The following is a 57,671-nucleotide window of genomic DNA, read 5'->3' on the forward strand; positions in this document are numbered from 1 at the left end:
CGTGTGGCCGGGCCTCGCCACGTCCTGGTTCTCCGGAAGCGGCGTTCGACGGCGTTGCGTGGTGGGGAGAGCGCGGGATCGACCGAGACCGGCCGCCTTCGTGCGATCCTCACGGCGGCGCCGGAGGATCGGCACGCTCCCGACCGGCAGACGTGCCCGTGTCCTCCGGACCCTGCGTGGCCCGCGGCTGATCACCCGCAGCGGACCAGGGTCCGAACCTCACCCAGCCACTAGTGCGTCCCGGCGCGGACCAGGCCGCACTCGTAGGCGTGCACGACGGCCTGCACGCGGTCGCGCAGGCCGAGCTTGGCCAGCACCCGGCTCACGTGCGTCTTGACGGTGCCCTCCGCCAGGAACAGGTGGACCGCGATCTCGCTGTTGGACAGGCCGCGGGCGATGAGGCCGAGCACCTCGCGCTCGCGCTCGGTCAGCACGTCCAGGGCCGCGGCGGCGGGCGGGGAGGCCGTGCCGACGTGGCGTTCGAGGAGCCTGCGGGTCACGCTCGGCGCCACGCAGGCGTCGCCGCGGGCGACCACGCGGACGGCCGACAGCAGGTCGGCGGCGAGGGTGTCCTTGAGCAGGAACCCGCTCGCGCCCGCCTGGACGGCGGCGTAGACGTGCTCGTCGAGGTCGAACGTCGTGAGCATCAGCACCCGCGTGCCGGTGTCGCCCGAGCAGATGCGGCGGGTCGCGTCGACACCGTCGACCTCGGGCATCCGCACGTCCATGAGCACGACGTCCGGCCGCAGCGCCGACGCCAGCTCGGCGGCCTCGGCGCCGTCCGCGGCCTCGCCGACGACCCGCACGTCCCCGGCGTTCTCCAGGATCATCCGGAACCCGGTGCGCACCAGGGCCTGGTCGTCGGCGATCAGCACCCGGATCACGACCCGCTCCCCCGGATCGGCAGGGCGGCGCGCACCGCGAACCCGCCGCCGGGGCCGGGTTCGGCGACGAGGTGACCGCCGAGCAGCCGCACGCGCTCGCGCATCCCGCTCAGCCCGTGGCCGCCGCGGGCGCCCTCGCCCGCGCCGCGCCCGTCGTCGCTCACCCTGATCCCGATCTCCGCCCCCGTGTAGGACAGCACGACCTCCGCCTTCGCGCCCCTGCCCGCGTGCTTCATGGTGTTGGTCAACGCCTCCTGCACGATCCGGTACGCCGACAGGTCCACCGTGGACGGCAGCGGCACGGTCGTCCCCTCGACGCGGAGCGCCACCGGCGTGCCCGCCGTCCGCACCTGCTCGACCAGCGCGCCGAGCTGCGCCAGCCCCGGCCTCGGGTGCCGGGTGTCGTCGACCGCGCCCACCGCCGCCAGCGCCCGGCGCATGTCGGCCAGCGACTCTCGGCCCGTGCGGACGATGGCGTCGAGCGCGGAGCGGGTGTCGGCGGGGCGGTTGTCCAGCGCGGCGGCCCCGCCCTGCGCCTGGATCACCATCACCGACAGCCCGTGCGCCACCACGTCGTGCAGCTCGCGGCTGATCCGCCCCCGCTCGGCCGCCACCGCGAACGCCGCCTGGAGGTCGCGGTCCCGTTCGAGTTCCCGCGCCCGCGCCCGGAGTTCGTCGAGGTGCGCCCGCCTGCTGCGGGAGGCCGACCCGACGGCCCACGCCGCGACCAGAGCGGAGACGAACACGGTCAGCTCGTCGCGCGCGGTGTCCCAGGAGCCCTCCCCGGCGGACGGAGGCGGCTCCGGCAGGAGGACGGGCGGGACGGGACGGGGCTCGGCGGGCCCCGGTGCGGGCCCCGGTGCGGGCCGGGCGGACAGCGCGGCGGACCCGAACCACCCGGTGGCCACCAGCACCAGGCAGCCCAGCACCACGAGCGACACGGCGCGCCGGTGCCGCAGCGCGACCGTGCCCAGGAGGACGAGCACGCTCAGGTCGACCGGGGTGATCGGCGCACGCACCAGCAGGTGCGTCGTGACGGCCACCGCCGCGACCGCCGTCATGGCCACCGGCCACCGGCCGCGCACCGCGACCGCCGCCGCCGCCAACCCCGTCGCCGTCCACCACACCACCGGGTCGACGGGACCGTCCGCGACCTCGACGCCGTTCACCAGCAGGCTCGCCGCCAGCAGCACCACCGCGAGCGCCGCGTCCCGCACCGCGGACGACCGCGCCCACTCCCCCAGCCGCTGCGTCATGACCCGCGAGCGTAGGACCCGCTCGGGTCGGCCCGCGTCCGTCGCGAGAGGTATATCGGCCGCCCCGACCACCCCGCGCGGCAGACGCCACCGTGCGAACGCGGACGGACGCGGACCGGCCCACGTCGGTGCCAGCCTTGACCGCATGAGACGACAAGTGTTGACACGCAAGGGTTTCGCGGCGGTGGTGGCCGCCGCCGCGCTGACGTCGCTGGCCGTCGTCCCGGCCCACGCGTCCGGGACGACGCCGCAGGTCGCCTGGCGGACCTGTCCGGCGTACTCCGACGACGTGCTGCGCGGCCTCGGCGTCCCCGACGAGAGGCTGCCGGAGGTCCGGGCCCAGCTGGCCAGGCTGGAGTGCGGCACGGTCGGTGTCCCGCTCGACCACGGCTCGCCCCGCGGCAGGCGGATCGACGTGGCGATCACGCGGCTCAGGGCCACCGACCAGGAGCACAGGCTGGGCAGCCTCGCGCTCAACCCCGGCGGGCCGGGCGGCAGCGGGTACCTGATGGGCGTCCAGGTCGGCCTGGAGAACGACGAGACCAGGCGGCTCGGCGAGCGGTACGACCTGATCGGCTTCGACCCGCGCGGTGTCGGCAACAGCACCAAGGTGGACTGCGCGCCGCCCGGCCCCGGTGGGCAGGAGCCCGCGCCGGGGCCGATCACCAGGGAGGCGGCGAAGGCCGTGTTCGACCTCCAGGCGGCGGCCAACAAGGCCTGCGGTGACAGCGATCCCGCGTTCCTCGGGCAGCTCACCACGGAGAACGTGGCCCGCGACCTCGACGTGGTTCGAGCCGCCCTGCGCGAGCCGAGGCTGAACCTCCTCGGTGTGTCCTGGGGGACGTGGCTGGGCGCGGTCTACCGCAGCGCGTTCCCCGCCGCGGCGGGCCGGGTGTTCCTGGACAGCGTGGCACCGCCGCGCTTCCGGCTGGACACCTTCGAGGACGACCGCGCGATGGCCGCCGAACGCAGCTCCGCCCGGCAGTTCGCCTGGCTGGCCCAGCACGACGACGCCTACGGCCTGGGCTCCACACCCGAGCGGGTGCGCGCCACCGTCCTGGCCCTGATCGCGGACTTCGACGCCCACCCCCGGCGCTACACCGACGTCCCGATGCCGGTCGACGGCTCGATCATCGCCGTGAGCGCCGTGCAGCCCTCGGAGGTCTGGCCGCTGGTGGGCACCGTGCTCAAGGAGCTGCGCGAGTCGACCGGCCCGACCGCGCCGCCGACGTTCAAGGACGTCGTCGTGGGCCCGCCCAGCCAGCCGCCGCCACCGGGCGCGCCCGAGCTGAACAACCGCACGATGGGCCGTGCGACCCTCTGCAACGAGGACCCGAGCAGGCTCGACTTCGAGCGCGCCTGGGCGGCGTTCCAGGAGCGCCTGGCCGACAACCCGGTGACCGGACGCTCCCTCGACTTCTCGGCCGGGTGCGCCGGGTGGCCGCTGCCCGTGCGCGAGCACCGGCTGCGCCACGGCTCCGGTTCGCTGGTGCTGGCCGGGCACCGCCACGAGGTCGTGTCGGTCTTCGAGTGGACCGCGTGGATGCGGGCGGAGGTCGGCGGCAGGACCTACACCGTCGAGGACGACGTCCACGGCTCGGTGCTGCGCGTCCCCGAGTGCGCCGCCGACCTGGTCCGCTACTTCACCACCGGTCGGATCGACGACGGCTGCCCCGGCGCTCCGGGACCCGACGGCCCGACCACCGCGAAGACCTTCGACCCGACCGGAACGGCGCTGGCGGGCTGACCCGACGCGGAGGTCCCGGCCCGCCGCGTGCGAGCGGCGGGCCGGGACCGTCAGCGGAGCTCGCCCGTCGCGGTCGACGACGTCCCGGTCACGTACTCGGCGGCCACCGCCGTACCCGGTGCCGACGGCCCCTGACGGCCGCGACGGGCGTCGACGGGGCCGCCACGACCGTGCGCACGAGAACCTCCCGACGAACGCGCGGGGCATCCGGTCACATGAACGTGAACCAGTCCGTGTACTCCGGCTGGGCGCCGGAGCTGCGGTTCCAGGTGCCCGCGCGGCCGAACAGGGCGCTGTCCTCGTAGTAGTTCTTGTTGCACGACGCCCACACGCCGAGGCCGTGGCTGTTGATGCAGATGCCCTTGCGGTAGAGCGAGGCGTTGCGCACGTTCTCCCACTCCACGACGGCCGACGCGCCGTCGGACTTGTTGTCCAGCACCCACCACCGGTCGCCGCTCACCTCCAGGCAGACCGTGACCGCGAACAGGTCGTCGTCGCACCTCAACCGCTCGCCCGTGGGCGGTGTGCCCACGACGGCGTAGTCGGTCTCGTACTCGGCGGCCATCGCCGTACCCGGTGCCAACAGCCCCAGGACGGCCGCGACGGCCATCGACAGGGCCAACACGATCTTGCGCATGAGAACCTTCCCGTTGTGCAGAACCGCTCCTCAGCGAGGGCGGGACCGGTCCGCCGCGGGTGTGCGGCGGACCGGACGATCGGTGGTGGAGGACCCGCCTACATGAACCAGAGCCAGTTGGCGTAGTCCGGGGAAGCGCCGGTGCTGCGGTTCCAGACGCCCGCGCGACCCCGCACGGTGCTGTCCTCGTAGTAGTTCTTGTTGCACGACGCCCACACGCCGAGGCCGTGGCTGTTGACGCAGCGGCCCTCGCGGTAGAGGGAGCCGCCGCGGTAGTTCTCCCAGTCCACGACGGCCGACTTGCCGTCGGAGTCGTTGTCGAGCACCCACCAGCGGTCGCCGCTCAGCTCAAGGCAGACCTGGACCCCCACCCGGAGGTCGTCGCACGCCAGCAGCTCGCCCAGCGGCAGGCTGCCCGCCACCGCGTAGTCGGTCTCGTACTCGGCGGCCATCGCCGTACCCGGTGCCAGAAGCCCCAGGACGGCCGCGACGGCCATCGACAGGGCCAACACGATCTTGCGCATGAGAACCTTCCCGTTGTGCTGACTTCGCCCCTCCGCGAGGGACGGGTCTGGGTGGCTCGCCCGGTGTCGGCGAGCGGGTGGGGCGGCGGTCACATGTACTTGAACCAGCCGTAGTAGTCCGGCCAGGAGCCGACGCTGCGGTTCCAGACGCCCTGGCGGCCGTTCAGGGTGCTGTCCTCGTAGTAGTTCTTGTTGCACGAGGCCCACGTGCCCGAGCCGTGGCTGTTGACGCAGCGGCCGTTGCGGTAGAGGGAACCGCCGCGGAAGTTCTCCCAGTCCACGATGGCCGACTTGCCGTCGGAGTCCGAGTCGAGCACCCACCAGCGGTCGCCGCTGGGCTCGAAGCAGACGTAGACCGCGGGCCTGGGGACGTCGCACTGCAACACCTCGTCCGACGGCGGTGTGCCGAGGACCCCGTCGTCGATCTCGTACTCGATGGCCAAAGCCGTGCCGGGCAACGCGATACCTGTGACGGCCGCGAACGCCAGGGACAGGGCCAGCACGATCTTGCGCATGGCTGCCTTCCGGTTGTGCTTGCCGGGGTTTCAGTCGACGTCGGTGAGCGGGACGGCGAAGATCGCGCGCTTGTCGACGAACGTGCCGCCGTCGGCGGACCACGCGTGCTCGGTGACGGTCCACAGCTTCCCGGCGGTGGTGCCGGGTCCGTGCTCGTGGTAGAGGTCCTCGCCGCCGACGGCCCAGCTGTTGGTGGTGGTCGCCCCGCCGGTCGTGCCGGAGTACATCCAGCTGTGCTGCCGGTTGGAGCTGCGGCCGAGGTAGTAGCGCCCGTTCCAGGTCTGCACGCCCTGCACGTTGCTGCGCGGCGAGGTCACCGCGTCCTGGGCGACGGCCTTGCCGTTGGTCAGCACCGGCAGCCGGGTGGTCGCGTCGACCCGGTAGCGGACCACGCGGCCACCGTCCACCGCGGCGTCCGTGCTGCGCTGGTCGCGGTACTCGCCGACGACGAGCGTGTCCGGCGTGGTGCTGCGGTCCAGCGACAGCGACGAGAAGCAGAGCTGCGTCGCGCTGGGCGTGCACGGGGTCTGGACGGCCTGCTTGTACGCGCCCACCTGGGGCAGCACGTACTTGTAGCCGTGGGCGTAGTAGGCGCTGCCGCTCCTGCCGATCACGTCCTGCGCGTCGGAGACCTCCAGGACGCGGTTGACGTCGAACACCCGCAGCCCGCCCGACGTGTCGGCGACGTACAGGTGGTGGCCGAGCCAGGCCAGTCCGCCCGCGTGGATCGGCACCGCCGTGTAGTTCGGCGTCGTCGTCCTCGTCGGCTCGACGAGCAGCACGTGCCGGTACCTGCGGTTCGCCACGTCGAGGAACGACACCCGCACGCCCTTGTCCGGCCCCGTCAGGTCGTAGTGCCAGCTGACGAGCATGACGCGGTTCTCGCCCCACAGGCCGTCGTCGTCGGCGTCGGACGAGCCGGTGATGCCCTGCGGCTGCCAGTAGGTGACCTCGCTGTCGCCGTCGTCCCAGCAGAACCGGTCGCTGCTGTGCAGGATCTGCCCCGAGGTCAGCGGGTGGTCCGTGCGGGCGTAGTGCTCCGGGAGCGCCTGCTGCTGCGTGCCCGAACAGGTCTCCAGCGGGCGGTTCGCGTCGCCGAGCACCGCCGCGACCGACCTGGTGGTGCCGAGCGCGGTCTCCAGGTTCTCCGCGTAGGCCTCCAGGCTCCAGTCCGGTGTCAGCGAGAAGGCCTCCACCGGCCTGCTGCGGATGAGGTCGTCCACCTCCTCGGCCCGCACCGGCAACGCCGCGGCCACCGCGTACGTGCAGACCAGTAGAACTAGCGTGCTCCAACGTTTGCCCATGATCACTCCCGCTCGTCCTTCGCCCCACAAGGTCTAGGGCGAACGGGATTGATCAGCAGCCCGCGCGGGAGCTGGTCAATCAAAAGAGTTCAAAGCGACGAGGAGTCCTGTGGGCAGACGAGAGCGTTCCATCGACCCCGACAGCGGTCCCGTGCAGCGGTTCGCGTGGGAGCTGCGGCGGTTGCGGGCGGAGGCGGGCTCGCCGAGCTACCGGTCGCTGGCCCAGCGCGCGCACTACTCCGCCACGGCGTTGAGCGAGGCCGCGGGTGGTGAGCACCTGCCGTCGCTTGCCGTGGCGCTCGCCTACGTCCGGGCGTGCGACGGCGACGCGGCCGAGTGGGAGGAGCGCTGGCGGCAGGCCGCCACGGGCGAGGGGGACGACTTCCCTCCCTACCTAGGGTTGACACCGTTCGGGCAGCGCGACGCCGAGCGGTTCTTCGGCCGGGAGGAGCTGGTCGCCGAACTGGTCGACCGGGTCCGGGGGAAGCGCGTGGTCGGGGTGTTCGGGCCGTCCGGGTCGGGCAAGTCCTCGGTGATCCACGCGGGTCTGCTGCCCGCGGTGGACGACTGGGAGGTGCTGACCACCACGCCGACGACGTGGCGGGGCGGCACGGCGGACCTCGTCGTGGTCGACCAGTTCGAGGAGCTGTTCACGCACGTCGACAGCGCCGCCGAGCGGGAGGCGTTCGTGGCCTCGCTGCTCGACGGCGACCACCGGCTCGTGCTGGCCGTGCGCGCGGACTTCCTCGGCCACTGCGCCGCGCTGCCCGCGCTCGTGGAGGCGCTGCGGGACGGGCAGGTTCTGGTCGGGCCGATGACCGACGACGACCTGCGCGCGGCCGTCGAGCAGCCCGCCGTGCGGGCGGGGCTGAAGGTGCAGCCGGACATGCTCGCCGCGGCGCTGGCCGACGTGCGCGGTAGACCGGGCGGGCTGCCGCTGCTCTCGCACGCGCTGCTGGAGACGTGGAGGCGGCGTGAGCGCGGCACGCTCACGCTCGACGGCTACCGGGCCAGCGGCGGGGTCGCGGGGGCCGTGGCCGCCACCGCCGAGAGCACCTACGCCGAGCTGTCCCCCCGTGGTCAGGTGGTCGCCCGCTCGGTGCTGCTGCGGCTGGTGCAGACCTACGACGACGCCAACGACCTGCGCCGCCGCGCGCCGCTGGACGAGGTGCTGGCCGCGGGCAAGCCGACCGACACCGCGCACGTGGTGAACGTGCTGGCGAACGCGCGCCTGGTCGTGGTCGCGGACGGCGTCGTGGAACTGGCGCACGAGGCCGTGGTGCGCGCGTGGCCCCGGCTGCGCGAGTGGATCGACGAGGACCGGGAGTCGTTGCGGCTGCACCGCGACTTCACCACGGCCGCGGCGGCCTGGCGGGCGACGGGACGCGATCCGGGGCTGCTGTACCGGGGTGCCCGGCTCGCCGCGATGCGGGAGCTGGCGGGCCGGATGGAGTGGGCGGTGTCGTCCAACGAGCTGGAGCGGGAGTTCCTGCGGGCCGCCGTCGACGGGGAGAACGCCGAGCGGGAGGCGGGGCACCGCAGCGCCCGCAGGCTGCGCGGGCTGGTGAAGGCGCTGGCCGCGCTGGCCGTGGTGTGCCTGGTGGTGGCGTCGGTGGCCGTGGTGCAGTGGCGCAGCGCCGTGCGCCAGCGGCTGGTCGCCGAGTCGCGCCAGATCGCCGTGCAGGCGCAGGACCTCAGCGCGTCGTGGCCGGACGCCGCCGCGCTGCTGGCGGTGTCCGCGTACCGCACCTCCCCCACCGCGGAGGCGCGCGGCGCGCTGCTGAGCACCGCCGCGTACAAACCCCCGCGAACGGTGCTGAAGGACCACCGGGGGCCGGTGCGCGCGGTCGCGTTCAGCCAGGACGGCACGGTGTTCGCCACCGCGGGCGAGGACCACACCGTGCTGCTGCGCGCCACCGCGTCGGTCGACTCCCCGTTCCTGCTGGCCGAGCACGACGGCGCGGTGCGGGCGCTCGCGTTCCAACCGGGTGGCGCGGTGCTCGCGTCCGCGGGTGACGACCGCCGCGTGGTGCTGTGGGACACCCGCACGCACCTGCCGCTCCGGACCGTCACGATGGACGCGGGGGTGCGGGCCCTGGTGTTCACCGCGGACGGCAGGACCGCCGTGACGGCGCTGGCAGGCGGCGCGGTGGAGGTGTGGCGCACCGAGGACTGGACGCGGACGGGCCAGGTGGTCCACGAGCTCGGCGAGGTCAACGGCCTCGCGGTCAGCGACGACGGCGAGGTGTTCGCGGTCGCGGGCGAGAAGGGTGTCCTGGTGGTGGAGCACGGCGTGCCGCGGACGTTCGACGACCACGACGCCGCGGTGCGCACCGTCGCGCTGAGCCACGACGGCCGCACCCTCGCCTCCGGTGGCGACGACCACCAGGTGGTGCTGCGGGTGCTGGCCACGGGCGCGAAGTCCGGTCTGCGCAGGCACGTCGGGGGCGTGCGGTCGGTGCAGTTCGACGCCGCGGGCACGAAGCTCGTGTCGACCAGCGACGACGGCAGCATCCGCTGGTGGAGGGTCCCGGACGGCGGGTGGCTCACCGGGCTGATCACCCGCACGCACCCGTTCTACGCGGCGGCGCTGAGCCCCGACGGCTCGCACCTCGTCGCGGGCGGCGACGAGAACGTGAGCCTGTGGCGGCTGCCGCTGCCGCCCCTGACCGGGCACACCAGCCCGCCGGACGGCATCGCGATCTCCGCCGACGGCGCGCTCCTGGCGACCGGCGGGCGGGACCGCATGATCCTGCTGTGGGACGGCGGGGGCAGGCAGGTCGGCCGGATCGACGTGCCCGCGCACGTGACCGCGCTGGCGTTCCGCGCCGACGGCCTGCTCGTGGCCGCGGACGCGGAGGGCACGCTGAGCACGTGGCGGGGCGAGCAGCCGGTGCGCACCTGGCACAGCGACCAGGGCGCGATCACGAGCCTGGCGCTGAGCCCGTCGGGCAGGCAGGTGGCCACCGGCGGCAAGGACGCCTCCGTGGTGGTGTGGGACCTCGACTCGCCGGAGCCGGGCCGGACGCTGCCGACGGGCCACTCCGGTCCGGTCAACAGCGTGGCGTTCGTCGGCTCCGCGCTGGCCACCGGCGGCGCGGACGGCCGAGTGCTGCGCTGGGACCCGGAGTCCGGGGACGTCGCGGTCGTGCGCGACGGCGGCCCGGCGGTGAAGTCGGTCGCGGCCGTCCCCCGCTCGTCCACCCTGGTGGTGGGCGACACGAGCGGCGAGGTCGCGCTGTGGGACGACGCCGGGCCGCACACGCTGGTCACCGGCCGCGGCGAGGTCACGTCGGTCGCGGTCAGCCCGGACGGCACGACCGTGGCGTCCGCGGCCAACGACAGCCTGATCACGGTGTGGCGGGTCGCCGACCGGGCGCACGTGGCGACGCTGACCGGCCACACGGGACCGGTCGACGCCGTCGTGTTCGACCCGTCCAACGACCTCACCTCCTCCGGCCCCGACCCGCGGGTGATCCGGTGGGAACTCGACCCGGAGGAGGTGATGGCCAGGCTGTGCGCGGCCGAACCGTGCCGCTAACCCACGCGCAGCTCCACGAGCACGAGCGGCACCTCGTCCAGCAGCTCGCGGGCCAGCATCCCGGTCAGCCCGGTCCTCGGCACCAGCCGCTGGCCCGCCATCGCGTGCGCGTGGCCCGCCCAGCAGGTCGCCTGGACCGGGTCGACCGCGCACGCGAGCAGGCCGCCCACTAGTCCGGCCAGGACGTCGCCGCTGCCCGACGTGGCCAGCCCGACGTGCCCGGTCCCGTCGCGCCACACCCGTCCGCCCGGTTCGGCGACCACGCCCATCAGGCTCACCACGGCCCGGTGCCGCTCCGCGATCTCCACGGCCGCGTCCACGTGGTCCTCGACGGGGGTGTCCGGGCGGCCGAGCAGGTAGGCGGCCTCCACGGTGTTGGGCGTCAGCACCAGCCTGCCGTGCACGGGCGCGGCGAGGTCGGGGTGGTTGCCGACGGCGCCGAGCGCGAACGCGTCGAGCACCACGGGGACGTGGGAGGGGACCAGCGGCAGCAGCCGGTCGAGCAGCGCGCCGGTCTCGTCGGCGTCGGTCAGGCCCGGCCCGACCACCACGGCGTCCGCGTCCGGGACGAGGTCGGCGAGGACGTCCGCGGCGTCGCGGGACACGGCCCCGTTCCCCGTCTCGGGCAGGCCGACGGTCAGCGCCTCCGGCACGGCGAGGCCGAGCCCGGACGCGTGCCGCTCGGCGACCGCGAGCTGGAGGGTGACGGCGCCGGTGCGCAGCGCGGCGATGCCGCTGAGCAGCACCGCGCCCGGAGCCCGCCGGGCACCGCCCACCACGAGCACGGTGCCGCTCCCGTCGCTGGGCAGCGTCCACTCGCGCAGCAGCGCGGAGGTGATCGGGGTGGGTTCAGACCGATTCGGTTTCGGCATCTTCGCTCTCCGTCGGTTGGACGCCCCGGTCCCGCAGGTGCTCGGTGGCGTGTTCGTGCTCCAGCCGGAACCCGCTGCCCTCGCGCACCCACGAGGTCACCGACCCGTTGGCGACCACGGTGTTGCGCGCCAGGGCCAGCAGGTCCTTCTCCGGCACGCCCTCCAGCAGGTAGCGCAGCAGGTAGGCGGTCATCTCGTGGGCGAACAGCAGCACCCGCTCGCCCTGGTGGCGCCGTTCCAGGTCGCCCAGCAGGGAGCGCAGCCGCAGCGCCACGTCGGCCCACGACTCGCCGCCGGGAGGCCGGTAGTAGAACTTGCCGAGCCGTTCCTTGCGGACCAGCTCGTCGGGGTGGCGGTTGGCGACCCCGCGCGCGGTGAGCAGGTCGAGCACCCCCAGCTCGCGGTCGCGCAGCCGCTCGTCCACCAGCCGCACGGGCTGGTAGCCGATCTCGTCCACCGCGAGCCACGCGGTGCTCAGCGCCCTCTGGTAGGGCGAGCACACGACCACGTCCGGCCGCCGCCCGCTCGGCAGGGAGGCCAGCCAGCGCCCGACGGCGGCGGCCTGCTGCTCGCCGAGCGGGGACAGCGGCACGTCCGCGTCCCGCTCGGCGATGTCGATGACGTCGAGCCCGGCCGCCTCCGCTTCCTCCCTCTTCACGTTGCCGGTGCTCTCACCGTGCCTGACCACACCCACCCACCCGAGATCCGTCATGGTCCGGGTACTACCCGTTCCGGCCGGGCGGGAACCACCGTCAGGCCGGGGCGCCGACCAGGGCGAGGAGCCCGCGCAGCGCCTCCTCCGGGGAGTTCGTCGACGCCAGGCCCGCCGCCGCCCGCCCGGCCGCCTCCCGGTACGCCGGGTCGTCCGCGACCCGGCGGGCGGCGGCTCCCGCGTCCGCCGGGTCGTCGACGACGACGCCCGCGCCCAGGTCCGCGACCCTGGCGGCGTTCCACGGCTGGTCGGCGATGAAGGGCCGCACCACCAGGGGGAGGCCGTGGGACAGCGCGGCGAGGAGCGTGCCGGTGCCCCCGGCCGTGACGACGAGGTCGACGGTCGGCAGGAGTTCGGCGAGGGGCACGAACCCGACCGCGTGCACGCGGCGCGGGTCGACGTCGGCGGAGAGCTGCTCCGGCCGTGCCGTCACGACGACCGTGAAGCCCGCGTCGGCGACGGACGCGACGAGCGCGGACAGGGCGGCGTCGTCGTGCACCGTGGTCCCGACCGTGACGAGGACGCGCGGGAGGTCGGACTCGACGCCCCGCCAGGCGTCCTGCTCCCGCCCGTGCCCGTTCGCCACGGGGCGGATGGTGATCCGGTCAGCGGCGGGCGGTTCGGCGGACGACCGCAGGACGTCGGGGTACGGGTCGACCAGCGCGATCCTCGGGACCGGGGTCAGCGACCGGCTCCGGTACTCCCCGGCCAGGCGGTCGCGGAACGCGGCCCACAGCACCTCGGGCACCGGCCCGGAGATCCCGTGCGCGGCCCACGGGACGCCCAGCGCGGCGGCGACCATCGGCCCGACGAAGTCGAACTCCTCGCACACGACGAGGTCCGGCCCGAACTCCTCGGCCTGGCGCAGGGCCTCGTCGAAGGCCAGGTCGACGTGCACCCCGGCGAACATCTCCACCGCCCCCGGTCCCGGCTGGGCGGGGTGGGACCCGGTGAGCCGCACGGTCCTGTCGATCATCTCCTCGGTGGACGGTCCCGCGGGCAGCAGGGGCAGCGGCGCGACCAGCGCGGCCAACTCCCCCGAGGTCAGCACCGCCGTCTCGATCCCGGCGGCGGTCGCGGCGTCCGCGAGCGGCATCAGCGGGAGGACGTGACCGGCAGAGGGCATCGCGGTGAAGAGGATTCGCATGGCAGTCCCGTGTGACGTGCGCCGATCGGCGCGGTGTGTCGTGCTGGTGGCGCGGGCGGTCAGGACGCCCGCGGAGCCCTTCCGCGACCGACTCCGGTTGATTCACCAGACCAGGGTCGGTTCGCCAGAGTCAACTCTGATGACACCGTAGCAGTTAAGATCCACCGCGTGTCACCTCCGCCGAACGACGCCGTCCCCGCGGGCAGGAGGGCCGAGTACGCCAGGGCCACGCAGCGGGCGATCCTGGACGCGGCCCGCGACCTCTTCGTCCGCAAGGGGTACTTCGGCGCGAAGGTGGAGGAGATCGCCCGGACGGCCAGGGTCGCGCCCGCCACGGTCTACGCGGTCGGCGGCGGCAAGAGCGGGCTGCTGCGCACGCTGATCGAGTCCGGCACCACGGCGGAGGACGTCGTGGCGGTCCTCGCCACGATGGAGTCGATCGACGACCCGCGGGAGCTGGTCCTGTTCGTGGTCCGCTCCACCAGGCTCGTGTTCGAGCAGTGGTCGGACCTGATGCGGCAGGTCGCCGCCGCCGCGCCGCAGGAGCCGACCGTCCGGGAGAGCCAGCGGGTGGCCCACGCCGGCATGCGCGGCGGCCTCGCCCGCGCCGCCCAGCGGCTCGCGGACCTGGGCGCGCTGCGCGAGGACGTCGACGTCGCGAGGGCCACCGACCTGTTCTGGCTGCACCTCTGCAACGCGGCCTACTTCATCCGCACGGACGACCTCGGCTGGTCGCTCGACGAGTCCGAGACCTGGCTCGCCGAAGCGCTCCCCGCGGCCCTGCTCGCGCGCCCGTAGGGCGGCACCGCCCTCCCGATCCCGGACGCCCTATTTCGAGCACGGCGAAATGTCGGCCGTCCCTCCCGGTCGCCGGTGTAGTACAGGGGTTCGCGACACGCCCAGGAGGTGCCCGGATGAGGGTTGTCAGGTTGTTGTTCAGCACGCTCGCGGTGATGGCGCTGGTCGTCCCCGCACAACCCGCCGCGGCGGCCGTGGTGGGCGGGGCGATCTTCAACGACCCGACCGTCCCCGCGCGGCAGAGGGCGATCGTCGACCACGACCGGTCGTTGATCAACGGGGCCGCCGCGGGGTCGAGCATCCGGATGGCGATGTTCCACTTCAACGACGCGGGGGTCGCCGCGGACCTGGTCGCCGCGCACGACCGGGGCGTGGACGTGCGGGTGGTGCTCGACCACTCCGACTCCGGCACGGCACCGTCCAAGTCGTTGATCAGCGCGCTGGGCAGCAGGGTCACGGTGTGCACGAAGGACGCCGCGTGCATCGGCAGCAAGGGCACGCCGATCATGCACAACAAGTTCTTCCTGTTCTCCTCCACGCTCGGGTCGTCCAACGTGGTCGTCCAGCAGTCGTCGAACCTCAACTCCGGCAACTACACGGCGCTGTGGAACAACGCCGTCACCACCGTGGGCAACACCGCGCTGTACAACGCCTACCTCGCCTACTTCGACGACCTGGCCGCCAAGGTCAAGAACAGCGACTACTACCGCACGGTCTCCGCGGGCGCCGTCAAGGCCTACTTCTTCCCCAGGGCGGGCAGCGACGAGACCAGCGACACCATCTACAACATGCTGAACGAGAACGTCACCTGCGAGGGCAACACCTCGACGGGGACGGAGACGGGACGCACCGTCATCCGGATCGCCATGTGGTACTTCAGCCGCGACGACATCGCGCGCGAGCTCCGCGACCTCGCCAACGAGAAGTGCTGGATCGAGGTCGTCTACACCACCCTCGACGCCGGCAGCCGGGGCTACCTCACCGGCAACGACCGCATCGTGCTGCACCAGATCGCGGGCGCCCACGAGGTCCACTCGAAGTACCTGCTCGTCGAGGGGACGTACGCGGGCAAGAAGGACTCCAAGTGGGTCATGACCGGGAGCCACAACTACTCCAACGCCGCGCTGCGGGAGAACGACGAGACGCTGCTGCGGATCGAGTCGGCGTCCGTCCACGACCAGTACCGCTCGAACTTCTGGGCCCTGCGCGCCGCCGCGTCGTGATCCCGGCGGGAGGGCGGTCCGCCCTCCCGCCGCCCGGACGCGGTGGTTGCGGGACCACGAACCAACTTCTGGGAGTCGGAGCAAGGCCGCTGCACCGACTGCGGATCCGATCAGGACGATCGCTGAGCCGACCGGACGCATTCGGCGCGATCGGTGATCCGGGCACGAATCCCGTTGGAGCGGAAGAACTTTAGGCCGTGGCGAAAAGTGTGTCTGCGGATCCCTCCCACCCCGAGTATTCCTCCCAGGCAGTCATGCCTGAGTGGTGAAGCATGCGTGGGAGGGCACTGCATGATTCCTAGATCCCGCAGATGGACCGGTGCGGCGATAGCCGCTGTGGTGGCCGCCGGTCTCGTCACAGCGATCCCGCCGAGCGCACTGGCCGAGCCGGAGTGGTCGGCGTCCACCGAGAAGTCCGTCCCGACCACAGCGGTGGCGGTGCGGCCGAACGAACCCGATGCCGCGGAGGACAAGGCGCTCAAGGGATCGCCCGCGATCTCCTGGCCCGCGGCCACCTCCACCGAGGCGCGGTTGGGCGCACGGCAGGCGTCCGCGTCGGCGGGCCCGATCACGGTCACGAGGAAGGCGGACGCGCGGGCGCGCGCCGCGACCGAGAAGGCGGTCCGGGTCGAGGTCCTCGACCGGCGGCTCGACGGGCCGGTGTTCCGGCTCGCCGGGGCGAAGGACGAGCCGGTGGAGGTGAAGGTCGACTACTCCGGCTTCCGCGACGCCTACGGGGGTGACTGGGCGACCCGGCTGCGACTGGCCGTGCTCCCCGAGTGCGCGCTGACGTCGCCGGACGAGGCCGACTGCCAGGCGATTCCGGTGAGGACGAGCAACGACGGCTCCGGCACCCTGGCGGCGGACGTGGCGCCGGGCGAGGACAACCAGCTGTTCGCGATCACCGCGGCGGCCTCCTCGGGGGCGGGCGACTACCAGGCGTCGTCGCTGTCCCCAGGGTCGACGTGGTCGACCGGGGAGTCCTCGGGCGACTTCACCTGGCAGTACGACATGGGCGTCCCGCCCGCGCTGGAGGGGCCCGACCCGGAGCTGACGCTGTCGTACTCCTCGGGCAGCGTCGACGCCCGCACCTCGGCCACGAACAACCAGCCGAGCTGGGCGGGCGAGGGCTTCGACTTCAACCCCGGCGGCTACATCGAGCGCCGCTACACCGGGTGCGCCTCCGACACCAAGGACGGCAACAACGCCAAGAAGACCGGCGACCTGTGCTGGCGCACGGACAACGCCACGCTGTCGCTCAACGGCAGCGGCGGCGAACTGGTGCGCGACGACGCGACCGGCGCGTGGCGGCTGCGCAACGACGACGGCTCGAAGATCGAGCGGGTCACCGGCACGGACAACGGGGACAACGACGGCGAGTCGTGGAAGGTCACGACCAAGGACGGCGTCCAGTACTTCTTCGGCCTGCACAAGCTGCCGGGGTGGGTCTCGGGCGAGCAGGCGACGAACTCGGCGTGGACGGTCCCGGTCTTCGGCAACCACACCGGCGAACCGTGCAGGCAGAGCACGTTCGACGCGTCGTACTGCACGCAGGCGTGGCGCTGGAACCTCGACTACGTGGTCGACGCGCACGGCAGCACGATGAGCTACTTCTACAAGACCGAGACCAACAACTACTCCCGCAACCTGACCGCCACCAAGGTCAGCGGCTACGTGCGGGACGGGTACCTGGAGCGGATCGAGTACGGGCAGCGCGACGGCGAGGTCTACACCAAGCCCGCCGTGGCCCAGGTCGTGATGACGGTGGCCGACCGGTGCGTCCCCGGCACCCAGTGCGTCACGACGCAGCCGCAGAACTGGCCAGACACACCGTTGGACCAGCAGTGCACCAGCACCACGAACTGCGGCGCGAAGTACACGCCGACGTTCTGGACGCAGAAGCGGCTGGCGAAGATCACCACGAAGGTGTGGAACTCCACCGCGCCCAAGGACGTCGACTCGTGGACGCTGACGCACAGCTTCCCCGCGCCCGGTGACGGCACGCGCGCCGGGATGTGGCTCGCGTCGATCCAGCGCACCGGTCACGTCGGCGGCACCGCGACCCTGCCCCCGGTCAACTTCGACGGCCTCCAGCTGGCCAACCGGGTGGACGGCATCGACGGCATCCCGCCGATGAACTGGTGGCGGATGAAGGCGATCAAGTCCGAGACCGGCGGCGAGCTGGCGGTGAACTACCTGCCGAAGGAGTGCGCGGCACCGTCGAACCTGCCCGCGCAGGACACCAACGCCAAGCGGTGCCACCCCCTCAAGTGGACGCCCGACTCGCTCGACGACCTGTCGAAGGAGCGCACGGACTGGTTCCACAAGTACGTGGTGTCCGACGTGACCGAGAAGGACCTGACGACCGGCCTCGCGCCGGAGGTCACGCAGATGGACTACGTCGGCACCCCGGCGTGGCACCACGACGAAGAGGACGGCCTGATCCCGGCCGAGCGCAAGACCTGGTCGCAGTGGCGCGGCTACGACCGCGTCCGCACGCTCAAGGGCGTCGTGGGCGGTGAGCGCGAGCAGACCGAGGTCCTCTACTTCCGCGGCATGGACGAGGACAGGACGGCCGCCGGGGGCGTGAAGGACGTCAAGGTCGTCGACTCCACCGGAGTGGCGGTCGAGGACAGCAACGACCTCGCGGGCGCCGAGCGCGAGCGGATCACCTACGACCGGGCGGGCGGCCAGGTCACCGAGCGGTCCATCACGGACCCGTGGGTCTCGGCGCCGACGGCGACCCGCGTGCGCAGCTGGGGCACGACCAAGGCGCACAAGGTCGGCGAGTCGGCGGTGCGGCAGACGGAGTTCCACCCCGACGGCGGCACGCTGAAGACCGGGACGAACAACGTCTACGACGCGGCCGGGCTGCTCCAGCGGACGGAGGAGCTGCACGACCTGGCCAACCCGAACGACGACACGTGCACCCGCTACAGCTACTCGCACAACCCTACCACGGGTGTCCTGGACGTGGAGTACCAGGAGGAGACCGTCGCGGTCGCGTGCGGCAAGACGCCGAACCTGCCCGCGGACCTGGTCGACGTCGAGCGCACGTTCTTCGACGGCAGCGACACCCTGGGGGCGCAGCCGCTGCGCGGCGACCCGACGCGGCGCGACGAGCTGAGCGGGTTCGCGAACGGGCAGCCGACGTTCAAGACGGTGGCGCGCGCGAAGTACGACGAGTTCGGTCGCGAGACCGAGGTGACCGACGTGTTCGGCGCGAAGAGCACGACGACCTACGTCTCGGCGGTCGGCGGTCCGGTCACGAAGGTGACGATGACCAACGCGCTGGGCCACGCGTCGCACACCGAGTACGAGACGGCGTGGGGCGAGCCGACCGCGAGGGTCGACACCAACGGCAAGCGCTCGGAGGCCGCGTACGACCCGCTGGGCCGCGTCGTGAAGACGTGGGAGCCGGGCCGCGACCGGTCGCAGAGCCCGAGCACGGAGCACGCCTACCTGGTGCGCGCCAACGGGGCGAACACCGTCACCAACCGCACGCTGCAACCCGACGGCGGCTACGCGACCGACGTCGACCTGTTCGACGGCCGGATGCGGGAGCGGCAGAGCCAGGACCCGGCGCCCGGCGGCGGGCGCGTCGTCACGGACACGATCTACGACGCGCGCGGCCTGGAGATCAAGACGAACGGCCCCTACTACAACGACGCCCCTCCGGGGACCGACGTGGTGGTGCCGGACGAGGCGGCGCTGCCCGCGCAGACGGTGTTCGAGTACGACGGCAGGGACCGGCTCACGGCCGAGGTGTTCAAGGTCGAGGGCGTCGAGAGGTGGCGGACCACCCACAGCTACTCGGGCAGCCGCTACGACACGGACCCGCCCGAGGGCGCCACGCCGACGAGCAAGTTCATGGACGCCGAGGGCAGGCTCACCGAGCTGCGCGAGTACAAGGGGTCCTCCCCGACCGGCGAGTACGACAAGACCTCCTACACCTACACGCCCCACGGCCAGCTGGAGACGGTGACCGACCCGGCGGGCAACGTCTGGCGGTACGAGTACGACCTGCTGGGCAGGGAGGTCAAGAGCACCGACCCGGACCGGGGCGTCCTGGAGACGACCTACAACGACGGCGACCAGGTCGCGACGAGGAAGGACTCGCGGGGCACGGCGCTGGCGTTCGCCTACGACGACATCGGCAGGCGGACCGCCGTGCACGAGGGGACGCTGGCCGGCCCGAAGCGCGCGGAGTGGGGGTACGACACGCTGCCCGACGGCACCGCGGTGCCCGGTGTGGCGGTGTCGTCCACCCGGTTCGTCGGTGGCAACGCCTTCAAGCAGGAGGTCACGGGCGTCGACGCGGGCAACCGGCCGACCGGGGTGAAGATCACCGTCCCGGCGTCCGAGGGCAAGCTGGCGGGCACCTACCAGTTCGCCACCACCTACCGCCCGGACGGCGACGTCGCCACGACCACGATGCCCGCCGCGGGCGGTCTGGCGACGGAGACCCTGACCTACGGCTACAACAACCTCGGCCTGCCGACCACGCTGTCCGGCAAGTCGAGCTACGTCACCGGCACCACCTACACGCCGTACTCGGAACCGCAGCAGGTGACGCTGTCCGCGGGCGGCAAGTGGGTCAAGCGGTCCGCCGAGTACGAGATCGGCACCCGGCGGCTGACCCGCACGGTCACCGAGCGGGAGACCGCGGGCCGCCTCGTGGCCAACACGTCGTTCGGCTACGACCAGGCGGGCAACATCACCCGCCTGCACAACCAGCCGGGCGCCGACACCGGCGAACCGGCCGACACGCAGTGCTTCCGGAGCGACCACCTGCGCCGGATGACCGACGCGTGGACACCCGCCGACGGCGACTGCGCCAAGGGACCGGGGACGAGCGCGCTGGGCGGCCCGGCGCCGTACCGGCACAACTGGACCTACGACAAGGTGGGCAACCGGACCGGTGAGACGAAGGTCGCGGCCGACGGCACGGCCACGACCAGCACCTACACCTACCCGGCACCGGGACAGCCCCGGCCGCACGCGGTGCAGAAGATCACCACCACGGGTCCGGCGGGCACGTCGGTCGACGAGTTCGGCTACGACGCGGTCGGCAACACGACCGGTCGCAAGATCGGCTCGGCACCCAACCAGGTCCTGGAGTGGGACCTGGAGGGCCAGCTGACCAAGGTCACCGAGGGGGCCAAGGTCACGTCGTACACCTACGACGCGGACGGCGAGCGGCTGCTGCGCAAGGACAGCCGCGGTACCACGCTGTACCTGGGCACGACCGAGGTGCTGCTCACGCCCGCCGACGTGCTGGAGGGCACGCGGCACTACGTGCACGACGACGAGACGGTCGCCGTGCGCACCGCCGACGACCGGCTGCACTGGATGGACCCCAACCACGTGGGCACGGCCGAGGTGTCGATCGACGCCGAGACGCAGGCGGTGACGCGGCGGCGGACCGACCCGTTCGGCTCGGTCCGGGGCGCGGCACCGGCGTCGTGGCCGAACCAGCGCGGCTTCGTCGGCGGCACCGTCGACGAGACCGGCCTGACCCAGTTGGGAGAGCGGGCCTACGACCCGGTGCGGGGCAGGTTCGTCACGACGGACCCGGAGATCGCGTTCGACGAACCCCAGCAGCTCAACGCCTACGCCTACGCCAACAACAACCCGGTCACCTACTCCGACCCGGACGGCCGGTTCTGGGTGGTCGTGGCGCGGGTCGTGGTGACCAAGGTGCTGGTGCCGGTCGTCAAGCGGTACGTGGTGCCGGTGCTCAAGCGGGTCGGCAGCTGGGTCGGCAAGCAGGTCTGGTCCGGCATCAAGTGGCTCGCCAAGAAGGTCGGCATCAAGTGGACCTGGGTCGTCAAGACCGTGAAGGTCCTGGTGGTCAAGATGGTCAGGGTCTGGATACCCAAGATCATCAAGAAGATCGTCAAGTCGAAGATCTGGAAAGCGGCCAAGAAGAAGATAGCGAAGTGGATAGGCAAGAAGAACGTCGAGCGCATCAAGAAGGTGGTGCACAAGGCCAAGAAGCTCTGGAAGAAGGTCAAGGAGAAGGCCAAGGAGCGGAAGAAGGCCCGCAAGAAGCAGCCGGAGCCCAAGAAGGAGCGGCCGGACCTCTACGCGAGCGGCAAGAACACCACGCAGGGGCCGCAGGTCAACCCGAACAGGGCCGGTAAGGACTTCGAGATGGACGAGGACGGCAACGTCCTGCCGCAGCACAAGAAGAAGGGCACCAGCAAGGACCCGATCATCGGTCAGTCCACGTTCGACTCCGAGGAAGCCCTGAAGCAGCACACGAGCGTCAAGCAGATGTGGAAGCTGCCCAGGGGTGCGAAGCTGGCGGAGGGCCTGGAGTGGGTCAAGGACGACAACCCGCCGGGCCACCACACCATCTACCCCACCCGCAAGATGCCGTTCGCCGAGTACAAGGCGAAGGTGGAGGGCCTAGATTGGAAGTACGAGGGCAAGGTCAAGCGCTAGGGAGCCGGTGGTGGACAAGAGGTGGAAAGCGCTCCAACGCGCTGCCGCGGAGCACGACCGCGCCGCGGACGCCCTGCTGGGCGGTGACGACGCGGTGGAGGTGCTGCGCGCGGTGTTCGCCTCGGGTCTGAGCCAGCACGCCGCCCTGCGGTTGATCCACGACCGCGCCCCGGACCGGCCCGAGCTGGTCCGGGCGCTGCTGCCGGAGCTGTTCGACTCGGCGCTCGGCGAGGGGCCGTTCGCGAACCGAGCCAGATGGGTCCTGGCCGGTCTGCGGCCGGACATGCGGGACCCGCAACTGGAGAAGCTGGCGGCACGGGAGATCGCGAACCCCGACCCCGAGCGGTGGGAGGAGTTGCGCGCCCTCGCCGTGCTGCTGGAGCAGATCGGCAGGTTCGACCTGCTGGAGCGGCTGAAGGACGCGGTCCGCGACTCGCCGGAGGAAGCCCTCCACTGGATCGCGGAGGACTTCCCCGAGTTCAGCTGAGCAGGAACACCCGGTCAGGGGGTGGTCGCGCCGGTGGCGCGGCCACCCCCTTCCGCTACGGCTCGACGCGCAGCACGTACCGCTGGTTCGCGGTGCCCGAACAGGTCAGCTGCACCACGGCCACGTTGTCGCCCGTGCCCGCGCCCGCCACGGTCAGGCACTTGTCGCTGTGCACGATCCGGGGCTGCACCACCACGTCCATCCCGGAGCCGCTGACGTAGTCCAGCCGGAACTGCTGGTTCGCCTGCGGCACACCGGAGGAGTCGCACGTCCACTGCGCCACGGCGACGTTGTCCTCCCGCTTGTAGCCGCCGATGTCCAGGCACTTGCCGGACGAGGCGACCTTGATCCGGTAGTACGGCGTGGCGCCGATGCGGAGCAGCTCGAACTGCTGGCTCGCCACCCCGGCCGCGCACGCCTGCTGCTGCACCGCCCCGCCGTCGGCCACGTTGCCCGCGGGCACGCCCGCGCACTTGTCGGTGTGGCTGGGGTGCAGCCGGTAGCGCCTGCCGGGCTCGACGTACACGGAGTCGGCGACGTCGGCGACCCTGCCGGTCCAGTCGGTGCGCTTGGCCGCGAACGCCGTGCCGGTGGACAGGAACGTGTGCAGCTGCCGGTTGCCGCCGCCGGTGTCGTACAGCGTCGCGACGTCGCCCTTCCCGTCACCGTTGAAGTCGCCCGCGGCCAGCACGGTCTTCGCGGCGTCGAACGTGCCCGCCGCGCCGCTGTCCCAGCCGACCGACGTGGCCCACGTGCCGGTGCCCGCGGTGAACACCACCACCTGCGCGGAGGCGTTGCCCCGGTCGTACTCGGCGACGATCTCGTCCCGACCGGCCGCGTCGCCGTTGACGTCGGTCACCGCGAACGTGGCGCGCGCCCGGTCGAACGCCGTGGTGCCGCTGTCCCACTGCTGCACCGGTGCGGCGAAGGACGTGCGGTGGGAGACGTGCACCCACAGCCTGGTCGTCGTCGCGCCCGCGGCGCCGCGGAACGCCGCGAGGTCGTCGTCACCGTCACCGTCGAAGTCGCCCGCGACGGGCGACACCTGGTTCACGTCCAGCCCGTTCGCCCCGCTGTCCCACTGCTGGACCGGCGCAGCGAACCCGCCGCCGCCGCTCGCGTGGTGCACCCACAGCCTGGTCTGCGCGCCCGTGAGCCCCTGGAACACGGCGAGGTCGTCGTCGCCGTCGCCGTCGAAGTCACCGGCCGCGAGCCGCAGGTGGGACAGCCGGTAGTCGCCGGTCCACGCCGGTTCGCCCTCGGCGTCGAACCGGTTGCCGTCCGAGCGCAGCAGGAACAGCCGCACCCTGCGGTCGGGGTCCTCGCGCAGCACGGCGATGTCGGAGCGGCCGTCGCCGTCGAAGTCGCCGTTCGCGCTCTTGATCCGGTACATCGGGAAACCGCCGCTCACGTCGGTGTCCCAGCCGACGTACCCGGAGGAGAACCCGCCGCCGGTGGACAGGAAGTTCCACGCCGCGGTCCGGCCGTCGCCCTGGTCGAACAGCGTGGCGAAGTCCGCCCGCCGGTCGCCGTTGGTGTCCGCGCGCACCGCCGCGCCCGGCACCGCCCTCAGCGTCGCCGTGAGCGTCCACACCGGACCGGACGGGCTGATGTTGCCCGCCCGGTCGACCGCGCGGACGTAGAGGGGCTTGGTGCCGCCGGACGAGTCGTCCCACAGCGTGACCGGCACGGTGGCCGAGCCCGCCGCGTCGGCCGCGACCCACATGGTCGTCTTGTCCTGCTGGAACCCGTACCGGAACCCGGCGACGTCCACGTCACCGGCCGCGCGGGTGAACGTCACCGTGCCCAGCTCCCCCACCGCGCGCACCGGTCCGCCGTCGGGGAAGTCGGCGGAGGTGATGGTGGGCAGCCCCGGCCGGGAGCGGTCCACCGTGAAGTAGCAGCGCGGGGAATCGGTGCTCGGCAGCCCCGCGTCCCAGATCCGGGAGCGGTAGTTGAACACCTTCGCGGGCTGGTCCTCGGGCAGCACCCCGGTCGGCAGCGGTGTCCAGGTGAACGCCCCGCCGGAGGCGATCGTCGGCCCGTCCACGGTCCTGAGCACCGTGTCGCCGTCCAGGACCTCCAGCTGGCCGCGCACGTTGTCGTTGTCCGGATCGGACGCGATGGCGGAGAACGTGGGAGTGGCGGTGCTCAGCGCCGTCGGCGCGGTCGCGGTGCCGCACGGCGTCGGCGGCACCGTCGTGAAGTTCAGCGGCGGGCGCGGCGCGATGTTGAACTCGACGACCAGGCGCGCGGTCGCGGGGAGGAACTTCTTCCACTGGTCGTTGTCGCTCTCGGCGGGCGCGCGGAAGCCGAACGTCAGCGTGCCCGTCCCGTTGGTGGCCGTGGTCTGCACCAACGTCTTCAGCGCCGTCGAGGAGAACTCCATCGGCAGGTCCGGCTGGGTGGTGCCGCAGCCGCCCGCCTCGTTGGCGTTGCCCGACCGGGTGTCCAGCTTGGTCAACCAGTGCGAGGTGGTGTTGTTCCAGGTGACCGCGCTGGCCGGGTCGATCGCCCTGGTGTGCCAGAAGTCCACCGGGGTCGCGGCGCACCCCCCGGAGTGGTCGAGCGTGACGGCGAACCACGTGTTCAGCACGCGCCCGCCCGCGAACGGCGCCGTGTTGACCTGGAACAGCGACCGGTAGCGGGACGTGGGAGAGCTGTAGCTCTGGTAGCCCACGCGCGCGCTGTCGCGCTGGCTCGTCCAGTACGACGTGGTGGGCTCGTAGGAGTTCACCGACGTCCAGCGGTACTGCGTCGCGCTGTAGGACGGGTCGATGTAGAGCGGGAAGGACGTGGTCGGCGACGTGAGCACCGCCGCGTCCGGCAGCACGGCCAGCTCACCGTCGCGGACCTCCAGCCCGATCGGCAGCTGCTCCACCTCCGGTGCCGCGCTCGCCGCGCGGGCGCTCGCGACGGCGGGCGTCTCCCACATGACCGGGGTGCCGGACACGAACACCGCGGTCCCCGTGTCGTCCACGGCCGTCGTGGACCCGTTCGCGCCGGGCACGATCCGCACGCCCCGCACCGACGTGCCGTAGCGGATCTCGCGCAGCGCCGGGTTGGCCGCCGCCGTCGCGTCGTGCACCACCAGCACCTGGGAGAACCCGTCCAGGTCGGCCCGCAGCAGCAGGTCCACCCCCGGCAGCACCTCGCGGTAGGTCGCGGTGTCACCGTCCAGTTCGGGCTCGGGCAGCGCGTCCGGCCAGGACAGCGCCAACTCCTCGCCGTCGCGCCGCACGCTCGCCATGACACCGTCACCGCCGCCCGAGAGCCGCACCGGCACGGGCGTCGCCCTCGGCCGCACGGTGCCGTCCTCGTCGCGGACCAGCGTCGTGTCGACCGGCTCCCACCCGTCCTCGGTCTTCGCGCGGAACGGTCGGACGAACTCCTCCACCGTCCGCGTCCCCGACGGGTTCTGGAACACGCGCGTGGTCTCGGTTCCCAGCTCCACCAGTTCCACCGGGCCGTCCGGCGCCGGTGGCGCGGACGGCGCGGGCTCCGCGTGCGCCGTCGTGCCGACCAGCGCGCACACCAGGGCCACGACGCAGGCGAACGGGCCTGCCACTCGTCTCGATCTCATGCTTCGGTCCCCTCCAGACATGACGGCGAGGACCTCGACAGCACAACCGGAACCGCTGCGGCCCCCAGGCCGTGTGTCCCCCCGCAGCGGAATACTGGCAGGTTCTCGGGGGAACCGACATGCCTCCGGGGCGGGCCCGACCGGACCGCGGTGGCACCGATCAGTCCTGTGTGGACCGAAAGGTGGTGCGACCGCTGACGGGCGGGCCGGACCGGGTCCGGCCGGGCAGCACAGAACCCGGCACCGCGCCCGGTCAACGCCGGAGATGGCTTCGGGTTACCGACGGGAGGGCGGGGCTCAGGCGTCCGTTCGCAGGTACGCGGCCAGGTTCGCCAGCGAGGAGGCCAGCCCGGCGGCGTGGTCCTCGGCGGAGATGCCGTCAGGCACGTCGTCGGCGCGGACGTCGACCCGCGTCCCGCCCTCGACGGCGGTGACCTCCCAGGTCATGGTCATCGTGCCGGAGAAGGCGGGGTCGTCGGAGACGAAGTCGACCGCCTGCACCACCCGGACGCCGGGGACGAGGTCGACGAACCGCGCCTCGACGACGTCGGAGTCCGCGGTGGCCTTCCCCGGCGACGCCGACGCGTCCGCGTAGGTCAGGACCAGCCGGTACGACCCCCCTGGACGGGCGTCGAACCGCTCGAACCGGCCGCTCATGCCCTCCGGCGGCAGCCAGGCCGCGAGCGCCTCGGGGTCGACGAGGGCGGCGTACACCCGTTCCGGTGCAGCGGCGACCACCCCGTGTCCCGCGTCTGTCCTCGGCATGGCCCCCAGGTTAGCCGGACGGCCCGAGCCCGGTCGTCCCGCGGCTGGCGGGTCACCCGGCCCCGAAGAAGTCGGCGAGCGAGGCGGTGAGCGGCTCCGGGGCCTGCTCGGCGACGTGGTGCCCCGAGTCGATCCCGTGCCCGCGCACGTCGGGCGCCCAGTCCCGCCAGATCTCCAGCGGGTCGCCGTAGAGCTCCTCCAGGTCGTCGCGCAGCGACCACAGGACCAGCGTGGGGCAGGTGATCCGCCTCCCGGCCTTCCGGTCGGCCTCCTCGTGGTCCCGGTCGACGGTCAGCCCGGCCCGGTAGTCCTCCAGCATCGCCCGCACCACGTCGGGGTTGCGCACGGCCTCGCGCCACTCGTCGTGGTTCTCCCGGCCCATGCTCTCCGGGTCGCCGCGGTACCAGCTGTCCGGGTCGGCGTTGATGACCCGCTCGGGGATGTCGGGCTGGGCGAAGAAGAACCAGTGCCACCACCGGGTCGCGAACGTCGCGGTGGTGCGGGACAGGTGCTCGCTGATGGGCAGGCAGTCGAGGGCCGCGAACCGCGACACCGCCTCGGGGTGGTCCAGGACGAGGCGCAGCGCCACGGCTCCGCCCCGGTCGTGGCCCGCCAGCAGGAACCGCTCGTGGCCGAGCGACCTCATCACCGCCACCAGGTCACCGGCGACCGCGCGCTTCGAGTAGCCCTCGTGGTCGGGGGTGGGGGCCGGGCCCCGAGATCGGCCGTAGCCGCGGAGGTCGGGGCACACGACCGTGAAGCCGCGCTCCACCAGCGCGGGGGCGACGCGGTGCCAGGTGGCGGACGTCCTGGGGTGGCCGTGCAGCAGCAGCACGGCGGGCCCTCCTCCCCCGAACCGGGTGAAGATGGACGCCTCGCCCACGTCGATCCGCCGTGATTCGAATCCCTCGAACATCACCCGGCATCTCCTCCCGCACACGATCCCGCTAGTGCAAGGGGTCGATTCCCGCCGCGGTGGACGACCAAACGCAAGTGCACCGGAATCACGTGTCGAATTACCCGAACGCAACTCCGGGCACGCCCTCCACCTGCGACTCCATCGCCGTACCGCGACCGCGGTACGCGCGGGACCTGCGCCTGGAGGACGCCTTCGCGCTCCACTCCGACCATTCTCGGGGAACACGGCGAACCCACCGGGAAAACCGGAAGCCGCCCCCGTTCCCCGCACCGGACAAGGACGACCATGCCCCCTCTCGCCCCGCCCACCGCCGAGCCCGCACCGGTGAACCGGGTCCGCCTGCCCGTGCCCACCCGGCTGCGCAAGACCGTGCTCGTCACGCACGTCGTGTCGGCGGGCACCTGGATCGGCGTCGACGTCGTGTCCGCCGTGCTCGTGGCGATCGGCTGGGCGCGGTCGGGCGACGACCGCACCTCCCCGCACCAGGCGCTCGCGGACCACTTCGTCGTCCCGCTGCTGCTCTGCGGGCTCGTCGCGGGCCTCGTGTGCCTGGTCACCGGCGTGCTGCTGGGGCTCGCGACCAAGTGGGGCCTGGTCCGCTACCGGTGGGTCGCGGTGAAGCTGGTGCTCAACGTCGTCGCCTGCGCGCTCATGACGGCGTTCCTGGGACCGATCGGCGAACTCTCCACCGGCGAGCAACCGCTGCGGGACATCTGGTTCGTCTCGTTCCTCGCCACCACCGCCCTGGCGCTGCTGACGTTCGCGACGGTGCTCTCCGTCTTCAAGCCGTGGGGCCGCGTCCGCCGCTAGCGCGGTGGCAGGTCTTCGCCACCGTGCAACCCCCGGAGTGCCCCGACGAGTGTCATCCGGTGATGAGCGACGACAGCACGAGCCCGGCGGCAGGAAGTGACGGCGGCGGTCCGGGGGCGGACGACGTCCCGACGACCACCCGGACCAGCGGACCGCGGCGCAGAGCCGTCCTGCGGGCGGTCCGCCGGTTCCTGCCGTCGCCGAAGCTGGTGGCGGGTGTCGTGCTGCTGGTCGTGGTGCTCGCCGGGGCCGCGTTCGCCATCGCGCTGTCGGTCGTGGAGATCCCGGCGCCCAACGACTTCGCCACCCGCGAGGCGACGATCTTCACCTGGTCCGACGGCTCGCGCGTCACGCACGTCGGCGTCAACCGCCAGCCCGTCGAGTTCGACCAGATCCCGCGGGTGGTGCGCGAGGCCGTCCTCGCGGCCGAGGACCGCTCGTTCTACCGGGACCCCGGCGTGTCCGTCACGGGTCTGCTGCGGGCGGTGAAGAACAACCTCACCGGCGACGGCGGGAACCTCCAGGGCGGCTCGACGATCACCCAGCAGTACGTGAAGAACTACTACCTCACGCAGGAGCAGACCTTCAGCCGCAAGGCGGAGGAGATCCTCGTGTCGATCAAGATCGCCGACCGGACCCCGAAGGACACCATCCTGCGGGACTACCTCAACACCGCGTTCTTCGCCCGCGGCACCTACGGCATCGAGGCGGCGGCGCGCGCCTACTTCGGCGTGCCCGTCGCCTCGCTGGCCGACGACCCGGCACGGGCCGCCTACCTGGCCGCGGTCATCGCGGCCCCGTACTACTACGCGACCGCGCCGAGCGACCCCGAGGCCGCGACGGCGTTGCGGGAGCGGTGGGACTACGTGCTGGACGGCATGGTCCAGGAGGGCTGGCTCGACGCCCGGCAGCGCGCCGGGACGGCCTTCCCCGAACCGGTCCGCTACGAACCGAACGAGCTGTCGGGGGTCAACGGGTACGCGGTCGACGCGGCCACCCAGTACCTCAACGGCCTGCACGAGCGGAACCCGGAGGTGCCGGACGCCGCGATGCTCGCCAGGGGCGGCTACACCGTCGTGACGACCTACCGGCCGGACCGGATGGCCGCGGTGGACCGGGCCGTGGCGGAGGGGCTGGCGAACCTCGACCCGGCCAGGCCCGAGGACCGGGACGTGCACCTGGCCGTCGCGTCGGTCGACGTCGCCACCGGCGCGATCGTCGGTTTCCGCGGCGGACCCGGTTACCTGGAGCAGAGCTTCAACGACGCCTTCCAGGCGAACGGTCCGATCGGGTCGCTGGGCGACACGCTGCTGAAGTTCCAGCTGGCCGCACTCCGACGGGACGACACGTCGTCCCTCGCGGAATCCCTGGAGGACAAGCGGATCTTCGACGCCCGTGACGACGGGAGGCCGCCGGGCCCCGGTGACCTGGCGACGACCCCGATGCGCGCGGCGGCCGCGTTCGCCTCGCTCGGCACCGCCTACCGCGAACCGCACCACGTGGCCGAGGTCCGCAAGGACGGGCGGGTCGTGTGGCGGGCACCCGTGCCCGAGGACGACCCCGCACCCCACGAGGTCACCGTGGCGCGCGGTTTCCTGGACAGCGCGGTGGACGACGGAGGGCGGTGGGCGTGGACCGTGGGCAACGACGGCACCACCGCGACCGCCGTGGCGATGTTCGCCACGGAAGCCGACGGCAAGCAGAACCGCAGGCTCGACGGCATGTCACCGCTGGGAGCGTCCGACCGCCCCGCCGCGGTGGGCCCCGCCAGGATCCGCACGGGCCTCGTGGTGAAGCTGTTGATGGCGGCCGGGTGAGCGCCACGAGCCCGTCTGGGGGACACGTGTGCCCGCAACCGTTGCGCGACAACGCTCTTTCCACCACGACGGCGACGAGAACCCGGTGTCCGGACAACCTCGCGGAGCGGTGCTCCGTGGAAGGGGTATGGAGCCCGCACCCCTCGCCCCGTCGCAGCGGCCGTCACCGACGTCTCCCGCGCCGCGGCCAGGTCCGTCCAGAGTGGACTGGTTGGACGCGCTGCGCGGCATCGCGGCGCTCGTCGTGGTGTTCGAGCACTCGTCGTACTCCTACCTCGCGGAGTTGCGCCGCGAACTGGTGCCGGAGTTCAACACCGGCAGGTACGGCGTCCTGGTGTTCTTCTTGGTCAGCGGCTACATCATCCCCGCCTCGCTCGAACGGCGGGGAGACGTGCGGGCGTTCTGGATCGGCCGGGTGTTCCGCATCTACCCGCTGTGGGCGGTCGTCGTCGCGGCCGCGCTGGCCGCCGACCTGGCGGGTCTGGCGCAGGCCCGCGGGCAGGGCGGCGCCGCGGGGTTCGTCGCCCACCTCACCCTGCTCCAGGAACTCCTGGGGACGCCCAGCCTCCTGATCGTCCTGTGGACGCTGTCCTACGAGATGGCGTTCTACCTGGTGGTCGTCGCCCTCTTCGCGGTGCGGCAGCACCGGCGGTCGGGGGCGGTCGCCGTCACCTTCGCCTGCCTCGCCGCCGTGAGCGCGGCGGTGGGGCTCGCGCTGCCGGTCTCCGCGCTCTCCGGCGCGGTCGGCACCGTCCCGCTGATCGCGCTGGCCTCGGTCGCCCTGGTGGTGGCGATCGGCTGCGGGTGCGCGGGATCACCGGTGCCGCGCGTGTTCGGCGGTGTGCTGGGCGGGGTGCTGGCGCTCGTCCTGGTGGCCTCCAACGGCACGGTGCCCGTGTGGGAGGGGTTGGTGGTGCTGGCCGTGATGTTCCTCGGCACGGCCGTCCACCGGGCCGAGAACGGGCAGAGCACCTGGCGGTACGCCGCCTGCACGGCCGTCGTCGTGGTCGCCTGCGCCGTCGGGAGCGCCTACTGGCACGGCGACGGCGCCCACTCCACCCGGCGCGGCTGGATCCTGGCGTTCCTGCTGGCCGTGCTCACCTTCGGCATCGGCCTGGCGGCACGGCGCCTGCGGACACCGCGCTGGCTGGTCGGCCTGGGCACGATCAGCTACTCGGTCTACCTGCTGCACCCCGTGCTCCTGGCCGTGAGCGACGGCACGATCGGCCGCGGGCACCCGCACGGACCGCTGCTGGTGCCCGCCTTCTACGCCGTGCTGCTGCCGCTGTGCGTGCTGACCCACCGCTGGGTCGAGGCACCCGCCCGCGGGTGGGGCCGGGAGCTGGTGCGGCGCGGCGGTGCGACCGGCTCAGGTCCCGCACGCGCAGCTCCCGCCGCGGCGCCGGTGGCGCGCCCTCGGTGTGAACGTGCGCCAGTTGCGGAACTGGATGGCGCCGAACCACAGCGCGGACACGGCGAGACCCGGTAGACCGGTGATCATCCCGAGGATGATCCACAGGCCTTGCGTGGCGAGCCCGATGGCCCAGCCGACCCGGTAGTCCCTGGCGAGGTAGGTTCCGATCCCGCCGATGACGGGGATGGCCCAGCTGAGGATTTCGGTCGTCGTCACGCACCTGACGCTGCCACCGGCCAACGGCCCCGACAGCGTCACCTGACGCAGAGCGCGCGGACGTCCCGCGATCGGACGAACGGCGGGTGCCGCGGGGGCGGAGAGCCCCCGCGGCACCGCGATCCCCTAGGAGATGGGCTCGATCCAGATGTTGCGGAACCGGGGGTTCTCGCCCGGATCGCCGTGGTCCTGCAACCGGATGGGACCGGGCGAGGCGTCCTCGGGTGAGCTGTCGCCCGTGGTGCCGTTGATCTCGACGTCGTTGTGGACCACCGTGCCGTTCCACACGACGGTCACGCGGGCGTTGTCGGTCTTGACCCCCGCGCTGTCGAACCGGGCGGCCCGGAAGGTGATGTCGAAGGCCTGCCAGGTCTGCGGAGCGGTGGCCGCGTTGCGGTCGGGAGCCCTCTTGGAGTAGATCGCCCCTGCCTCGTCGTTGGCGAGGGTGGTGTCGCCGAACGACTCCAGGATCTGCAGCTCGTAGCGCTCCTGGAGGAAGACGCCGCTGTTGCCGCGGGCCTGGCCCGTGACCGACGCCGGGTAGTTCGGCTCGTTCCACTCGACGTGCATGCGGAAGTCGCCGAACTTCTGCTTGGTCCGGATGTCACCGCCGAGGGACTCCACCGACCCCCCGGACACCGGCCAGGTCGCCGCCCCGCCCGCGCGCTTCTCCCACGCGTTCAGGTCGGTCCCGCCGAACAGCTGGACGCGCTGCACCGCCGAGACGGTGATGTTGTCCAGGTTGACGTTGCCCGCGTCGGCGTCGTCGTACCGGTACGCGATGGTGTTGGTGCCCGCGTTCAGGTTCAGCGTCTCCGGCTGGGTCGACCACGCGTCCCAGGTCGTCGTGCTGGCCAGGCGCACCTGCCTGACCTTCGCGCCGTTGACGTACACGCTCACCGACTTGGTCCCCGCGGACGGGTTGGGCCCGTTGGAGTAGCGCAGCGCCACGTTGTGCGCGCCCGCGGTGGCCGCGTTCACCGAGAACGTCGTCGTCGCGCCCTTGTTCCAGTAGCCGTAGACGAACCCGGTGCCGGAGTAGTCGGGGCGGCTGGTGGTGATCTCGGCCCCGCCGCTGAGCGCGGCGCGCTCAGCCTCGTAGGTCACGGGGGCGGCCACGCCGCCGACCGTCGAGTTCAGCGTGTACCAGGCCTCCGTGCTCCACAGCGGCGTCCCGGCCTCGGAGGAGAACGGGCGCGGCGAGCGGATGTGCACGACCCGGCCCGGCTGGAGGCCGGGGATCTGGAGCGTGACGGTCTTGCGGTCGGCGGACACCGTCGCCGAACCGACCGACAGGGACTGCTCGTCGATCTTCGGGCCGCCGTAGGCGACGGTCGGCTGGTACCGCCACTGCTTGACCTGGTACCTGTTCGCCAGGTCCGCGACGGTCGCGGCCGACAGCGGCTGGGTGTACTCGATCTGGAACCCGCCCTGCACGGCCCGCATCGCGAGCATGTCGAACGTGGTCGTGCCGTTCGGGGTCAGCTTCTGCAAGCCGTAGGCGAGCTTGCCGGGCTGGCCCCAGTTGCCGCCGCCGTCGATGCCGCCGGTGTAGATCGCACCGTCGGGACCGATGCTGATGCGGCTGACACCGGACTCCAGGCCCTGCGTCATGCGGAAGACCGCGCCCTGGTACTCGCCGTTCACCTTCTCCAGGAACACCCGCTGAAGGCCGCCGTAGGTCACGTCGCCGTAGACCATCTGGCCCGCGAACTGGCCCTGGGTCAGCTGGACCGGGTTGCTCGGCGAGTTGGCGATCTCGTTGTGCGGCAGCCACACCACCGGTGCGGTGACCGGCTGCGCGTCGAACGGGCCCGCCGGGTTCATGTAGTGGTTGAAGAACCGGTTCTGCTTGACCCGCACCAGCTTCGACGCGGGCAGCCAGCCGCCCTGGTTGTCGGTCACGAAGGCGTCGCCCTCGGGGCCCCAGCCGATGCCGTGCGGCGTGCGCAGGCCACCGGCGACGTAGGACACCGCACCCGTGTTCTTGTCGATCTTGAGGGTGGTGCCCCGGTTCGGCGCGGGCTGCGGGTCGGTCGTCGCGCCGCCCAGGTTGATCGACACCGACAGGTTCAGGTAGAAGAAGCCGTCCTTGTAGAGCAGCCCGAACGCGAACTCGTGGAAGTTCCCGCCGAACGGCCAGGTCGCGACCGTGCGGTAGTTGTCGGTCACGCCGTCGCCGTTGGTGTCGTTCAGCTCCACGAGCCGGTTCTTCTCCGACACGTACAGCTTGCCGTCGACGAACTTGATGCCCATCGGCTCCTTCAGGCCGCTGGCGATGCGCTGGGTCCGCACCCGCGAGGGGTCCGTGTTCCCCGTCGCGCCGCTGATCAGGTACACCTCACCGACGGTCTTGTCCGAACCGCCCCAGGTCGCGATGGCCAGCCTGCCGTCGGGCAGCCAGTCCATCCCGGTCACCTGCGGCTGGAAACCGCTGGGTCGCAGGTTGGTCAGCGTGAAGCCGGGGTAGACGGAGTTCAGGGGCAGGCCGTCACCGGGCGAGTCGGTGCCGCCGATGCACTCCTTGCGGCCCGGCGCGGTGACCCGGACGACGCCCGCGTCCGTGCTGAGCACCGAGTTCGGCACCAGGACGAAGCTCGACGTCCCCGGCGGCTGCCAGTCCAGGGTGATCTGCTGTTCACCGACGTTCTCGAACTGCTCGATCCGCAGCGCGTGGTAGCCGGCCGACAGGGTGACCGACCCCGTGACGGCCGTGGGGCCGTGCAGACCGTCGTTGTCGATCACGAGGTTGTTGTCGATGCTCAGGCGTGACCCGTCATCGCTGGTCAGCCGGAACTGGTAGGTGCCCGAGGTGGTGATGTTGATGTTGGCGGTCACCTCGGACACGAAGTAGTCGTTGAGCCCGAAGTCGGCCGTGGAGGTCCAGTTGATCGTCGGCATCAGCTTGTCGACGTTCGGGGTCTGGCCCGTCTTCAGGGTGCACAGCCTGCTGATGCCCGCCTGGAGGTCGAAGACCCGCAGCGTCACACCGGGCTCCTGAGGGGGAATGGCGGCGGCACTGGTGGGTGTGACGACCACCAGACCGAACAACGCCGTGAGCAGAACGATGAGCAGGGATAGCGGCCGTCCGGAAGAACGGCCGCGTGTGGCGACATACGGAAGCATCGTCGCTCCTCGATGGATAGCAGGGAGATCGCCGCAGCCAGGCTGAAGTTACGAACACTTTCGTCTGACGTCAACGAAAGTTCGCTGATTCTGACAAAAAGTTGGGAACAACGTCGCAGCGAAGTCCAAGTACTTCGGGAACCTACTGAACTAAAAGGGCAGGCAAAGCGGCGATCTGCGAGAACACTGCGCCGAAAGGACCAGCCACCACTGCTCCGAGAACGACCGGGGGGACGTCACCGGCGACAATCGCGGTGATCGCGTGGGAAAAAGGACGTGGTACATCTTCCGCGGCGGCGTCGCGGAAGAACGCGGTGTGCGCCGCGGCCGAAAGCGACTGCCAGGAGGATCACCGCGGAATCGGCGCCGCGACGACCACCCGATCCGTGAAAGGCCGACGTGACCGCCCCATTCGCAGGCCGTGGCCCCGTTCACCCGGCAGGCGTTCCCCGGTGGACTGATCGCGAACGGGGCCGGGAAATGGCTCGCACCCGAGGGCGGTGGGGCGCGCGAGGCGCGAAACGGGGCCGGTGCACCCGGTGGCCGGGATTCCCCGATTCGCCGAGGCCGACGGCGGCGCGTGCGGTTCGGCCGCATCCCGACGCCGAGTCGGAATCAGCCGGAGCAGACCGGGTGCGGTCGATTCAGGGGGCGATCCGGAAATCCCGGTGGAACGCGGCGGCGGGCTGGTCGGGGCCGAAGTGGGGCCCCGTCGCCAGGTGCGCGCCCGCGTCGCGCCACCAGGTCGCCTGCTCCTCCGCCGTGACGCCGTCGACGACCACGACGACGCCCGCCTCGCGCAGCACGGAGATCGCGGCGCGGGCGCACCCGGCGCCCACCCCGGTCCTCAGGTCCACCAGGCGCCTGGCCACGCGGACCGAGCGGACGCCGAAGTCCAGCACGGCGGCGAGGTCGTCCGGCCCCAGGGCGAAGTCGTCCAGCGCCGTCCGCACGCCCATCTCGGCCAGCACGCCGAGCGTGTCCGCCGCCTCGGGCACCGACACCACGCCCACCGGGACGCCGACCGACAGCCGGTCCGCGGGCAGGCCGGTGTTGTCGAGCACCCGCACCACGCGGGCCACGAGGTCTGCGTCGGACGCCTGGTGCGCGGTCAGGGCGATGGTCAACGGCGGCGCGACACCGCCGCCCTGGCCCCACCAGCGGACCTGACCGGCGGCCGTGGCGAGCAGCCACTCGCCCAGCGGCAGGACCAGCCCCGTCCTCTCGGCCAGTTCCACGCACCGCTCGTGCCCGACGGGGTGGCCGGGCCGGTCCCAGAGCAGCACCGCTTCCGCGCCCTCGACGCCGCGGTCGGCCAACCGCACCACGGGCCGGTAGTGGACGGAGAACTCGCCCTGCTCCCACGCGCCCGGCATGCCGACGGCCAGTTCGCTCGTCGCCCGCTCCTCCGCGTCCTGGTGCGGGTCGAACATCGTCCACTGCCCGCGCCGCGCCACCTTGGCGCGGCGCAGCGCCTGGTCGGCGGCCCGCAGCAGCTCGGTGTGGTCCTGGTCGCGCGACGTGCCGCGCGCGACGCCGATGGAGGCCGAGAGAGCCAGGCCGTGCCCGTCGACGTACACGGGTTCGGCCAGCTCCCGGTTGACGGCGGCGGCGATGGTGGCGACGTCCGGCGTGCTCGCCGTGTTCTCCACGAGGATGCCGAACTCGTCGCCGTCGAACCGGGCGACCATCGCCTTCTCCAGCGCCAGCAACGACTTCAGCCGCTGCGCCACGTGCACCAGCAGGCGCTCGCCCGCGCGCCACCCGAGGCTGTCGCACACCAGGCCGAACGCGTCGAGGTCGAGGTGCAGCAGCGTCACGCCGTGCGCCGGGTCGGCGCGGCGCACCGCGCCCTCCAGGTGGCTGCTGAAGTACTGGCGGTTCGGCAGGCCGGTGAGCACGTCGTTCAGCGCCTGCCGGTTGAGCTCGCTCTGGAGCAGCACCAGTTCCGTGCCGTCCTCGACGACCACGACGAAGTGGCCGGGCTCCCCGTCGGCGTCGCGCAGCAGCGAGGCCGTCAGCGAGATCCGGGCCACGTCTCCGTTGCGGCGCAGCAGGCGCTGCGACTGCCGCACGCGCTCCCGGTCGCCCTCGGCCACGGTCCGCATCGCCCCGCGCAGCTTCCCGACCGTGTCGGGGTGGACGAGGTCGAACAGGGACGTGCCGGTCAGCTCGGCGGCGGTGAGGTCGAGGATGTCGCAGATCGCGCTGTTGACCCGGATCAGCCGCCCGTCGAGGCCGACGATCACGATGCCGCTCGCCGAGGACGTGACCACCTCGTCGAACCGCGCCTGGCTCTCCTTGAGGTTCCACTTGGCGTCGCGCACGGCCTTGAGCAGCGACAGCTGCATCCGTTCCTGCTGCTCCAGCACCGACCGCCGGACGGCGACCAGGAACCCGGTGGACAGCGCGCCGATCGCGCGGGCGATCGTGGCCGCGTGCGCGTCCGCGGGCTGGAACTCCGGTAGCGCGGGCAGCCCCGCGCCGAGCACCTCGGTGGTGCGGCGCAGGCCCTCCTCGCCGATGTAGCCCAACGAGACGACGTCCTCGCCGAGCCGCTCGACCGCCGCGACGTCGAGCGGGTCGCGGGCCAGGACCGCGCACAGGGCGTCGAGCCTGCCGCGCAGTTCCCGCTCCAGTTCCACCGCCGTCAGCGGGATCGCCTCGGAGCCGCTCAGCAGGTAGGCCCACTTGCGGGAGAGCAGTTCCCTCGCGCGTGCGGCGTCCGGCGGGACCGGGCGGGGATCGGGTGCGGAACCGGGCTGGGACATCGGATCAGACCTGCTTCGTCCTGGTGCTGCCGCGACCCGGCCGCCGGGGTCGGCGCGGGCTCGCTGGGAGGTGCGGGGCCCTGCCGTCCGCGGTCCTCGACCGCGGACGGCGGACGGCGGACGTCAGGGCTTCCGGCCGACCCCGGCGTAGATCACCGTGTTCATCGCCGAGCTGTCGGACACGTCGCCCCTGCCCGTCGGCCGCCACGCCGCGCACCCGACCAGACCGGGCTCGACCAGGTCGAAGTCGCCGAACAGGGCGCTCACCCGGTCGTGCGGGCGCTCGGTGAGCTGGTCAGCGCTGCGGCTCTGCTGGATGAGGCCGGTCACCTCGGACAGGCGCTCGTCCTGGCCGTCGGCGGTGACGTGCGTGATGGCCAGGTGGCTGCCGGGGGCCAGCGCGTCGCGGTACCGCGCCACCAGCTCCCACGGGTCGTCGGAGTCCGGCACCCAGTGCAGCATCATCAGCATCAGCACACCGACCGGCTGGTCGAAGTCGAGCAGGGCGCGGGTCTCCGGGTGGTCGAGGATCGACCGGGGGTCGCGCATGTCGGCGTGCACCATCGTCGCGCGGTCGTTGTCCGCCAGCATGAGTTCGCTGTGCGCCACCGCGATCGGGTCCTTGTCCACGTACACGACGCGGCACTCCGGGTCGACGGCCTGGGCGACCTCGTGCACGTTGGCCACGGTCGGGATACCGGAACCGATGTCGAGGAACTGCTTGATCCCCCGATCGGTCATGAATCGGACCGCCCGACCGAGGAAAGCCCTGTTGACGCGCGCCGCCGAACGCGCGTCCGGCATGACGCGCTCGACGTGCGCGGCGAGGTCGCGGTCCACCGCGAAGTTGTGGGCGCCACCGAGCAGGAAATCGTAAGTACGAGCCATGCTCGGAGCCGACACGTCGATGCTCTGCGGAATCCACTCGCGTTGGACCACCACTGATCCTCCTTCGTATGAGTGGCAGCATCGTAGCCGCCGACAGACGGACCCGATTGCACCATCAGGGTGGTGGAGACCACCTGATCGGACGCTCCCGCTTTCACCTGAATGGCTTTTATCGTGTCACATCCCCTAGGATTGGGCGAGGAGCGGATATGTCCGTCCCGGTGGCTCCTGGCCGCCTTCCCCTGTTCGGCCACACCATGCGGATGGCGCGGCAGCGCCATGCCTTCACCGCATCTTTGCGGAATTGCGGCGACATCGTCCGGATCGATCTGGGAACGATGCGCACCTATTTCGTGACGAATCCACGGCTTGTTGACGAACTGCTGGTCAAGAAGGGTTCTTCATTCAGAAAAGGAGCATTGTTCGACAAGTTCCAACCGGTCTTCGGCAACGGTCTGGCCACGTCGAACGGCTCGTTCCACCGCCGCCAGCGCCGGATGGTGCGCCCCGCCTTCCACACCGAGCGCATCGCCCTGTACGCCCAGGCGATGGCGCGCGCCGCGGCCGACCTGACCGCCACGTGGCGGCCCGGTCAGGTGCGCGTGGTCGAGGAGGACACCCAGGCGCTCGCCGTCACCATCGTGGGCGAGGCGCTGTTCTCCACCCGCATGGGCGACGACGCGATCGAGGAGGTGCGCCGGTCGATCTTCACCGTGCTCAAGCAGGGCATGGTCCGCGCCCTGTCGCCCTCGTTCGTCGAGAAGCTGCCCCTGCGCGGCAACCGGGAGTTCGACGGGGCGGTCGACCGGCTGCGCTCGATCGTGCTCGACGTCGTGCGCGGGTGGCGGGAGGAGGGCGTCGACCGGGGCGACCTGCTGTCGATGCTGCTGATGGCCCAGGACGAGGACACCGGCGAGCCCATGTCCGACGAGCAGGTCCACGACGAGGTCATGACGCTGCTCATCGGTGGCATCGAGACGACCGCGCTGGCGCTGGCCTGGACGTTCCACGAGATCGCGCGGCACCCGGAGGTCGAGCGCCGGGTCCACGCCGAGGTGGACGAGGTGCTGGGCGGGCGGGCTCCGACCCTCGCCGACATCGGGAAACTGGTCTACCTCGACCAGGTGGTCGACGAGGTGCTGCGGATGTACCCGGTCTGGTTCCTGATGCGGCGCACCCTGCGACCGGTGGAGCTGGGCGACGTGGTGCTGCCCGAGGGCGCCGAGGTGATCTTCAGCCCGCACGCGCTGCACCACGACCCGACCTCGTTCGAGGAGCCGCACCGCTTCGACCCCGACCGCTGGTCGCCCGAACGCGCCGGGACGATCCCCAAGGGGGCGTTCGTCCCGTTCGGCGCGGGTTCGCGCCAGTGCGTCGGGAACCTGTTCGCCCGCGCCGAGATCATCCTCACCGCCGCGACCGTCGCGGCGCGGTGGCGGCTGGTCCCGGTGCCGGGGCGACCCGTCCGCGTCAAGTTCACCACCGCCGCCTACCCCAGCCGGATGCTGATGACGGCGGTTCCCCGTGAGTAGTTGGAGGTCGTTTCCCGTGGGTTGGTCGCGTTTCCGCCGGTTCGGTGCCGTCGTGCTGCTCGCCGCCGGTGTCGGTCTCTCCCCCGGCACGTCCGCCTCGGCGGCCCGGACCACGTGCGAGGACGTGGAGGTGCCGGTGACCGTCGGCCTGTCGGTGCAGTCGGTGTACGGCAGGCTGTGCGTGCCGGACGGCGCGACGACGCTCCAGGTGCTGGTGCCGGGCGGCACGTACACCAGCGCGTACTGGGACATCGGCTACTCCCCAGGGACCAGGTCGTACCGGCAGGCGCTGAACAGGGCCGGGATCGCCACCGTCGCGGTCGACCGGCTCGGCAGCGGTCGCAGCTCCGAGCCGCTGAGCGCGCTGATCACCGTGTCCAGCCAGGCGAAGGCCGTGCACGAGGTGGTCCGGTCGCTGCGGCCCCGGTTCGACCGGGTGGTGCTCGTGGGCCACTCGATCGGCTCGGCCGTGGCCACGGTCGAGGCGGTCACGTACCGCGACGTGGACGGCGTGGTGATCACCGGCCTGTCCCACCAGATCAACCTGCCGGGCGCCGTGCCCGTGTTCACCACCCTGATCCCGACCCTGCTGGACCCGAGGTTCCAGGAGCGCGCCCTCAACCTCGGCTACCTGACGACCGTGGACGGCACCCGCTACTCGTCGTTCCACACCCCCGGCCCGGTGGAGCAGGGCGCCATCGCGTTCGACGAGGCGACCAAGGACGTCGTCACGCCGACGGAAACCGTCGGCACCGTCCTGGTCGGCAGCCTCGTCCCGCTGTCGCGTCGGATCACCGTGCCGGTCATGCTCGTCATGGGTGGCGGCGACGCGAACTTCTGCGGCCCGCCGCTCGGCGCCGACTGCTCCTCGGCCGAGGCGCTGCGGGTGTCGGAGGGCCCGTTCTACGCACCGGAGGCCCGGCTGCGGACCCACGTCGTCCCCGGCTACGGGCACTCCCTCAACTTCTCCGCGAACGCACCGGACTACCACCGCGCCGTCGTCGACTGGACCAACGAGATCGGCTGACCGCACGCGGCCGCCAGCCGCCCTCCGCCAGGGCCTCCCCCACCGACCGGAACTCCGCGGCAGGCCCGCGGCGGATCCGGCAGCTCGAACGGTTCCCGGCGCGGACGTCCTCCTCGGTGGCCGTGCGGGAGGGGCACGAGGCCGTGCGGGGCGAGCGCTGGAACCCCGTCACCGCTGGGCGCGGCCGTAGGGGACGGCGTCGAGCAGCGTGACGCCGATGGTGCGGCCACCGGGGGCGCGGTAGGTGCGCCGGTCGCCGGGACGGGCGCCCGCGATGGCCGCGCCCAGCGGTGACTCCGGGGAGTAGACCTCGATCCCGCCGTGCTCGGCGGCGCGCATGCCCAGCAGGAACGTCTCGGTGTCGTCGACGTCGTCGTAGCGGACGGTGAGCACCATGCCGGGCTCGGCCACGCCGTCGTCCGGCGGGTCCTGGCCGACGACGGCCGTGGCGAGCAGCTCCCGGATCTCGCGCACGCGCTCCTCGCGCCGCCCGCGCGCCGCCGGGTCGTCGCGCGTCCGGGTGGTGCCCGCCGCGACCAGGTCGGCGAGTTCGGTCCGCAGCCGCTGGGCGGCTTCGGGGGTCAGCCAGACGGATCGGGTGCTGGTCATCGTGGTCCTCGTGGGTCGTGGTCGAACGGGGGATGCCGTCAGGACGGCCGTGGAGGGGGTTGGGGGCCGCCCTGACGGCGGGGGTGTCCGTGGTGCCGGGACGGTTCGCGCCGGCCCCGCGGACGGGGTGGTGGCTCAGGGGTGGAGCGCGTCGGTGGAGCGCCTGCCGAGGAAGACCTCGACGTCGTGGGCGTACCCGGTGGCGATGCGGGTGAGGACGTCGCGCTGGACGCGCAGGAACGCGTTCTCCGCGCGCAGCCACACCAGCTCCCGGCGCTCCTCGTCGGTGAGCGGGGGGCTCGACGGGGTGTCCACGGCGTCCCTCAGCGCAGGGGGTCGAAGGGCCGCAGCGCCTCGGGCTGCTTGCCGGTGGTGATCTGCTCGGCCAGCAGGCGCCCGGTGACCGGGCCGTGGGCCATCCCCCACATGCCGTGCCCGCCCGCGACGTAGACGTTCGGGGCGCGCACCGCGCCGATCAGCGCCCGCCCGTCCGGCGTGACCGGGCGCGGGCCGACCCACACGTCGCCGCGCTCGTCCCAGCGCACGCCGTCGAGCAGGGGGCGGGCGGACGCGGTGACGGCGTCGAGCCGGGCGTGGACGCCGGGCGCGTCCGGGTCGCGGAACTCCATCGTGCCCGCCACGCGCAGGCCGTCCCGGTAGGGCGTGCACGCCACGCGCACGTCGGGCAGGTAGACCGGGCCGGGGACCGGGCGCTCCACGGGCACGGTGAACGAGTACCCGCGACCCGCGCGGACCGGCACGCGCACGCCCCAGCGCCGCGCGAGCCGGGACAGCCACGCCCCGGTGGCCACCACCGCGACGTCGGCGGACACGGCGCCGCCGCCGCGCGGGTGGACCGTGACGCCCCCTGGGCGGGTGCGGACGTCGACCGCCTCGACCAGTCGGATGGTGGCGCCGCGCGCGACCACCGACCGGGCCAGCGCCTGGACGAACGAGCCGGGGTCGAGGTAGCGCTGCCCGTCGATCCGGATGCCGGTGGTGAGGGCGGGCGAGGCCAGGGGGACGTGCTCGCGGAGCTGGTCGCGGTCGAGTTCGGTGTGGTCGACCGCCTGCCCGGCGTCGGCCATCCGGCGCAGCTCCCGCAGCAGCCCCTCGGCCTGCCGGGCCGTCCGGAAGGCGGCGGTGATCGGCGCGTCGACGGTCGTGGCGTCGACGCCGTTGGCGGTGAGCACGTCGAACGCCTCGACGCACTCCTCGTTGAACGGCAGGTTGGCGCGCACGGCGCGGGTCCACGACGACCAGCGGCAGTTCCCGGCGAACCTCGCCAGGAACGCCCACAGCGCGGGGTCGGCCGTGAGCGGGACGTGCAGGGGCGCCGTCCGGCTCAGCAGCGACGCGAGGCCGTAGCGCAGCACGGAGGGTTCGTTGAGCGGGATGGCCAGACCGGGTGCGACCCACCCGGCGTTGCCCCACGACGCGCCCGCCGCCACCGAGGTCCGGTCGACCACGGTCACGGCGACGCCGCGTTCCTGGAGGAACCACGCGGTCGACAGACCCACGATGCCCGCGCCGACCACGACCGCCGACCGCGGTCCGCCGTCGATGCGCCCGACGTCGGCCATGACCACCTCCACCTGGACGAGTGCTGCTGACGAGCCCAGCTTCACCCGAGACGGCGCCCACCCCGTTGTCGGCCGCCGACAATCTCGACCCGTGGTGTTGTCGGGACTCGACAGCCCGTGGGGTCAGCGATCCCCGGCCGCCGCCAAATCGATGATCATCGCGAGCCGCTTCCGGGCATCGTCGAGGTCGAGCGCGGCCACCTCGACCAACTTCCGCAACCCGCGGCCTCACCGGGATTCAACAACCCCACCGGGTCAGCGATCCCCGGCCGCCGCCAGGTCGATGATCATCGCGAGCCGCTTCCGGGCATCGTCGAGGTCGAGCGCGGTCACCTCGGCCATCTTCCGCAGCCGGTAGCGGACGGTGTTCTGGTGCACGCCGAGGCGTGCACCGGCCTCGACCGGGTCGCCCTGGGACTCCAGCCACGCTCGCAGCGTCGCGACGTACTGGGTGGCGTGCTCGCCGTCGTGGCGGCGCAGCTCGGCGACCGGTCCGCGCGCCGGGGTCCGGCCCGTCCTGGCCGCCGCCCGCAACCGCTGGAGCAGGATGTCGTCCCACGACTCGTCGTAGGCCGGCGGTGCCGCGTCCGGCGGTCTCGCCTCGTGCAGCGCCAGGCACTCGTCGGCCTCCTGCCTGCTGGCGGGCAGGTCGGTGGCCGTGGCCGCGCCGCCGATGCCCGCCGTCACCACGACCTGCGCGGGCAGGGCGGCGTGCAGCTGGGACACCCACTCGCGCGCCGCGTCCACCCGGTCACCGGGCAGGATCGTGTAGAGGGTGTTGCCCGACAGCGTGCTGCGGCCCGGCCGCGACCAGCCGAACCCGGTCGTGGCGCGTTCGAAGGCCAGCAGCAGCGCGGCGTGCCGCTCGGCGCCGGTGCGCGCCCGGACCGCGACGACCCGCAGGTCGCTCTGCGGCAGGCCGAGCCTGCTGACCACGGTCGCGGCGTCCGCCGTCCCCTCCAGCAGCCGCATCGCCAGGTCCGACTCGACCTGGCGCTCCAGGTCGGCGCTGGCCCGCGAGCGCAGCAGGTGCAGCGCCACCGTGCGCGCTCCGTCGGCCAGCGCCGCGGACCGCACGCCGGTCAGCGGGCCGCCGCACGTCACCCACACCGACCCCAGCGGCTCCCTGCCCGCCCGCACCGCCACCACCGTGCGCCCGGTCAGCCCGTGCTCGTCGTCGCCCGCGACGAACAGCGGCTCGTCGGCGGCGGCCAGGTGCGCGAACACGCCTCGGGCCTCGAACAGCTCCCGCAGCCGGTCCGGCGCCCGCCGTCCCAGGATCGTCTCCAGCCGGGCCCGGTCGGCGCCCTGCTGCGAGTCGGAGTACGCCAGCACTCGCGAGGACCGGTCCTCGATGGTCACCGCGCCGCCGACCGCGTCCGCCAGGCTGTCGGCCAGGGCGAAGAGGTCGGTCGGACCGCGACCGGCCTCGGTCTCCCTGCCCTCCAGCACCAGCCCGTAGACCACCCCGGCCAGCTGGCTCCACGACACGGCGGGCTGGACCAGCAGCACCGCGACGCCCGCCGCCTCGCCCGCGGCGACCCCCTCGGCCTCCTCGGCCGTCGGGTCACCGCCCTCGCCGTGCACCAGGACCGCGCCCGCCCGTGCCGCCACCGCCCACTCCACGGCGGTGGCCACCGAGCCCGCGCCCACGGCCAGGAACACGTCGCCGTCGACCGCGCGGGCGTCGGTGGACTCGCGCAGCACCACCGTGCGCAGCTCGGTCGAGCGGGGCACCGGGCAGCACGCCAACCGCACCCCGTAGCCGCCGAGCACGTTCACCAGACGGTCCAACCTGATCATCAGCACCCCTCACGCCGACCGCCCACCGGCCCTCGCGCCCCTATCCTGGGCCCATGACCATCGTCGTGCCCTACCACCAGGACGAGCGGCTGCCGAAGGACGTGCTCCCCCTGCCCGGCCCGACGGACGTCGTCGAGGTCGACTTCCCCGAGGGTGACGTCTGGACCCGCCTGGTGGCCCTGTTCGACGTCGTCGCGGACCGGGTGGCAACCCGGCTCGACGCGCCAGGGGCAGGCACGCCGGTGGTGGTGTCCGGGGACTGCCTGACCGCGAGCGCGACGATCACCGGCGCGCAGCGCGCGGGCCTGGACCCGTCGGTGGTCTGGTTCGACGCGCACGGCGACGTGCACACCCGGCTCACCTCGACCTCGGGCTACCTCGGCGGCATGGCGCTGCGGCTGGTGCTGGGCGCCCACGAGGACCAGCTGGCCGCGCCGCTGGGGCTCAGGCCGCTGCCCGAGCACAGGGCGGTGCTGGTGGACGCGCGCGACCTCGACCCCGCCGAGGCCGACTACCTCGCGGCGGGCGAGGTCCGGCACTGCGGCGTCGAGGAGCTCCGGGCCCCGCTGCTCCCCGACGGGCCGCTCGTGCTGCACGTCGACCTGGACGTGATCACCGCCGACGAACTGCCCGGCATGCTCTTCCCGGTTCCGGGCGGCCCCACCCGACGAGCCGTGCTCGACGCCGTGCGCCGCGTGCTGGCGACCGGCCGCGTGGTCGCGGTGGACATCGCCTGCCCCTGGCACCCGGCCCGTGACGAGCGGGAGACCGCCACGAGGACAGGTCTGCTCGCCGAACTCCTGGCCGCGGCGGGCTGAGGCGCTCCGCGCACTGTCCACAGTGGCCGATCGGCGCGGCCGGGCCAGGTCCGCTCAGGACACGGCTGGCGGGTGTTCGCCGGAGGGGACGACCTGGCGCGGGGGCTGGCGGGAGCCGAGGAGGCCGTCGATGAGGACGTCGAACGCCCAGTCGGTCCTGGACTCGCCGTCGCCGGACAGGAGGTCGGCGCCGATGCGGGCGACGTGGGGGAAGCGGGTGGCGTCCGCGTCCGCGATGCGCGTCGCCAGTTGGGCCATGTCGTCGCCCCGGCGCGGGGACGACGTCCGGCCGCTCTGCTCCACCGCGACCGCGGTCGGGTGCAGCATCAGCAGGTCGACGCCCCACGCGGCGACCCGGTCCGACACCCCGCCCTCGACGAGCAGGCCGAGGACGGCGTTCGCGAGCGCCAGGTAGTTCGGTCCGCTGGGCTGGGTGGACAGGGCCATCCTGGCGATCTCGGGGTGCGACGTCAGCACGCGGCCGTACGCGGTCAGCAGGGCCTTCAACCGGTCCCGCCACGGCCCGTCGGCGGGGAGGTCCTCCGTGACGGGCGCCAGCAGCGAGTCGAGGATCTGCGTGTGCAGGTCCTCGGTGTTGCGGACGTAGACGTACAGCGAGGCCGCCCCGGTGTCGAGCGCGGCGGCGATGCGCCGCATCGTCACCTTGCCCAGGCCCTCGTCCCGCATGATCACCAACGCGGCGTCGATGATCCCCTGCCTGCTCAGCGCGGGTTTCGCCGGGCGGTCCCGCCTGCTGACGGGAGCCTTGGCACGGCCGTGGGGGGTCACGCGCCGAACGTATCACGAACACGTTCGTCACGAACTGCCGCGCACGGGGGTCCGGCGGCCGCGCGGCCGCCGGACCTCCGGGTCACGCGCTCAGCGCGATGTACTTCTCCTCCAGGAACTCCAGGATGCCGTCCGAACTCCCCTCCCGGCCGAGCCCGCTCTGCTTCACCCCGCCGAACGGCGCGGCCGGGTCGCTCACGACCCCGCGGTTCACCGCGACCATGCCCGCCTCCAGCCGCCGGGCGACGGCGACGGCCTCCGCCTCCTCGCCGAACACGTAGGCCATCAGGCCGTAGATGGTGTCGTTCGCCATCCGCACCACCTCGTCGACGTCGTCGTACGGCACGACCGCCACGACGGGCCCGAAGATCTCCACCGCGTTGATCGACGACCCGTGCCGCACGCCGGTGAGGAGGGTGACGTCGTAGAACGCGCCCTTCTCCGACGAGGTGCCGCCGTGCACGAGCGTCGCGCCCTCCGCGACGGCGGTGTCGACGATCGCCGCGACCTTGTCGCGCTCGGAGGTCGAGACGAGCGCGCCGACCTGCCGCGAGCGGTCGAGGCCGGGACCGACCGACAGCGCCGCCAGTTCGGCGGTCATCCGCTCGACGAACTCGTCGTGCCGCGAGCTGTGGACGTAGACGCGGTTGGCCGCGGTGCACGCCGCGCCGCCGTTGCGCATCTTCGCCGTCAGCGCCCCCTCGATCGTGACGTCCATGTCGGCGCCGGGGAGCACGATCAGCGGCGCGTTCCCGCCGAGTTCCATGGAGGCGCTCACCACGCTGTCGGCGCACGCGTGCAGCAGGTCCCGCCCGACCTCGGTAGACCCGGTGAACGAGAGCTTGCGCACCTCCGGCCGGTTGATCATCTTGGCCACGAGCGGCCCGGTCGGCACCGGCGTCACCAGGTTCACGACGCCGTTCGGGACGCCGACGCGCCGCAGCACCTCGACCACGTACGCCGCCGTCAGCGGGGTTTCCCGCGCGGGCTTGAGGATCGTCGTGCACCCGGCGGCCAGCGCGGGGGCGAGCTTGCGCGTCGCCATCGCGGCCGGGAAGTTCCACGGGGTGATCAGCAGCGCGACGCCGATGGGCTGCCGGTCGACGATGATGCGCTTGTCCCCCGCCGGTGAGAGGCGGTACTCACCGGGGATCCGCACGGCCTCCTCGGCGAACCAGCGGAAGAACTCCTTGGCGTAGCCCGCCTCCCCGATGGCGTCGGCCCAGGACTTCCCGTTCTCGCGCACGATGATCTCGGCGAACTGCTCGACCTCGGCGGTGAGCACCTCGTAGGCGGCGCGGAGCAGTTCGCCCCGCTCGCGCGGCGCGGTGGCGGCCCAGCCCTCCTGCGCGGCGGCGGCGGCGTCGACCGCGGCCATGCAGTCGGCCTCGGTGGCGGCGGCGAAGCTCGTGATCACGGTCAGGTCGGACGGGTCGACCACGTCGAAGCGCTCACCACCGCCGCCGGGCCGCCACGCGCCGTCGATGAAGAGGTCGGCGAGGTAGGTCATGGGTCGCTCCGTTCCGTGAGGCTGCCGGCGTAGGCGTGGTCGAGGATGTCGAGCAGCTGCTCGGGAGGTGCCGGGATCGGGGCGATGGCGATCAGCCGCGCCGACCGCGACGCCAGCTCGGCGAGCTGCGGCAGCTGCTGCCGGGTGACGCCGATGTCCCGGAGCGAGGCGGGCACGCCGATCGCGCGGTTGAGCGCGACGATCGAGGAGATGGCGTCCCGAGCCCGGCCGTCCGCGGTGGAGGCGGTGGACCCGAGCGCCCCGCCGACCGCGGCGATCCGCTCGGCGGCCCCGGCGTCGGCGAGGCACGCCCGCAGCACGTACGGCAGCAGCAGGCCGGTCCCGAGCCCGTGCGGCGTCTTGGTGGCGGCGCCGACCGGGTACTGGAGGGCGTGCGAGAGGTGCGTTCCGGTGGCCCCGAACGACACCCCCGCCAGGAGGCTGCCGAAGGCGACCTCCTCGCGGGCGCCGCGGTCGCCCGGCTCGTCGACCACCACCGGCAGGGACGTCCCGAGCAGTTCCACCGCGCGCAGCGCCAGGACGTCGGAGAACGCGTTGCGGCCGGTGAAGACGGGGAGCGTGCCGTCCCACGACGGCGCGAACCGCACGGCGGTGAACGACTCGACGGCGTGCACGAGGGCGTCGATGCCCGCGAACGCCGTCACGCTCCTCGGGGCGCCCAGGGTGAACTCGGGGTCGACGATCGCGGTGGTGGGGATCAGGTGCGGGCTGGAGATCCCCACCTTCATCTCCCGCTCGGGGTCGGACACCACGGCCACCGGGGTGACCTCCGACCCCGTCCCCGCGGTCGTCGGGACGGCGACCAGGGGCAGGGACGGCCCCGGCACCAGGTTCTCCCCGTAGTAGCGGCTCAACGGGCCGCCGTGCACGGCCAGCAGCGCGACCAGCTTCGCGGCGTCCAGGGCGCTGCCGCCGCCGACGGCGAGGACGACGTCGGGCCGGTGCTCCCGCGCGAACGCCGCCGCGGCCTCCAGCGACGCGGTGGGCAGCTCCGGCTGGACGTCGCTGTGCACGGCGACGTCGAACCCGTCGCCCCGGAGCCGGGTGAGCACCTCCTCGAAGAGGGTCGACCCGATCAGGAACGGGTCGACGACCGCGAGCACCCGGCGACCGCTCAGGCCGAGCACCTCGCTCAGCTGCTCGCGCGTCCCGTAGCCGAAGTGGACGCGGGTCGGGAGCCGGAGCGTCCCGGTCATGACGTCGTTCATCGTTCTCCTGCCCTACTTGAACGCGAGTGCGTTCGGCGGTGAACCCACCCCGCCGACGAGGTTCAGCGGCTTGCACGTCAGGAAGAACTCGAACACGCCGTCGGCGGCGCAGTCGGCCGCGAGGTCGTCGAGCTTCCAGAGTTCGCCCACCGCCATGCCGAGCAGCGCGATGAGCGGGCGGTGCAGCATCCCGCTGTGGTCGACGCCCCGCTCCGGCGGCCGGTCGCGGTCGGACCGGAAGTCCGACTCCAGCACGGGATCCGCCTCGACCGCCGGGTTGTCGCCCGCGACGAGCGCGATCTCGTGGTCCCAGAGCCAGCGCAGGACCGACTCGCGCTGCGCCAGCCCCGGCGACCTGTTGCGCCGGTTGAACTCCACGCGCTCCTCGGGGGACTTCGCGGTGTAGTTCCCGGCCCACCCGGTGCGCAGCAGCAGGATGTCGCCGCCCCGCCACTCGACGCCCTGCGACCGGGCCATCGCGTCGATCACCACGTCGTCGATCGCGATCGTCCGCTCGCAGTCGTAGGGCAGGCCCTCGGCGGCGAAGAAGCGGGGGACGTCGAGCAGGACGCCGCGGCCCGCGATGCCGGACTCCGCCCAGTGGTGGATGCCCAGCCGCGTCGAGGTCGCGTCGTTCTCGGCGGCGGGGAGGCCACCGTAGAAGCCGTGCTCCGGGTGGCCGATGTGGCGCAGCGAGTCGAGCTGCGAGGTGGACTGGAGGTAGAACGAGTCGAGCCAGTCGTCGCGGTGGTACTCGTTGTTGGCGAAGACGTGGTGCTCGGTGCGGGGCCTGGTCCCGGTCGGGTAGGGCTCGAACGCGTTGACCGGGTGGTCGAGGTTGAACCGGCGGCCGGTGCGCACCAGGCGGGCGGCGGCGGCGACCCGTTCGGGGGTCAGGAAGTTCACCGTGCCGAGCTGGTCGTCACGCCCGAAGACGTCCCAGCTCGACCCGGCGGGCTCGGCGTTCGCCAGCTCGTCATAGGTCGGCAACGCGTGTCCTCCCTTGGCCTCCGCCGAGTTCGTCGCTGAGCGCGGCGGCGGTGGTCACCAGCTTGGCGAGGGTGGGCGACCCGGACGAGAGGTCGGCCATCTGGTCGGCACCGAGCAGCGCGATGGTGGCGCAGATGCCGTACTCGTCGAACACCGGTGCCGCCGCGGCGAACAGGCCGTCGGAGTGGCTCACGATGCTGTACCCGTTGCGGCGGGCCATGAAGACCGCGGCCTCCACCTCAGCCCGCTTGGCGTCGGAGATGCCCTCGGTGGCCCGGTCGAACGCCTGCTCGTCCTGGCAGGACAGGAACACCCTCATCTGCGCCGAACTCACGTCGAGCTGCGTGCCCGCGTGGACGGTGACGACGACGGTGCGGCTGAGGTCCTCGTTGACGAGCGCCACGACCGGGCCGTGCGCGCCCCAGACGGCGAGCACGGTGGTCGTGCGGACGGCCGCGCTCAGCTCCGCCAGGAACGACGGGGCGATCTTGATGACGCGCCGCTGGAGGGCGTGCATCCCGAGCTGGAGCATCATGCCGCCCAGGACGAACGTGCCGCGCCGGTGCCCGCGTTCGAGGATGCCCGCCGTGACGAGCGAGGTGCAGTACCGGTAGGCCGTCGTCCGGTTCAGCCCGAGGCGCTCGGCCACGTCGGCGGCCGTCAGCTCGGTCGTGTGCGGGCCGAAGAGCGAGCAGATCTGGCCGACCCGCTGGACCGCCTGGATGTCGGAGCCGGACGCATCGCCCGAGTCAACGTTCGTCATGGCAGAACTGTAGTTCACATCGAGAACAGAATCGTCGCGAGATGCGGGGGTCGCCGTCACACCTCAGCCCACCAGCCAGTTGCCGAGCCTGGTGGTGACCGCGTCGAAGTTCTGCGAGTACCAGTCGATGTCCTGGACCACGGTCTTCCCCGTGTTCACCGGGCCGCCGACCTCCAGGAGCTTGCCGTTCTCGGAGAGGTTCGGCTTCGCGTTGAGGTTGACCGGCACGACCGCGAGGGCTTCGGCGATCCTCGCCGCGGGTTCGGGCTGCACCAGCGACTGGAGGAAGTCCTCCGCCGCCGCCTTGTGCTTCGAGCCGAGCGGCACGGCGAGCGCGTTGAGGGTCACCACGGTCGTGTCCCAGACCATCTTGACGTTCTTCTTGTCGTTGAGCAGCGCGATCATCCGCGAGTCGGGGAGCAGGAACATGTCGACCTGGTCGGCGCTGGCCGCCTGCTGGAGCGCGCCCACGTTGGCGGCGAACAGCGTGTCCCCGCGGATGGTGTCCCACTTCTTCAGCGCGCGGTCGACGTCGAGCGGGTAGATCTTGTCCGGCGCCACGCCGTCGGCGAGCAGCGGGAACTCCAGGATGCCGTTCTGGAGGTTGGTGATGACACCGCGCTTGCCGGGGAACTTGCCCGTGTCGAAGAAGTCCTTGAGGGTCTTGGGCCCCTCCGGGTACTTGGCCGCGTTGTAGCCGAAGATCGTGGCGTTGGACCAGTTGCCCACGTAGCACTCCCCGATCGCCTGCGGCGAGAACTCCTTCGGGTCGAGCTTGGGCAGGTTCAGCTTCTCGAAGAGGGTGCCGCAGTTCTGCTTGGCCGCGGCGGGGGCCACGGACATGACGTCCCACTGCACGACGCCCGCCTGCACCTGGGCCTTGACCTGCGCCACGTCGGCGGGCGAGGAGTTGGCGAAGGTCACGTTGGGGTGCGCGGCGGTGTAGGGCTCCTGGAAGGCCTTGATCTGCGCGTCCTGCCCGGACCCGCCGTAGGACACGAAGGTGAGCTTCTCCGGGCCGCCGGTGCCGCTCGCGCTCCCGTCGTCCGCGCCGCCGCAACCGGCGAGCAGCGCCGCCGCGGCGGCGAGGGCGGTGCCCGCGAGGGCCGTTCTTGATCGAGACGCCATTGTCCACACCTCTCGTCGGGAGTCTGTCGGGCAGTGGATCGAATTTGTTCACGATGCGATCTGCCAACTCCGTAATGCGAACACGATACCTAATATTGCCTGGTAGGTACAGCGTTGAGGCCCGAATCTCCGCCGTTCGTGGCGCGACGCGCGACCCGGCTCCCACGATGCGGTGACGCGGCGCGCGGCGCCGTGCGAGGGCACGCCGAAGAGGCGCGCTGCCGGTCGGGCAGCGCGCCTCCTGGCGGGCGTTCGGGGGTCAGGCCGCGACGATCCGCTGCGACCGGGGCCGCCACCACATCACGACGTCGTCGCCGATGGCGTAGTCGCCGCGCAGCGCGCTGATGCGGGCGCGGCCGAACAGGCCGCGCTCGCCGATGGTGAGCAGCAGCGTGCGGTAGGCGCCCATGTACTCGACGTCGCGCACGGTCGCCCGCACGGCGTTGGCGCCCGCGGGCACGGCGTCGCGACCGCCCGCCACCTCGACGTCCTCGGGCCGCACGACGATCGCGCAACCCGAGGGCACGCCGGGGTGCGCGGAGACCGTGGCCGGGTCGACGGCCCAGGACTCCCCCTCCCACACGACGCTCCCGAGGGCGGTCCGCCCGAGCTCGAACACGTTCGAGTCGCCGAGGAACCTCGCCGTGAAGAGGGTCTCGGGCTCGGCGTAGAGCTGCTGAGGCGTGCCGACCTGTTCGATGCGCCCGCTGTTGAACAGCGCGATCCGGTCGGCGAGGTTCATCGCCTCCTCCTGGTCGTGCGTCACGAAGACGAACGTGGACCCGACCTCGCGGTGGATCCGCCGGATCTCCGTCTGGAGGGCCGCGCGCAGGTTGCGGTCGAGCGCGCCCAGCGGTTCGTCCAGCAGGAGCGCCTTGGGCTCGAAGACGATCGCGCGGGCCAGCGCGACCCTCTGCTGCTGCCCACCGGACAGCTTCGAGGGGTGGGTGTCGTCGCGCCCGGTCAGCTGCACGAGCTCCAGCACCTCGGCGACCTTCCTGGCGATCTCCTGCTTGCCGACCTTGCGCTGCCGCAACGGGTACGCCACGTTCTGCGCGATCGTCATGTGCGGGAACAGCGCGTAGTTCTGGAACAGCATCCCGAGGTTGCGGCGGTGCGGCGGGACGTCGCTCACGTCGGCCCCGTCGAGCGAGATCGTGCCCGCGGTGAGGGTCTCGAACCCGGCGATCAGGTTGAGCGTGGTCGTCTTGCCCGACCCGCTCGGCCCGAGCAGCGTCATGAACTCGCCGGGCTCGATCGTCAGCGAGATGTCGTCGACCGCGGGCGTGGTGAGCCCGTAGTCCTTGGTGACGGACTCCAGGCGGATCTCGGTGCCGCGCCCGGTCTCCCGCGGCGTTGCGGTGAGCTCCGCAGTGGTCTGGCGTGTCATGGTCGCGGCTCCCGTCGACTGCCCGCCCGGCCGCGCAGCAGCTGGGGCAGGATGAAGATGATGGTCACGGCGACGACCATCAGGCTCGATGCCGCCGAGATCGTCGGATCGATCTCGACGGTGACGCTGTTGTACATCTGCACGGGCATGGTCTGGAACAGCGGGGACCTCAGGAACAGCGCGATGACCACCTCGTCGAACGAGACGATGAAAGCGAAGATCCCGCCGGTGAGGATGCCCCTGCTGATCAGCGGCATCGTCACCTGGACGAACGACTTCAGCGGGCTGGCTCCGAGCGACGCCGCGGCCTTGAGCAGCCGCTGGTCGAAGCCGCCGAGGGCACCCGTGACGGAGACCAGCACGTACGGGACGGCTATCGCGGTGTGGGCGAGCACGTACCCGGTCACCGTGCCGGTGAGCCGCCACCCGAGGAAGGAGATGTACACCGCGACCGCGACGACGATCGCGGGCGAGACGATCGGCACCATCAGCACCGTGCGGACGAGCCTGGCGAGCCGTCCGTCCAACCCGGACAGCGCCACGGCCGCCGCGGTCCCCACCGTCGTGGCCAGCAGCGCCGTGAGCGAGGCGACCAGGAACGAGTTCCCGAGGGAGTCGAGCCAGATCGGGTTCGTGAAGAAGTTCTCGTAGAGCCGCAGCGAGAAGCCCGGCGGTGGGAACTGGAAGGTCGTGGCTGAGCTGAAGCTCATCGGGATGACGAACAGCGTCGGCAGGATGAAGAAGGCGATGACGAGGCCGCCGACGACCTTGAGCCACCACGGGATCGGGTCGATCGTGTCGGGTCGCCGACGGGTGCGCACGGGGGTGCTCATCAACGGTCCTTCGGTTGACTGGTCGCGACCACACCGATCGCGGACACGGTGCCGCCCACCCGGTTCGCCCACACGACGAGCCCGAGCGTGATCACCAGCACGACCATGCCGAGTGCTCCCGCGGCGGCGAAGTCGAGCAGGAGGGTGGTCCGCTGGGCGAGCAGCTGGGCGACGAGCGACTGCTGGGGCGACCCGAGCAGCGCGGGCGTCACGTAGAACCCGAGGCTCAGCGTGAACACGAGCATCACGCCCGCCATCACCCCGCCGCGCGACAGCGGCCAGAAGACCTTCCAGAACGCCGCCGTCGGGGACGAGCCGAGGCCCCTCGCGGCGAGCAGGAGCTTCCGGTCGATGGAGCCGAGGGTGCTGAACAGCGGCAGCACCATGAACGGGAGCATCACCTGGGTCATCGCGATCGTGACGCCCGCGTTCGTCCCGTAGAGGACGACGTCGTCGACCCCGATCAGCTCGAACGCGCTCTGCACCGGACCGCCGTCCTGGAGGATGATGATCCAGGCGAAGTTGCGCGCCATCACGGACGTCCAGAACGGGATGAGGACGACCACCAGCAGGATGCCGCGCGCACGGGGGCTCACCCTCGTCATCAGGTACGCGTAGGGGTAGCCGAGCAGCAGGGCGGCGAGCGTCACCACCGCGGCGGTCAGCGCCGTGCGCCCGAGCACCGTCATGGTCACGCCGTCGGTGAAGAGGTGCTCGTAGTTCGCCAGCGTGAGGTCGGGGCTGGAGACGCTGCGGACGAACGTCCCGCCCAGCGGTACCAGCAGGATCCCGGTCAGCAGGGCGAGCGCGGGCACCAGCGGGAGCCAACTCGACCATCTGATCTTGCGCGAGGACATCCTCGTCCCCTTCCGGCTCGAAGCTGACGGCTCAGTAAAGCAAGCCGTTGTTCAGGTCGCAATCGCTAGGTTCGTATCGCGAACACTTGGTGGGCCCTACGTGAGTGGCCAGTGACAACGAGCGACAAGTTCGTTCCACATCCCGAACTCAGGCGCTGTACCCGCCGTCGACGGGCAGGACCACCCCGCTGACGTGGCTCGCCCGGTCGCTCAGCAGCCACGCGGCGGCGTTGGCGGTCTCGGTGGTCGAGCCCGCCTTCCGCAGCGGGACGGCCGCGAGCCTGCGCTCCACCGCCTCCGGGTCCTCCGCCCGCCACTTCGTGAACATCGGGGTCTCGGTGGGACCGGGGGCGATGACGTTGACGCGGATGCCCAGCGGCCCGTTGTCGTGGGCCGCCGTGCGGGTGAGGCCGATGACCGCGTGCTTCGTCGCCTGGTAGGCGCCGAGGCCGGTGTTGCCGCGGAACCCGCCGACGCTGCTCGTGTTGACGATCGCGCCACCGGACTCGCGCATCGCCCGGATCTCCTCGCGCAGGCAGAGCCACGTGCCCTTGACGTTCACCGCCATCACCCGGTCGAAGTCCTCCTCCGACACGTCGTCGAGCCTGCCGTACTGGTTGACGCCCGCGTTGTTGAACGCCCCGTCGAGCCTGCCGAACCGGCTGAGCGTCGCGTCGACGAAGCGGGCGACGTCGGCCCCGACGCTGACGTCACCGGCGGTGTGGGCGACGTCGTGCCCGGCCGCGGTCAGCTCCCCGGCGAGCGCCGCGAGGGTGGCCTCCGAGCGCGCCGCGATCATGACCGACGCGCCCTCCTCGGCGAACACCCGCGCGGCGTCGGCCCCGATGCCGGTGCTCCCGCCGACGACGAGGACGACCTTGCCCGCGAGCAGCCCGGTTCCTGGTGGCCTCTGGGCCTGTGCGTTGTCGGACAAGGTGTCCGCCTCCTGGTTGTTCGGTGTGGTCTCGGTGCCGACCCTGGCACGGTGTGCCGGTCAGCGCTGGTCAGAGCTGGTCGGCGGTCGGACGCGCGCCCGCCGACCGTCCCGCCCGGACGGCGGCGGCCGCCGCCGCCCCGAGCAGGCTGGCGTCGTTGCTGAGCATCGTGAACGCGTAGCCCGCCGCGACGGCGGCCCGCACGGACCGCTCGGTCGCGCCGCCCGCGTTGCCGATCGGCTTGCCCGCCGCCGTGCAGCCCGCGATGGCCGCGGCGATCAGCTCCACGACCCTCGGGTCGTCCTCGGTGGTCGCCTCCGACGTGCTCAGGTCCGCGGCGCCCACGAGCAGCGCGTCGACCCCCTCGACCGACGCGATCCCTCCCGCCGACCTGGCCGCGAGGGCGCTCTCGACCTGCGCGATGAGCACCACCTCCTCCTGGCCGAAGCGGAGGTACTCGGCGCGGTCCAGCGCGCCCCACGCGCCCGCCCGGCTCGTCGCGCCGACGCCCCTGGTGCCCCACGGCGGGAAGCGGACGGCCCGCACGGCCGCCTCGGCCTCGGCGACCGTGTCCACGTGCGGCAGCATGATCCCCTCGGCGCCCGCGTCGAGCAGGCGCTGCACGACACCGCCGTCCAGCGCGGGGACCCGCACGACCGGCGCCACCCCGAGGTGGGTCGCGGTGCCGATCAGCCGGTAGGCCGTTTCGAGGTCGATCGGCGAGTGTTCGAGGTCGACGACCACGAAGTCGAAGCCCGCCAGCGCGATCAGCTCGACGCTCTCCACCACCGGGAGCTTCACCCACGTGCCGAGCGCGGGCCCGTCGGACCTGGCCAGGGCGGCGCGGAACAGGCTGCGGCGCGGCGCGGTCATCGGGCGGGGTAGTCGGTCGCGTTGAGCACCCAGCCGGGTCGGGCGGAGAAGTCCTCGCGCGGCGGGGAGAAGATGTCGACCAGCTGCTGGTGCGACCCCACGCCCTGGGTCGTGTGGACGCTCGGCGGCGGGATGACGGTGATCGACGGCGATCCGACCCTGCCGTGCTCCTCGGGGCGCCACCGCGTCGAGTCCGGGCCCCAGGGGTACTGCACGTGGTGGATGAACTCGCCCTTGAGCGCCAGCGACAGCTGTTCGAAGTCGTCGTGGTGGTGCGGGGAGAGCTTGAGCGGGTCGCGCGGCGTGGGCTCCTCGGCGAGGAAGTTCACCATCAGGTTCGTCGTCCGGAAGATCCGGCCGAACCGGCCCGGCGCGATCGGCGTCTCCGCGAGCGGGTGGACGCGCAGCCGGAAGCCGCCCACCGGGTCGGGCCACGGCACGAGCGGGGCGCAGCGGGGGTCCGGCTCGGCGTAGGCGTCGGCGTTGAGCGCCGCCCCGCGCAGGTCCTCGGCGACCGAGGAGAACACCCGGATGACGGGGCCCGCGGTCAGCGCCTCGACGACGCTGTCCCCCGGCGGCACCACGACGAACGCCT

At 72.4% G+C, this 57,671-nt stretch carries 43 protein-coding genes (1 of these 43 running past the window's edge); 12 read left to right on the forward strand and 31 right to left on the reverse strand.

What is annotated here, in order from left to right:
• Positions 1-230: 230 nt before the first annotated feature.
• Positions 231-884: a response regulator transcription factor gene (locus VFZ92_RS29130; RefSeq protein WP_330879264.1), complete on the reverse strand. Its 654-nt coding sequence runs from the start codon at positions 882-884 to the stop codon at positions 231-233.
• Positions 881-2,140 (reverse strand): sensor histidine kinase, encoded by a 1,260-nt coding sequence (locus VFZ92_RS29135; protein ID WP_330879265.1) that lies wholly within the window; start codon positions 2,138-2,140, stop codon positions 881-883. The genes VFZ92_RS29130 and VFZ92_RS29135 overlap by 4 nt, the downstream gene beginning before the upstream one ends.
• Before the next feature lie 145 nt (positions 2,141-2,285).
• On the opposite strand from VFZ92_RS29135, the gene VFZ92_RS29140 reads away from it, so the two are divergent.
• The gene (locus tag VFZ92_RS29140; RefSeq protein ID WP_330879266.1) at positions 2,286-3,887 is read left to right on the forward strand and encodes an alpha/beta fold hydrolase; all 1,602 of its coding nucleotides are present in this window, start codon (positions 2,286-2,288) and stop codon (positions 3,885-3,887) included.
• 211 nt (positions 3,888-4,098) lie between these two features.
• Here VFZ92_RS29140 and VFZ92_RS29145 read toward each other — a convergent pair whose 3' ends face one another.
• From VFZ92_RS29145 to VFZ92_RS29160, 4 genes are all read right to left on the reverse strand, one after another.
• A complete protein-coding gene (locus VFZ92_RS29145) occupies positions 4,099-4,524 on the reverse strand; it encodes a hypothetical protein (RefSeq protein ID WP_330879267.1) in 426 nt (141 codons plus the stop codon).
• A 98-nt stretch (positions 4,525-4,622) separates the two neighbouring features.
• The gene (locus VFZ92_RS29150; protein ID WP_330879268.1) at positions 4,623-5,048 is read right to left on the reverse strand and encodes a hypothetical protein; all 426 of its coding nucleotides are present in this window, start codon (positions 5,046-5,048) and stop codon (positions 4,623-4,625) included.
• An 89-nt stretch (positions 5,049-5,137) separates the two neighbouring features.
• Positions 5,138-5,563 carry a hypothetical protein gene (locus VFZ92_RS29155; RefSeq protein ID WP_330879269.1) on the reverse strand — a complete coding sequence of 142 codons (426 nt, stop codon included), beginning with the start codon at positions 5,561-5,563 and terminating at the stop codon, positions 5,138-5,140.
• A 30-nt stretch (positions 5,564-5,593) separates the two neighbouring features.
• A complete protein-coding gene (locus VFZ92_RS29160; RefSeq protein ID WP_330879270.1) occupies positions 5,594-6,868 on the reverse strand; it encodes a hypothetical protein in 1,275 nt (424 codons plus the stop codon).
• 109 nt (positions 6,869-6,977) lie between these two features.
• Between VFZ92_RS29160 and VFZ92_RS29165 the strand changes: the two genes are divergently transcribed.
• The gene (locus VFZ92_RS29165) at positions 6,978-10,409 is read left to right on the forward strand and encodes a hypothetical protein (RefSeq protein ID WP_330879271.1); all 3,432 of its coding nucleotides are present in this window, start codon (positions 6,978-6,980) and stop codon (positions 10,407-10,409) included.
• Here VFZ92_RS29165 and VFZ92_RS29170 read toward each other — a convergent pair.
• The 3 genes from VFZ92_RS29170 to VFZ92_RS29180 are packed head-to-tail and all read right to left on the reverse strand — an operon-like array spanning position 10,406 to position 13,140.
• The gene (locus VFZ92_RS29170; RefSeq protein ID WP_330879272.1) at positions 10,406-11,281 is read right to left on the reverse strand and encodes an NAD(P)H-hydrate dehydratase; all 876 of its coding nucleotides are present in this window, start codon (positions 11,279-11,281) and stop codon (positions 10,406-10,408) included. The two genes, VFZ92_RS29165 and VFZ92_RS29170, sit on opposite strands and share 4 nt — an antisense overlap.
• On the reverse strand, positions 11,259-11,993 hold the full coding sequence (locus tag VFZ92_RS29175; protein ID WP_330879273.1) for a histidine phosphatase family protein: 735 nt from the start codon (positions 11,991-11,993) through the stop codon (positions 11,259-11,261). Before VFZ92_RS29175 ends, VFZ92_RS29170 begins: the two co-directional genes overlap by 23 nt.
• A 40-nt stretch (positions 11,994-12,033) precedes the next feature.
• Positions 12,034-13,140 (reverse strand): glycosyltransferase, encoded by a 1,107-nt coding sequence (locus VFZ92_RS29180; protein WP_330879274.1) that lies wholly within the window; start codon positions 13,138-13,140, stop codon positions 12,034-12,036.
• Positions 13,141-13,308: 168 nt separating this feature from the next.
• On the opposite strand from VFZ92_RS29180, the gene VFZ92_RS29185 reads away from it, so the two are divergent.
• From VFZ92_RS29185 to VFZ92_RS29200, 4 genes are all read left to right on the forward strand, one after another.
• Positions 13,309-13,938, forward strand: coding sequence for a TetR/AcrR family transcriptional regulator (locus VFZ92_RS29185; protein ID WP_330879275.1), 630 nt, complete (start codon positions 13,309-13,311; stop codon positions 13,936-13,938).
• Positions 13,939-14,054: 116 nt separating this feature from the next.
• Complete coding sequence (locus tag VFZ92_RS29190) at positions 14,055-15,161, forward strand: phospholipase D-like domain-containing protein (RefSeq protein ID WP_330879276.1); 1,107 nt, start codon at positions 14,055-14,057, stop codon at positions 15,159-15,161.
• Positions 15,162-15,452: 291 nt separating this feature from the next.
• Positions 15,453-21,611, forward strand: coding sequence for an RHS repeat-associated core domain-containing protein (locus tag VFZ92_RS29195; RefSeq protein WP_330879277.1), 6,159 nt, complete (start codon positions 15,453-15,455; stop codon positions 21,609-21,611).
• Positions 21,612-21,621: 10 nt separating this feature from the next.
• A complete protein-coding gene (locus tag VFZ92_RS29200) occupies positions 21,622-22,098 on the forward strand; it encodes a hypothetical protein (protein ID WP_330879278.1) in 477 nt (158 codons plus the stop codon).
• A gap of 55 nt (positions 22,099-22,153) precedes the next feature.
• Here VFZ92_RS29200 and VFZ92_RS29205 read toward each other — a convergent pair whose 3' ends face one another.
• The 3 genes from VFZ92_RS29205 to VFZ92_RS29215 all read right to left on the reverse strand — a co-directional run bounded on the left by VFZ92_RS29205 (position 22,154) and on the right by VFZ92_RS29215 (position 27,362).
• Positions 22,154-25,681 carry an RICIN domain-containing protein gene (locus tag VFZ92_RS29205; RefSeq protein WP_330879279.1) on the reverse strand — a complete coding sequence of 1,176 codons (3,528 nt, stop codon included), beginning with the start codon at positions 25,679-25,681 and terminating at the stop codon, positions 22,154-22,156.
• A gap of 297 nt (positions 25,682-25,978) precedes the next feature.
• Positions 25,979-26,446 carry an SRPBCC family protein gene (locus VFZ92_RS29210; protein ID WP_330879280.1) on the reverse strand — a complete coding sequence of 156 codons (468 nt, stop codon included), beginning with the start codon at positions 26,444-26,446 and terminating at the stop codon, positions 25,979-25,981.
• Positions 26,447-26,498: 52 nt separating this feature from the next.
• Complete coding sequence (locus VFZ92_RS29215; protein WP_330879281.1) at positions 26,499-27,362, reverse strand: alpha/beta hydrolase; 864 nt, start codon at positions 27,360-27,362, stop codon at positions 26,499-26,501.
• A gap of 288 nt (positions 27,363-27,650) precedes the next feature.
• On the opposite strand from VFZ92_RS29215, the gene VFZ92_RS29220 reads away from it, so the two are divergent.
• The 3 genes from VFZ92_RS29220 (at position 27,651) to VFZ92_RS29230 (ending at position 31,481) form a co-directional block, all read left to right on the forward strand.
• A complete protein-coding gene (locus VFZ92_RS29220; RefSeq protein WP_330879282.1) occupies positions 27,651-28,175 on the forward strand; it encodes a hypothetical protein in 525 nt (174 codons plus the stop codon).
• A 62-nt stretch (positions 28,176-28,237) separates the two neighbouring features.
• A complete protein-coding gene (locus VFZ92_RS29225; protein ID WP_330879283.1) occupies positions 28,238-29,992 on the forward strand; it encodes a transglycosylase domain-containing protein in 1,755 nt (584 codons plus the stop codon).
• 202 nt (positions 29,993-30,194) lie between these two features.
• Positions 30,195-31,481 carry an acyltransferase gene (locus tag VFZ92_RS29230; protein ID WP_330879284.1) on the forward strand — a complete coding sequence of 429 codons (1,287 nt, stop codon included), beginning with the start codon at positions 30,195-30,197 and terminating at the stop codon, positions 31,479-31,481.
• 267 nt (positions 31,482-31,748) lie between these two features.
• On the opposite strand, the gene VFZ92_RS29235 is transcribed toward VFZ92_RS29230, so the two are convergent.
• The 3 genes from VFZ92_RS29235 to VFZ92_RS29245 all read right to left on the reverse strand — a co-directional run bounded on the left by VFZ92_RS29235 (position 31,749) and on the right by VFZ92_RS29245 (position 38,461).
• Positions 31,749-34,748, reverse strand: coding sequence for a family 16 glycoside hydrolase (locus VFZ92_RS29235; protein ID WP_330879285.1), 3,000 nt, complete (start codon positions 34,746-34,748; stop codon positions 31,749-31,751).
• A gap of 644 nt (positions 34,749-35,392) precedes the next feature.
• On the reverse strand, positions 35,393-37,519 hold the full coding sequence (locus VFZ92_RS29240) for a putative bifunctional diguanylate cyclase/phosphodiesterase (protein ID WP_330879286.1): 2,127 nt from the start codon (positions 37,517-37,519) through the stop codon (positions 35,393-35,395).
• A gap of 123 nt (positions 37,520-37,642) precedes the next feature.
• Entirely contained in the window at positions 37,643-38,461 is an 819-nt protein-coding gene (locus VFZ92_RS29245) for an SAM-dependent methyltransferase (RefSeq protein WP_330879287.1), read from the reverse strand.
• A 155-nt stretch (positions 38,462-38,616) separates the two neighbouring features.
• Here VFZ92_RS29245 and VFZ92_RS29250 point away from each other — a divergent pair, with 155 nt between their 5' ends.
• Positions 38,617-39,939, forward strand: coding sequence for a cytochrome P450 (locus VFZ92_RS29250; RefSeq protein WP_330879288.1), 1,323 nt, complete (start codon positions 38,617-38,619; stop codon positions 39,937-39,939).
• A 16-nt stretch (positions 39,940-39,955) separates the two neighbouring features.
• Positions 39,956-40,966 (forward strand): alpha/beta hydrolase, encoded by a 1,011-nt coding sequence (locus VFZ92_RS29255; RefSeq protein WP_330879289.1) that lies wholly within the window; start codon positions 39,956-39,958, stop codon positions 40,964-40,966.
• Between the two features lie 168 nt (positions 40,967-41,134).
• Here the strand turns inward: VFZ92_RS29255 and VFZ92_RS29260 are convergent, their stop codons facing one another.
• The 4 genes from VFZ92_RS29260 to VFZ92_RS29275 form a co-directional block, all read right to left on the reverse strand.
• Complete coding sequence (locus tag VFZ92_RS29260; RefSeq protein ID WP_330879290.1) at positions 41,135-41,575, reverse strand: GreA/GreB family elongation factor; 441 nt, start codon at positions 41,573-41,575, stop codon at positions 41,135-41,137.
• A 135-nt stretch (positions 41,576-41,710) separates the two neighbouring features.
• Entirely contained in the window at positions 41,711-41,890 is a 180-nt protein-coding gene (locus VFZ92_RS29265; protein ID WP_330879291.1) for a hypothetical protein, read from the reverse strand.
• Between the two features lie 8 nt (positions 41,891-41,898).
• Positions 41,899-43,158 (reverse strand): NAD(P)/FAD-dependent oxidoreductase, encoded by a 1,260-nt coding sequence (locus tag VFZ92_RS29270; RefSeq protein ID WP_330879292.1) that lies wholly within the window; start codon positions 43,156-43,158, stop codon positions 41,899-41,901.
• 255 nt (positions 43,159-43,413) lie between these two features.
• Entirely contained in the window at positions 43,414-44,961 is a 1,548-nt protein-coding gene (locus tag VFZ92_RS29275; protein ID WP_330879293.1) for a helix-turn-helix domain-containing protein, read from the reverse strand.
• A gap of 53 nt (positions 44,962-45,014) precedes the next feature.
• On the opposite strand from VFZ92_RS29275, the gene VFZ92_RS29280 reads away from it, so the two are divergent.
• On the forward strand, positions 45,015-45,779 hold the full coding sequence (locus tag VFZ92_RS29280; protein WP_330879294.1) for an arginase family protein: 765 nt from the start codon (positions 45,015-45,017) through the stop codon (positions 45,777-45,779).
• Between the two features lie 54 nt (positions 45,780-45,833).
• Here VFZ92_RS29280 and VFZ92_RS29285 read toward each other — a convergent pair whose 3' ends face one another.
• The 12 genes from VFZ92_RS29285 to VFZ92_RS29340 form a co-directional block, all read right to left on the reverse strand.
• Positions 45,834-46,568, reverse strand: a complete 735-nt coding sequence (locus VFZ92_RS29285; protein ID WP_330879295.1) for a TetR/AcrR family transcriptional regulator — start codon at positions 46,566-46,568, stop codon at positions 45,834-45,836.
• A gap of 82 nt (positions 46,569-46,650) precedes the next feature.
• A complete protein-coding gene (locus VFZ92_RS29290; protein WP_330879296.1) occupies positions 46,651-48,078 on the reverse strand; it encodes an NAD-dependent succinate-semialdehyde dehydrogenase in 1,428 nt (475 codons plus the stop codon).
• Positions 48,075-49,307 carry an iron-containing alcohol dehydrogenase gene (locus tag VFZ92_RS29295; RefSeq protein ID WP_330879297.1) on the reverse strand — a complete coding sequence of 411 codons (1,233 nt, stop codon included), beginning with the start codon at positions 49,305-49,307 and terminating at the stop codon, positions 48,075-48,077. Before VFZ92_RS29295 ends, VFZ92_RS29290 begins: the two co-directional genes overlap by 4 nt.
• Before the next feature lie 12 nt (positions 49,308-49,319).
• Complete coding sequence (locus tag VFZ92_RS29300) at positions 49,320-50,297, reverse strand: cyclase family protein (RefSeq protein ID WP_330879298.1); 978 nt, start codon at positions 50,295-50,297, stop codon at positions 49,320-49,322.
• Positions 50,284-51,060: an IclR family transcriptional regulator gene (locus VFZ92_RS29305; protein ID WP_330879299.1), complete on the reverse strand. Its 777-nt coding sequence runs from the start codon at positions 51,058-51,060 to the stop codon at positions 50,284-50,286. The genes VFZ92_RS29300 and VFZ92_RS29305 overlap by 14 nt, the downstream gene beginning before the upstream one ends.
• A 63-nt stretch (positions 51,061-51,123) precedes the next feature.
• The gene (locus tag VFZ92_RS29310) at positions 51,124-52,188 is read right to left on the reverse strand and encodes an extracellular solute-binding protein (RefSeq protein ID WP_330879300.1); all 1,065 of its coding nucleotides are present in this window, start codon (positions 52,186-52,188) and stop codon (positions 51,124-51,126) included.
• 259 nt (positions 52,189-52,447) lie between these two features.
• Positions 52,448-53,578, reverse strand: coding sequence for an ABC transporter ATP-binding protein (locus tag VFZ92_RS29315; protein ID WP_330879301.1), 1,131 nt, complete (start codon positions 53,576-53,578; stop codon positions 52,448-52,450).
• Positions 53,575-54,411, reverse strand: a complete 837-nt coding sequence (locus tag VFZ92_RS29320; protein ID WP_330879302.1) for an ABC transporter permease — start codon at positions 54,409-54,411, stop codon at positions 53,575-53,577. The genes VFZ92_RS29315 and VFZ92_RS29320 overlap by 4 nt, the downstream gene beginning before the upstream one ends.
• Positions 54,411-55,268 (reverse strand): ABC transporter permease, encoded by an 858-nt coding sequence (locus tag VFZ92_RS29325; protein WP_330879303.1) that lies wholly within the window; start codon positions 55,266-55,268, stop codon positions 54,411-54,413. The genes VFZ92_RS29320 and VFZ92_RS29325 overlap by 1 nt, the downstream gene beginning before the upstream one ends.
• A 148-nt stretch (positions 55,269-55,416) precedes the next feature.
• Positions 55,417-56,202 (reverse strand): SDR family NAD(P)-dependent oxidoreductase, encoded by a 786-nt coding sequence (locus tag VFZ92_RS29330; protein ID WP_330879304.1) that lies wholly within the window; start codon positions 56,200-56,202, stop codon positions 55,417-55,419.
• A gap of 70 nt (positions 56,203-56,272) precedes the next feature.
• Positions 56,273-57,076, reverse strand: coding sequence for an HpcH/HpaI aldolase family protein (locus VFZ92_RS29335; protein WP_330879305.1), 804 nt, complete (start codon positions 57,074-57,076; stop codon positions 56,273-56,275).
• Positions 57,073-57,671: the 3' portion of a hypothetical protein gene (locus VFZ92_RS29340; protein ID WP_330879306.1), read on the reverse strand. 319 nt of this gene lie beyond the right edge of the window; 599 of the gene's 918 nt are visible here — the last part of the coding sequence; its start codon lies beyond the right edge, outside the window — the gene reads right to left on this strand; it ends in the stop codon at positions 57,073-57,075. The genes VFZ92_RS29335 and VFZ92_RS29340 overlap by 4 nt, the downstream gene beginning before the upstream one ends.

The sequence above is a fragment of the Umezawaea sp. genome (assembly GCF_036375055.1).
In the GTDB taxonomy this organism is placed as follows: domain Bacteria; phylum Actinomycetota; class Actinomycetes; order Mycobacteriales; family Pseudonocardiaceae; genus Umezawaea.

What these genes read in the sequence shown, in the direction of transcription:
- VFZ92_RS29270 (WP_330879292.1), bottom strand. Translation starts at nt 43,158, where the DNA reads ATGGCCGACGTCGGGCGCATCGACGGCGGACCGCGGTCGGCGGTCGTG.
- VFZ92_RS29290 (WP_330879296.1), bottom strand. Translation starts at nt 48,078, where the DNA reads ATGACCTACCTCGCCGACCTCTTCATCGACGGCGCGTGGCGGCCCGGC.
- VFZ92_RS29220 (WP_330879282.1), top strand. Translation starts at nt 27,651, where the DNA reads ATGCCCCCTCTCGCCCCGCCCACCGCCGAGCCCGCACCGGTGAACCGG.
- VFZ92_RS29295 (WP_330879297.1), bottom strand. Translation starts at nt 49,307, where the DNA reads ATGAACGACGTCATGACCGGGACGCTCCGGCTCCCGACCCGCGTCCAC.
- VFZ92_RS29140 (WP_330879266.1), top strand. Translation starts at nt 2,286, where the DNA reads ATGAGACGACAAGTGTTGACACGCAAGGGTTTCGCGGCGGTGGTGGCC.
- VFZ92_RS29155 (WP_330879269.1), bottom strand. Translation starts at nt 5,563, where the DNA reads ATGCGCAAGATCGTGCTGGCCCTGTCCCTGGCGTTCGCGGCCGTCACA.
- VFZ92_RS29310 (WP_330879300.1), bottom strand. Translation starts at nt 52,188, where the DNA reads ATGGCGTCTCGATCAAGAACGGCCCTCGCGGGCACCGCCCTCGCCGCC.
- VFZ92_RS29260 (WP_330879290.1), bottom strand. Translation starts at nt 41,575, where the DNA reads ATGACCAGCACCCGATCCGTCTGGCTGACCCCCGAAGCCGCCCAGCGG.
- VFZ92_RS29275 (WP_330879293.1), bottom strand. Translation starts at nt 44,961, where the DNA reads ATGATCAGGTTGGACCGTCTGGTGAACGTGCTCGGCGGCTACGGGGTG.
- VFZ92_RS29280 (WP_330879294.1), top strand. Translation starts at nt 45,015, where the DNA reads ATGACCATCGTCGTGCCCTACCACCAGGACGAGCGGCTGCCGAAGGAC.
- VFZ92_RS29320 (WP_330879302.1), bottom strand. Translation starts at nt 54,411, where the DNA reads ATGAGCACCCCCGTGCGCACCCGTCGGCGACCCGACACGATCGACCCG.
- VFZ92_RS29175 (WP_330879273.1), bottom strand. Translation starts at nt 11,993, where the DNA reads ATGACGGATCTCGGGTGGGTGGGTGTGGTCAGGCACGGTGAGAGCACC.
- VFZ92_RS29315 (WP_330879301.1), bottom strand. Translation starts at nt 53,578, where the DNA reads ATGACACGCCAGACCACTGCGGAGCTCACCGCAACGCCGCGGGAGACC.
- VFZ92_RS29225 (WP_330879283.1), top strand. Translation starts at nt 28,238, where the DNA reads ATGAGCGACGACAGCACGAGCCCGGCGGCAGGAAGTGACGGCGGCGGT.
- VFZ92_RS29240 (WP_330879286.1), bottom strand. Translation starts at nt 37,519, where the DNA reads ATGTCCCAGCCCGGTTCCGCACCCGATCCCCGCCCGGTCCCGCCGGAC.
- VFZ92_RS29145 (WP_330879267.1), bottom strand. Translation starts at nt 4,524, where the DNA reads ATGCGCAAGATCGTGTTGGCCCTGTCGATGGCCGTCGCGGCCGTCCTG.
- VFZ92_RS29150 (WP_330879268.1), bottom strand. Translation starts at nt 5,048, where the DNA reads ATGCGCAAGATCGTGTTGGCCCTGTCGATGGCCGTCGCGGCCGTCCTG.
- VFZ92_RS29170 (WP_330879272.1), bottom strand. Translation starts at nt 11,281, where the DNA reads ATGCCGAAACCGAATCGGTCTGAACCCACCCCGATCACCTCCGCGCTG.
- VFZ92_RS29180 (WP_330879274.1), bottom strand. Translation starts at nt 13,140, where the DNA reads ATGCGAATCCTCTTCACCGCGATGCCCTCTGCCGGTCACGTCCTCCCG.
- VFZ92_RS29190 (WP_330879276.1), top strand. Translation starts at nt 14,055, where the DNA reads ATGAGGGTTGTCAGGTTGTTGTTCAGCACGCTCGCGGTGATGGCGCTG.
- VFZ92_RS29160 (WP_330879270.1), bottom strand. Translation starts at nt 6,868, where the DNA reads ATGGGCAAACGTTGGAGCACGCTAGTTCTACTGGTCTGCACGTACGCG.
- VFZ92_RS29210 (WP_330879280.1), bottom strand. Translation starts at nt 26,446, where the DNA reads ATGCCGAGGACAGACGCGGGACACGGGGTGGTCGCCGCTGCACCGGAA.
- VFZ92_RS29135 (WP_330879265.1), bottom strand. Translation starts at nt 2,140, where the DNA reads ATGACGCAGCGGCTGGGGGAGTGGGCGCGGTCGTCCGCGGTGCGGGAC.
- VFZ92_RS29305 (WP_330879299.1), bottom strand. Translation starts at nt 51,060, where the DNA reads ATGACGAACGTTGACTCGGGCGATGCGTCCGGCTCCGACATCCAGGCG.
- VFZ92_RS29250 (WP_330879288.1), top strand. Translation starts at nt 38,617, where the DNA reads ATGTCCGTCCCGGTGGCTCCTGGCCGCCTTCCCCTGTTCGGCCACACC.
- VFZ92_RS29215 (WP_330879281.1), bottom strand. Translation starts at nt 27,362, where the DNA reads ATGTTCGAGGGATTCGAATCACGGCGGATCGACGTGGGCGAGGCGTCC.
- VFZ92_RS29325 (WP_330879303.1), bottom strand. Translation starts at nt 55,268, where the DNA reads ATGTCCTCGCGCAAGATCAGATGGTCGAGTTGGCTCCCGCTGGTGCCC.
- VFZ92_RS29235 (WP_330879285.1), bottom strand. Translation starts at nt 34,748, where the DNA reads ATGCTTCCGTATGTCGCCACACGCGGCCGTTCTTCCGGACGGCCGCTA.
- VFZ92_RS29195 (WP_330879277.1), top strand. Translation starts at nt 15,453, where the DNA reads ATGATTCCTAGATCCCGCAGATGGACCGGTGCGGCGATAGCCGCTGTG.
- VFZ92_RS29205 (WP_330879279.1), bottom strand. Translation starts at nt 25,681, where the DNA reads ATGAGATCGAGACGAGTGGCAGGCCCGTTCGCCTGCGTCGTGGCCCTG.
- VFZ92_RS29335 (WP_330879305.1), bottom strand. Translation starts at nt 57,076, where the DNA reads ATGACCGCGCCGCGCCGCAGCCTGTTCCGCGCCGCCCTGGCCAGGTCC.